Source organism: Mesorhizobium sp. M0001, from assembly GCF_040324255.1.
Taxonomy (GTDB): Bacteria; Pseudomonadota; Alphaproteobacteria; order Rhizobiales; family Rhizobiaceae; genus Mesorhizobium.
Map to the genome: position 1 here is coordinate 1 of NZ_JAMYVS010000011.1, position 57114 is coordinate 57114.

50 protein-coding genes and 1 pseudogene (1 of these 51 only partly in view) are annotated in these 57114 nt (G+C 64.2%); 21 read left to right on the top strand and 30 right to left on the bottom strand.

Going from position 1 to position 57114, the window contains the following annotated elements; translation table 11 throughout:
• Positions 1-148: 148 nt before the first annotated feature.
• Positions 149-2344 (bottom strand): catalase/peroxidase HPI, encoded by a 2196-nt coding sequence (gene katG / locus NKK50_RS24800; protein ID WP_352543979.1) that lies wholly within the window; start codon positions 2342-2344, stop codon positions 149-151.
• Between the two features lie 140 nt (positions 2345-2484).
• On the opposite strand from katG, the gene NKK50_RS24805 reads away from it, so the two are divergent.
• Positions 2485-3393 carry a hydrogen peroxide-inducible genes activator gene (locus NKK50_RS24805; RefSeq protein WP_352543980.1) on the top strand — a complete coding sequence of 303 codons (909 nt, stop codon included), beginning with the start codon at positions 2485-2487 and terminating at the stop codon, positions 3391-3393.
• A 3-nt stretch (positions 3394-3396) separates the two neighbouring features.
• Here the strand turns inward: NKK50_RS24805 and NKK50_RS24810 are convergent, their stop codons facing one another.
• Entirely contained in the window at positions 3397-4425 is a 1029-nt protein-coding gene (locus NKK50_RS24810; RefSeq protein ID WP_023834023.1) for a glycosyltransferase family 2 protein, read from the bottom strand.
• Positions 4426-4504: 79 nt separating this feature from the next.
• On the opposite strand from NKK50_RS24810, the gene NKK50_RS24815 reads away from it, so the two are divergent.
• From NKK50_RS24815 to NKK50_RS24825, 3 genes and pseudogenes are all read left to right on the top strand, one after another.
• Positions 4505-5869, top strand: coding sequence for an NDP-hexose 2,3-dehydratase family protein (locus NKK50_RS24815; RefSeq protein WP_352543981.1), 1365 nt, complete (start codon positions 4505-4507; stop codon positions 5867-5869).
• A gap of 228 nt (positions 5870-6097) precedes the next feature.
• Entirely contained in the window at positions 6098-6829 is a 732-nt protein-coding gene (locus NKK50_RS24820) for a class I SAM-dependent DNA methyltransferase (RefSeq protein ID WP_352499500.1), read from the top strand.
• Positions 6768-7006 (top strand): annotated as a pseudogene (locus NKK50_RS24825) (LysR substrate-binding domain-containing protein); the annotation flags it as partial. The gene NKK50_RS24820 and the pseudogene NKK50_RS24825, both read left to right, overlap by 62 nt.
• 129 nt (positions 7007-7135) lie before the next feature.
• Here the strand turns inward: NKK50_RS24825 and NKK50_RS24830 are convergent.
• The 5 genes from NKK50_RS24830 to hisS form a co-directional block, all read right to left on the bottom strand.
• Positions 7136-8239 carry a calcium:cation antiporter gene (locus tag NKK50_RS24830; RefSeq protein ID WP_023834027.1) on the bottom strand — a complete coding sequence of 368 codons (1104 nt, stop codon included), beginning with the start codon at positions 8237-8239 and terminating at the stop codon, positions 7136-7138.
• 101 nt (positions 8240-8340) lie between these two features.
• Positions 8341-10101: an AMP-binding protein gene (locus NKK50_RS24835; RefSeq protein ID WP_352499499.1), complete on the bottom strand. Its 1761-nt coding sequence runs from the start codon at positions 10099-10101 to the stop codon at positions 8341-8343.
• Positions 10102-10335: 234 nt separating this feature from the next.
• On the bottom strand, positions 10336-11037 hold the full coding sequence (hisG, locus tag NKK50_RS24840) for an ATP phosphoribosyltransferase (protein WP_023834029.1): 702 nt from the start codon (positions 11035-11037) through the stop codon (positions 10336-10338).
• Positions 11034-12155 carry an ATP phosphoribosyltransferase regulatory subunit gene (locus NKK50_RS24845; RefSeq protein WP_023834030.1) on the bottom strand — a complete coding sequence of 374 codons (1122 nt, stop codon included), beginning with the start codon at positions 12153-12155 and terminating at the stop codon, positions 11034-11036. Before NKK50_RS24845 ends, hisG begins: the two co-directional genes overlap by 4 nt.
• Positions 12156-12327: 172 nt before the next feature.
• Positions 12328-13833 (bottom strand): histidine--tRNA ligase, encoded by a 1506-nt coding sequence (gene hisS / locus NKK50_RS24850; protein WP_023825885.1) that lies wholly within the window; start codon positions 13831-13833, stop codon positions 12328-12330.
• Between the two features lie 203 nt (positions 13834-14036).
• Between hisS and NKK50_RS24855 the strand changes: the two genes are divergently transcribed.
• Positions 14037-14279: a hypothetical protein gene (locus NKK50_RS24855; RefSeq protein WP_023825884.1), complete on the top strand. Its 243-nt coding sequence runs from the start codon at positions 14037-14039 to the stop codon at positions 14277-14279.
• 127 nt (positions 14280-14406) lie between these two features.
• Here the strand turns inward: NKK50_RS24855 and NKK50_RS24860 are convergent, their stop codons facing one another.
• The gene (locus NKK50_RS24860; RefSeq protein ID WP_023750651.1) at positions 14407-15045 is read right to left on the bottom strand and encodes a DNA-3-methyladenine glycosylase I; all 639 of its coding nucleotides are present in this window, start codon (positions 15043-15045) and stop codon (positions 14407-14409) included.
• A 209-nt stretch (positions 15046-15254) separates the two neighbouring features.
• Between NKK50_RS24860 and NKK50_RS24865 the strand changes: the two genes are divergently transcribed.
• Together NKK50_RS24865 and NKK50_RS24870 are read left to right on the top strand one after the other, a co-directional pair.
• Complete coding sequence (locus NKK50_RS24865) at positions 15255-15998, top strand: L,D-transpeptidase (RefSeq protein ID WP_023686831.1); 744 nt, start codon at positions 15255-15257, stop codon at positions 15996-15998.
• A 271-nt stretch (positions 15999-16269) separates the two neighbouring features.
• Positions 16270-17190, top strand: a complete 921-nt coding sequence (locus tag NKK50_RS24870) for a bifunctional 5,10-methylenetetrahydrofolate dehydrogenase/5,10-methenyltetrahydrofolate cyclohydrolase (RefSeq protein WP_023670547.1) — start codon at positions 16270-16272, stop codon at positions 17188-17190.
• A gap of 4 nt (positions 17191-17194) precedes the next feature.
• Here the strand turns inward: NKK50_RS24870 and glcF are convergent, their stop codons facing one another.
• The 4 genes from glcF to NKK50_RS24890 all read right to left on the bottom strand — a co-directional run bounded on the left by glcF (position 17195) and on the right by NKK50_RS24890 (position 23049).
• Positions 17195-18520 carry a glycolate oxidase subunit GlcF gene (glcF, locus tag NKK50_RS24875; RefSeq protein WP_023745707.1) on the bottom strand — a complete coding sequence of 442 codons (1326 nt, stop codon included), beginning with the start codon at positions 18518-18520 and terminating at the stop codon, positions 17195-17197.
• A gap of 4 nt (positions 18521-18524) precedes the next feature.
• A complete protein-coding gene (locus tag NKK50_RS24880; protein WP_352543982.1) occupies positions 18525-19736 on the bottom strand; it encodes an FAD-binding protein in 1212 nt (403 codons plus the stop codon).
• A gap of 235 nt (positions 19737-19971) precedes the next feature.
• Positions 19972-21468 (bottom strand): FAD-linked oxidase C-terminal domain-containing protein, encoded by a 1497-nt coding sequence (locus NKK50_RS24885; RefSeq protein ID WP_023686828.1) that lies wholly within the window; start codon positions 21466-21468, stop codon positions 19972-19974.
• 258 nt (positions 21469-21726) lie between these two features.
• Entirely contained in the window at positions 21727-23049 is a 1323-nt protein-coding gene (locus NKK50_RS24890) for a DUF3422 family protein (RefSeq protein WP_023727715.1), read from the bottom strand.
• A 205-nt stretch (positions 23050-23254) separates the two neighbouring features.
• On the opposite strand from NKK50_RS24890, the gene NKK50_RS24895 reads away from it, so the two are divergent.
• Genes NKK50_RS24895 through NKK50_RS24905 form a run of 3 tightly spaced genes read left to right on the top strand, consistent with a single transcriptional unit; the run spans position 23255 to position 26024 of the window.
• A complete protein-coding gene (locus tag NKK50_RS24895; RefSeq protein WP_023692349.1) occupies positions 23255-24052 on the top strand; it encodes an FCD domain-containing protein in 798 nt (265 codons plus the stop codon).
• Between the two features lie 12 nt (positions 24053-24064).
• Complete coding sequence (locus tag NKK50_RS24900; RefSeq protein WP_023681836.1) at positions 24065-25201, top strand: alpha-hydroxy acid oxidase; 1137 nt, start codon at positions 24065-24067, stop codon at positions 25199-25201.
• 55 nt (positions 25202-25256) lie between these two features.
• Positions 25257-26024 carry a metallophosphoesterase family protein gene (locus NKK50_RS24905; protein ID WP_023681837.1) on the top strand — a complete coding sequence of 256 codons (768 nt, stop codon included), beginning with the start codon at positions 25257-25259 and terminating at the stop codon, positions 26022-26024.
• On the opposite strand, the gene NKK50_RS24910 is transcribed toward NKK50_RS24905, so the two are convergent.
• Both NKK50_RS24910 and NKK50_RS24915 read right to left on the bottom strand, forming a co-directional pair.
• Entirely contained in the window at positions 26021-26161 is a 141-nt protein-coding gene (locus NKK50_RS24910) for a hypothetical protein (RefSeq protein ID WP_006206855.1), read from the bottom strand. The two genes, NKK50_RS24905 and NKK50_RS24910, sit on opposite strands and share 4 nt — an antisense overlap.
• Positions 26162-26532: 371 nt before the next feature.
• Positions 26533-27231, bottom strand: a complete 699-nt coding sequence (locus NKK50_RS24915; protein ID WP_023681838.1) for a type 1 glutamine amidotransferase — start codon at positions 27229-27231, stop codon at positions 26533-26535.
• A gap of 86 nt (positions 27232-27317) precedes the next feature.
• On the opposite strand from NKK50_RS24915, the gene NKK50_RS24920 reads away from it, so the two are divergent.
• From NKK50_RS24920 to NKK50_RS24935, 4 genes are all read left to right on the top strand, one after another.
• On the top strand, positions 27318-27965 hold the full coding sequence (locus tag NKK50_RS24920; RefSeq protein WP_023681839.1) for a hypothetical protein: 648 nt from the start codon (positions 27318-27320) through the stop codon (positions 27963-27965).
• Between the two features lie 31 nt (positions 27966-27996).
• On the top strand, positions 27997-28731 hold the full coding sequence (locus NKK50_RS24925) for a 16S rRNA (uracil(1498)-N(3))-methyltransferase (protein ID WP_023704473.1): 735 nt from the start codon (positions 27997-27999) through the stop codon (positions 28729-28731).
• A 114-nt stretch (positions 28732-28845) separates the two neighbouring features.
• Positions 28846-30219, top strand: a complete 1374-nt coding sequence (locus tag NKK50_RS24930; RefSeq protein WP_352543983.1) for a glutamate--cysteine ligase — start codon at positions 28846-28848, stop codon at positions 30217-30219.
• A 90-nt stretch (positions 30220-30309) separates the two neighbouring features.
• Positions 30310-31371, top strand: a complete 1062-nt coding sequence (locus NKK50_RS24935) for a DUF937 domain-containing protein (RefSeq protein ID WP_352543984.1) — start codon at positions 30310-30312, stop codon at positions 31369-31371.
• Between the two features lie 233 nt (positions 31372-31604).
• Here the strand turns inward: NKK50_RS24935 and NKK50_RS24940 are convergent, their stop codons facing one another.
• Entirely contained in the window at positions 31605-31895 is a 291-nt protein-coding gene (locus tag NKK50_RS24940; RefSeq protein WP_023670560.1) for a DUF1127 domain-containing protein, read from the bottom strand.
• Positions 31896-32073: 178 nt separating this feature from the next.
• Here NKK50_RS24940 and NKK50_RS24945 point away from each other — a divergent pair, with 178 nt between their 5' ends.
• Positions 32074-33030 carry a LysR substrate-binding domain-containing protein gene (locus NKK50_RS24945; protein ID WP_023692356.1) on the top strand — a complete coding sequence of 319 codons (957 nt, stop codon included), beginning with the start codon at positions 32074-32076 and terminating at the stop codon, positions 33028-33030.
• A 6-nt stretch (positions 33031-33036) separates the two neighbouring features.
• On the opposite strand, the gene NKK50_RS24950 is transcribed toward NKK50_RS24945, so the two are convergent.
• Positions 33037-35235, bottom strand: a complete 2199-nt coding sequence (locus NKK50_RS24950; protein WP_023750647.1) for a bifunctional diguanylate cyclase/phosphodiesterase — start codon at positions 35233-35235, stop codon at positions 33037-33039.
• A gap of 91 nt (positions 35236-35326) precedes the next feature.
• Here NKK50_RS24950 and xseA point away from each other — a divergent pair, with 91 nt between their 5' ends.
• Both xseA and NKK50_RS24960 read left to right on the top strand, forming a co-directional pair.
• Positions 35327-37000, top strand: a complete 1674-nt coding sequence (gene xseA / locus NKK50_RS24955) for an exodeoxyribonuclease VII large subunit (RefSeq protein WP_023735728.1) — start codon at positions 35327-35329, stop codon at positions 36998-37000.
• An 8-nt stretch (positions 37001-37008) separates the two neighbouring features.
• Positions 37009-38127, top strand: a complete 1119-nt coding sequence (locus tag NKK50_RS24960) for a DmpA family aminopeptidase (protein ID WP_352543985.1) — start codon at positions 37009-37011, stop codon at positions 38125-38127.
• Positions 38128-38160: 33 nt separating this feature from the next.
• Here the strand turns inward: NKK50_RS24960 and NKK50_RS24965 are convergent, their stop codons facing one another.
• The 7 genes from NKK50_RS24965 to NKK50_RS24995 form a co-directional block, all read right to left on the bottom strand.
• Entirely contained in the window at positions 38161-38403 is a 243-nt protein-coding gene (locus NKK50_RS24965) for a DUF768 domain-containing protein (protein WP_023670565.1), read from the bottom strand.
• A gap of 621 nt (positions 38404-39024) precedes the next feature.
• Positions 39025-39918: a sugar phosphate isomerase/epimerase family protein gene (locus NKK50_RS24970; protein WP_023681847.1), complete on the bottom strand. Its 894-nt coding sequence runs from the start codon at positions 39916-39918 to the stop codon at positions 39025-39027.
• 66 nt (positions 39919-39984) lie between these two features.
• Positions 39985-40923 carry an ABC transporter substrate-binding protein gene (locus NKK50_RS24975; RefSeq protein WP_023670567.1) on the bottom strand — a complete coding sequence of 313 codons (939 nt, stop codon included), beginning with the start codon at positions 40921-40923 and terminating at the stop codon, positions 39985-39987.
• A gap of 76 nt (positions 40924-40999) precedes the next feature.
• On the bottom strand, positions 41000-41992 hold the full coding sequence (locus tag NKK50_RS24980) for an ABC transporter permease subunit (RefSeq protein ID WP_023745714.1): 993 nt from the start codon (positions 41990-41992) through the stop codon (positions 41000-41002).
• Positions 41989-43485, bottom strand: a complete 1497-nt coding sequence (locus NKK50_RS24985; protein WP_050592391.1) for a sugar ABC transporter ATP-binding protein — start codon at positions 43483-43485, stop codon at positions 41989-41991. Before NKK50_RS24985 ends, NKK50_RS24980 begins: the two co-directional genes overlap by 4 nt.
• Before the next feature lie 44 nt (positions 43486-43529).
• The gene (locus NKK50_RS24990) at positions 43530-44909 is read right to left on the bottom strand and encodes an FGGY-family carbohydrate kinase (protein WP_352499497.1); all 1380 of its coding nucleotides are present in this window, start codon (positions 44907-44909) and stop codon (positions 43530-43532) included.
• The gene (locus NKK50_RS24995) at positions 44906-45688 is read right to left on the bottom strand and encodes a DeoR/GlpR family DNA-binding transcription regulator (RefSeq protein ID WP_023701285.1); all 783 of its coding nucleotides are present in this window, start codon (positions 45686-45688) and stop codon (positions 44906-44908) included. Before NKK50_RS24995 ends, NKK50_RS24990 begins: the two co-directional genes overlap by 4 nt.
• 193 nt (positions 45689-45881) lie before the next feature.
• Here NKK50_RS24995 and NKK50_RS25000 point away from each other — a divergent pair, with 193 nt between their 5' ends.
• The 3 genes from NKK50_RS25000 to NKK50_RS25010 are packed head-to-tail and all read left to right on the top strand — an operon-like array spanning position 45882 to position 49046.
• Positions 45882-46925 carry a class II aldolase/adducin family protein gene (locus NKK50_RS25000; protein WP_352499496.1) on the top strand — a complete coding sequence of 348 codons (1044 nt, stop codon included), beginning with the start codon at positions 45882-45884 and terminating at the stop codon, positions 46923-46925.
• Entirely contained in the window at positions 46909-48198 is a 1290-nt protein-coding gene (locus NKK50_RS25005; RefSeq protein WP_352543986.1) for an FGGY-family carbohydrate kinase, read from the top strand. Before NKK50_RS25000 ends, NKK50_RS25005 begins: the two co-directional genes overlap by 17 nt.
• Positions 48195-49046, top strand: coding sequence for a TIGR01459 family HAD-type hydrolase (locus NKK50_RS25010; protein ID WP_352543987.1), 852 nt, complete (start codon positions 48195-48197; stop codon positions 49044-49046). Before NKK50_RS25005 ends, NKK50_RS25010 begins: the two co-directional genes overlap by 4 nt.
• 75 nt (positions 49047-49121) lie before the next feature.
• On the opposite strand, the gene NKK50_RS25015 is transcribed toward NKK50_RS25010, so the two are convergent.
• Genes NKK50_RS25015 through NKK50_RS25030 form a run of 4 tightly spaced genes read right to left on the bottom strand, consistent with a single transcriptional unit; the run spans position 49122 to position 53046 of the window.
• Positions 49122-50303, bottom strand: coding sequence for a hypothetical protein (locus NKK50_RS25015; protein WP_023745720.1), 1182 nt, complete (start codon positions 50301-50303; stop codon positions 49122-49124).
• A gap of 21 nt (positions 50304-50324) precedes the next feature.
• Positions 50325-51335, bottom strand: coding sequence for a succinylglutamate desuccinylase/aspartoacylase family protein (locus NKK50_RS25020; RefSeq protein ID WP_023686805.1), 1011 nt, complete (start codon positions 51333-51335; stop codon positions 50325-50327).
• A 2-nt stretch (positions 51336-51337) separates the two neighbouring features.
• A complete protein-coding gene (locus NKK50_RS25025; RefSeq protein WP_023686804.1) occupies positions 51338-51682 on the bottom strand; it encodes a RidA family protein in 345 nt (114 codons plus the stop codon).
• 38 nt (positions 51683-51720) lie between these two features.
• A complete protein-coding gene (locus NKK50_RS25030) occupies positions 51721-53046 on the bottom strand; it encodes an alanine racemase (protein WP_031247212.1) in 1326 nt (441 codons plus the stop codon).
• A 71-nt stretch (positions 53047-53117) separates the two neighbouring features.
• On the opposite strand from NKK50_RS25030, the gene NKK50_RS25035 reads away from it, so the two are divergent.
• The gene (locus NKK50_RS25035) at positions 53118-54059 is read left to right on the top strand and encodes an amidohydrolase family protein (RefSeq protein WP_023692366.1); all 942 of its coding nucleotides are present in this window, start codon (positions 53118-53120) and stop codon (positions 54057-54059) included.
• On the opposite strand, the gene NKK50_RS25040 is transcribed toward NKK50_RS25035, so the two are convergent.
• The 3 genes in view from NKK50_RS25040 to NKK50_RS25050 are tightly spaced (each overlapping or abutting the next) and all read right to left on the bottom strand, a layout consistent with a single transcriptional unit that may run on beyond the window.
• Positions 54033-55004, bottom strand: coding sequence for an ABC transporter permease (locus NKK50_RS25040; RefSeq protein WP_023695084.1), 972 nt, complete (start codon positions 55002-55004; stop codon positions 54033-54035). The two genes, NKK50_RS25035 and NKK50_RS25040, sit on opposite strands and share 27 nt — an antisense overlap.
• Positions 55001-55966 carry an ABC transporter permease gene (locus tag NKK50_RS25045; protein ID WP_023686801.1) on the bottom strand — a complete coding sequence of 322 codons (966 nt, stop codon included), beginning with the start codon at positions 55964-55966 and terminating at the stop codon, positions 55001-55003. The genes NKK50_RS25040 and NKK50_RS25045 overlap by 4 nt, the downstream gene beginning before the upstream one ends.
• On the bottom strand, positions 55963-57114 hold the 3' portion of the coding sequence (locus NKK50_RS25050; protein ID WP_023745722.1) for a sugar ABC transporter ATP-binding protein. It continues 348 nt past the right edge of the window; the window shows 1152 of its 1500 coding nt (coding positions 349-1500); its start codon lies beyond the right edge, outside the window; its stop codon occupies positions 55963-55965. Before NKK50_RS25050 ends, NKK50_RS25045 begins: the two co-directional genes overlap by 4 nt.

Below are 57114 nucleotides of genomic sequence, written 5' to 3' on the forward strand. Positions count from 1 at the left end.
GGGGTCGGACAGAGGCGCCCGCTCGCGTGCGTCCATGCCGGGGGGGACCTGTCCCACCTCCACCTAAATCCAAACCATCTGTCTCCCCCCCACCCCCAAACCCACGCGGGGCCCCCCCCCCCCCCCCCCCTTCGTTTGGGAGGTTGTATCAGGGAGCGATGTCGAAACGGTCGGCGTTCATCACCTTGGTCCACGCCTTGACGAAATCGCCAACGAATTTCCGCCCGGCATCCGCCGACCCGTAGACCTCGGCCAGCGCGCGCAGCTGCGCATGCGAGCCGAAGATCAGGTCGGCGCGTGTGGCGGTCCACCTGACTGCCCTGGTCTTGCGGTCGCGTGCTTCGTAGACCTCATGCGAGCCGGGCTCGGAGGCCGGATCCCAGATGGTGCTCATCGAGAGCAGGTTGACGAAGAAGTCGTTCGTCAGCGTGCCCGGCCTGTCGGTCAACACACCATGCTTCGAGCCGCCGGTGTTGGCGCCGAGCACGCGCAGGCCACCAACCAGCACCGTCATCTCCGGCGCCGTCAGGTTGAGCAGTTGCGCCCGGTCGACCAGCATGGCTTCGACCGACATCGGCGGTTTGCCCCTGACATAGTTGCGGAAGCCGTCAATTTTCGGCTCGAGCGCCGCAAAGGAATGGACGTCGGTCTGCGCCTGCGAGGCGTCGGTGCGGCCGGGCGTGAAGGGGACCTTCACCGCATTGCCGCCATCCGTTGCGGCTTTCTCGACCGCGGCGACGCCGCCGAGCACGATGAGGTCGGCCAGCGAGACCTTCTTGCCGCTTGCGTTGAACTCGTTCTGGATGGCTTTGAGCTCCGCCAGCACGGTGGCCAGTTCGACAGGCTGGTTGACCTCCCAGTCCTTCTGCGGCGCCAGGCGAATGCGCGCGCCATTGGCGCCGCCGCGCTTGTCGGAGTTGCGGAAGGTCGAGGCCGAGGCCCAGGCGGTCGAGACCAATTGCGAAACGCTGAGGCCCGAAGCCAGGATCTTGGCCTTCAGCAATGCAATGTCCTGGTCGCTGACCAGCTCATGGTCGACGGCCGGAACCGGATCCTGCCAGATCAGCTCTTCCTTCGGCACCAACGGGCCGAGATACCGCACGACCGGCCCCATGTCGCGATGGGTGAGCTTGTACCAGGCACGGGCGAAGGCATCGGCGAACTGCTCCGGATGCTCATGGAAGCGGCGCGAGATCTTCTCATAGGCCGGGTCGGCCCGCAGCGCGAGGTCGGTGGTCAGCATTGCCGGCGCATGACGCTTCGAGGGATTGTGCGCGTCCGGCACCGTAACCGCGCCAGAGCCGCCCTTCGGCGTCCACTGATGGGCCCCGGCCGGGCTCTTGGTCAGCTCCCATTCGAAGTTGAAGAGATTGTCGAAGAAGTTACTGCTCCACTGGGTCGGCCTCGTCGTCCAGGTAACTTCGAGGCCGGACGTGATCGCATCGCCGGCAATGCCGGTGGCATGCTTGCTCGACCAGCCGAGGCCCTGCGCCTCGATGCCCGCGCCTTCCGGCTCGGCGCCGACAAGTGCTGCATCACCGGCCCCATGGGTCTTGCCGAATGTGTGGCCGCCGGCGATCAGCGCCACGGTTTCCTCATCGTTCATTGCCATGCGCGCGAAGGTCTCGCGGATGTCGCGGGCCGAGGCCAGCGGATCCGGCTTGCCGTTCGGCCCTTCCGGGTTGACGTAGATCAGGCCCATCTGCACCGCGCCGAGATGGCCGTGCAGCTCACGGTCGCCGGAATAGCGCTTGTCGTCGAGCCACTTGGTTTCCGAACCCCAGTCGACATCCTGCTCGGGCTCCCAGACATCGGCGCGGCCACCGGCAAAGCCAAAGGTCTTGAAGCCCATCGATTCCAGCGCGACGTTGCCGGTGAGAATCAACAGGTCGGCCCAGGAGATCTTGCGGCCGTATTTCTGCTTGACCGGCCACAAAAGCCGGCGCGCCTTGTCGAGATTGGCGTTGTCCGGCCAGCTGTTCAGCGGCGCGAAACGCTGCTGGCCCGCACCGGCGCCACCCCGGCCGTCGCCGATGCGATAGGTGCCGGCGCTGTGCCAGGCCATGCGGATGAACAGCGGCCCGTAATGGCCGAAATCGGCCGGCCACCAATCCTGCGAATCCGTCATCACCTTGTGCAAATCCTCGATCACCGCATCGAGGTCGAGCGTCTTGAACTCCGCGGCGTAGTCGAAAGCTTCGCCCATCGGGTCCGAAAGGCTCGACTGCTGGTGGAGAACGCCGATGTCGAGCTGGTTCGGCCACCAGTCGCGGTTGGTCCTGGCGGAGGTTCCATGCGCGACCGGGCATTTGCCGGCGCTGTTGTCGTCGGTCATCGCGTCCATCTTGGCCTCCGAATTGCTGATTTATGTGTTGTTTTTTCCGGGCCGGCCGGGAGCCGCGCCACTCTGGAATGGTTCCAGACTAAGCCGTCTCTTCGATAAAAACAAATTGCCTTTCCTGTTTGTTGCGATAGGCTTTCCTTATGATTGGCTTGACCGTGCGTCAGATGCAATATTTCGAGGCTTTGGCGCAAACGCTGCATTTCGGCCGCGCCGCAAAACTCGCCGGCGTCAGCCAGCCGGCGCTGTCCGCGCAGATCGCCGAGATGGAGCAAAGACTGAACTGCCGGCTGTTCGAGCGCGGCGGCAAGACGGTGCGGATTACGGAAGAGGCGCAAGCGCTGCTGCCACGCATCGAGCGCATCCTGCGCGACATCAGTGATGTCGAGACGATGGCCCGGCGCGGCCGCCCGGCCATGGAAGGCCGCTTCCGGCTGGGCATCATCCCGACCGTGGCGCCGTATCTTTTGCCGCATGTGCTCCCGGGGCTGAAGCGGCATTTTCCCGCTTTGCAGCTCGAACTGCGCGAAGCGGTGACCGCGTCGCTGGTCGAAGACACGGCAACGGGACGGCTCGACGCCTTCATCGCCGCGCTGCCGCTCGACCAACCCGGCCTGGTTACCGAGGCGCTGTTCGCCGACCGCTTCTTCCTCGCCGTGCCGTCAGGCGACCCGGCCTTCGCCTCGCCGCCGGTGCCGCCGGAAAGCCCGGCGCTGGAGCGGCTGATGCTTTTGGAGGAAGGCCACTGCCTGCGCGAACAGGCATTGGCACTGTGCGGCAGCGTGCGCCCGGTGGCGATGGCAAGCTACGGCGCTACCAGCCTGACGACGCTCTTACAGATGGTGGCACATGGGCTCGGCGTCACGCTTATCCCGGAAATGGCGGCAAGGCCGGCCAGCGCCATGCCGGACCTCAAGATCGTGCCGTTCCAGGAGCCGATGCCGCAACGCACGATCTGCCTGGCATGGCGCCGCAACAAGGTGCGGCATGATGAGTGCGTGGAGCTGGCCAAGATCATTCGTGGGTTGGATGCGGCGGTGCTGGGGGCGTGAGAGTTAAACTCTTGATCCATCCCGACAGTTGGTGCGCTCCTGGTTGATGCGCCTGGCTCTTTTGACTTCGTCGGCGATATGCAGCGCATAGCCGTCCGCTGATGGCAGCGGCAGCGATGTTCTGCCAATCGAAGCCTTCAGAAAACCTTTGCCGGCTGTTCTCCCTGTAAGGCGACGGCGCAGCGCCGTTGCATCGATACCGCTCGAGCGGTAAAGCGCGGCAGAAATACGGTCCGGTTTGCGCCGATCGGGTTGGGGGTCATTGGCCGCGGCCATCGCGATTTGGCGCTGCTCATCCGCATCCTTGCCGGATAAAAGGATCTCCAACGCCTGATGCTGGCGGCTTGCGACCGCGTAAGTACCGCCTGGAGAGCCTCCTCCACGATAGGTCACGATCTTCAACACTGTCGGTGTATCTCCGAATGCGAAATGTGCGCCGGCACGCCAGGCTCGCATCACGAAGTCCTGCAACGGTGGACGATAGAGCGTCAACGGGTGCGCCCACAAACCTATTCGGTCGACAATGCCGCGGTCGAAAATCCAGGCGCTGGCGGGCTCAAACAAATAGTAGTTGCGATCGCAGACGTCGTGGTCCACCCGGTCAGCGCGGGATATTCGTGCAAAGAGCGGCACTGGCGAATCCATCGCCTCGCTGGAGGTACCTTCGGCGTAAAGGGCTGCGCCAACGAAGAAGTCAGAGCGCGCGTGAAGTTTCGCCCTTGCCCGCGCTATGTGATCTGGCAGCAATATGTCGTCATGGTTGAGGTAGGCAAGGAGCGGTGTCGAGGCGACGAGACTGCCTACCGAGTTCGGCCCGGATTGATGCCCGAAACGCCTTTGGAGGTTGAGATAAGAGAAACGCGAATCGGCCATCGAGCGCACCACAGCTTCGGTCTCCGGCGCGCAATTGTCGCCGACGACGAGCACCCGCCAACCCTGATCTGTCTGGCGTTGGACTGAGCGCAAGGCGATTGCCAATGTGTCGGGGCGATTATACGTCGCCACGACGAAGGTTATCTCATCGTCACGCATCGCTCCTTCCAGACCAGACATCATTCTTGTTCCCGTATCTCTCAGTGTGGTAACCAGCGGCTCGGGGGATTGGGAAAATATGCAGGACAGGCTGGATTCGGTTGAGCAGATTCTCGACTGGCGATCAAAGCAGCTATCCCTGAGTGCTTTTCACTATGGACGCATCCCGCTTTCCCAGTGCCGCGCTTGGCGCTTGGCGGACGGACGCATCGAGCATTCCACCAGGCGATTTTTCAGCGTCGCCGGCATAGCAGCCGCATCTGCCTCCCCTGCCGTCAACACCCAAAGCCAACCTATCATCGACCAGCCCGAGGTGGGAACGCTTGCTTTCCTGTTGCGACACCTGGATGGGCAATGCGACGTCCTCGTTCAGGCCAAGACAGAGCCTGGAAATGTCGGCGCGGCGCAACTGGCGCCAACCGTCCAGGCGACGCTCAGCAATTACAACAGGCTCCATGGTGGGGCGCCGACACGCTATCTCGAGTATTTTGACATCACGACCGACACGACCAGCGATCAGCTGCAGTCCGAGCAAGGAACGCGTTTTCTGGCAAAATACAACCGCAATGCGACGCGCGAAATCGTCGGCTCCGGTCCTGAGCCGGCCGGCGAGGCATGGCGATGGTGTGGCATGGAGCCTTTGCTCGCGTTGCTCCACCATGACTACGTCATCAATACAGACGCACGCTCGGTGCTGGTCGCCAGTCCGTGGGAATCGCTTGGCCCGGACGGATCGCCGTTTTCATTCGCGCGAGGTGCCTGCAATTTCGGCGCGGATCTCTTCACCTCGCATGGGACGCAAGACGACAAAGCCGTGCATAATTTCGTCGACCTGCTGGACAGGCTGTCTGCCGCCCGCTTGTCCGCATCGATTGTTCTGTGCCCTGTCCCCATCGACAGCATATCCGGCTGGATTTTCGAAGACAGCGAGATCGCCGACGAAGGTCGTAGCCGGTTCCGTGTCGGATATCATCGCATCCAGGCACTCGACCGCGAGGTGCCGCGATGGGATCAGCCGCTGCTATCGGACTTCCATGCCGTGAATGTCGTGCTGGTCTGCCAGCGGCGCGGCGGTGTGCTGCACTTCCTGTTGCGGCATGCCGTGGAGATCGGTTTTCGTGAAGGCGTTCAATTCGGCCCGAGCCTGCAATTGACCGCAACGGAGCATTTGCGCGACCCTTTTCAGCGGCCGCTCGTCGATCTCATTGAAGAGGGCATCGTTCACGCTGACGTCTGGGCATCAGACGAAGGCGGCCGTTTCGACCACAACCGTGTGCGCTACCGCATCGTCCAGCTACCTGACGGGTTGGAATGCTCCGATGGCCCGGCGGCCTCGTGGGCGACGCTGTCGCAGATACGCAAGCTTCTGAAGATTTCCGGCGCATTGACCAATGAAGCGCGCAGCGTCCTGTCCCTGCTGCTGCCGTATTTGTGGAAGGCTTGAGTCACGTTGTCTTCTGCGCCACCAATCCGAACTCCTCCACCATCGTCTCGCGCATCGAGAACTTCTGCGGCTTGCCGGTCACCGTCGTTGACCAAAAGAACCCCGTTATCGCTTCGAGGTGATCCGCCCTTCCATTCGGTATTTCGCTCTTCCAGATAGTCTATCTCTGGAACGCGCGGTTGCCGGCAGCGTTGCATCCCAACCAATTCCGTAACCGGAGGATGCGATATGGAAGGATTCAGGCCTGAAGACAGCTTTCGCGGTGACGTTGCAAGGCGTTACGACGATGAGCTGCGCGGCGATGAGGACGAGACGGTTCTGTTCCTGCAGGAGATCGCTGCCGGACGGGATTGCCTGGAATTCGCGGTCGGCACGGGGCGAATTGCCTTGCCGCTGGCGGCCACCGGTCTGCGCGTCGACGGCATCGAGCTTTCGCCCGACATGATCGACATGCTGAAGGCCAAGCCCGGCGGATCGAAGATCGAAGTCGTCAATGGCGACATGACGGCGGTGGAAACGGGCCGGCGATACGGGCTGGTCTATCTGGTATTCAATTCGATCGGCAACGTGATCACCCAGGATGGCCAGGTCAAGTGCTTCGAGAATGTGGCCCGGCACCTCGATAAGGATGGCGTTTTCCTGCTCGAATGTCGCGTCCCCACGGCGCCAATGCAGGCCGACAACGGCTTTGTCGAAATTTCCCATCCTGGAACCGGGTCGGTGCACATCGCGGCGTGCAGATATGATCCGGTCAGTCAGGTGCTCGATCTGTCACATATCGATATCGGCAACGACAGTGTCCGCATGGTCCCGCTGAGGCTGCGGCTGGCAAATCCTCCCGAGTTCGACCTGATGGCGCGTTGCGCCGGCCTGCAGCTCGACCAGCGATACGGCGGCTGGAAGCGCGAACCCTTCGATGCCCGCAGTTGGCGCCACATCAGCATCTATCGGAAGAGGTAGGCTCGGCGTCACGCTTATCCCTGATATGGCGGCCAGGCCGGCCAGCGCCATGCCGGACCTCAAGATCGTGCCGTTCCAGGAGCCGATGCCGCAGCGCACGATCTGCCTGGCCTGGCGCCCAACAAGGTGCGGCATGATGAGTGTGGGGAACTGGCGAAGATTATACGCGGCCTGGATGGCGGTGCTGGGGGTGTGAGGCGCTTGGGTCTCAGATGTCGCCTTGGGAACACCGGGAAAAGAAACTCAACCCAAGCGCGTTCGAGAGTATCCGCCTTGATGGGCTGATCGCCAGATCGCACCAAAGCCTCAAGGTATAAATATCAGAAATACATACGTAAAAAAAACAACAGCATGGACCATTCCGGTCAGGAACGTCGTCCTTTCGTTACTAAAGCTTACGCCGCATATGAAAAGCGCTAAAACCAAAAGTACTGCGTCGGCCTCCGGTAGCCCCAAGGTCAACCCTCGTCCCGTCAGCAGGCTGGCTGCTGCGACCGCCGGTATTGTCAAACCAATCGTGGCGCAAGCCGAACCCATTGCGACATTCAGGCCGCGCTGCAGCTCATTGTTGAGTGAAGCACGAACCGCCGAAATGGCCTCCGGCATCAAAACCAGACCCGCGATCATTGCCCCCACAATGCTGTCAGCCTGGCTCACCTGGTAGGCAACGAGCGCATCTTCAACACTTGCGGCGACCTGCTCGGCGAGCATGACAATTCCGATCAGCCCGATAACCAGGAGCAGAGCGCTGGAAGAGACGCTTGCGTGAGGGGTGGTTCGCGCCGAAACGTCATGTGCCAGTCCTTCGATGAAATCGTCCCGGTGCCGGACTGTCTGCGCGAACACAAAACTTGCATAGAGCAGCACAGAAAGAACGCTTACAAGGCCAAGCTGAGCTGCTGAAAATGTGCCGGGATCAGTGGTCCGCGTGTAGGTCGGCAGGATAAGCGTCATGACGGTCAGTGCGACCAGAACCGCCAGATATGCGCTGGTCCCCTGCCGGACAATTGCCTGCTTGCGGTGACGCCAGCCGCCCAACGTGAGACACATTCCGACAACGCCGGTGGAGGCAATCATCACCGTCGAGAAGACGGACTCACGCGCAAGCGTGGGGTTGTTCTCTCCATGCAGCATCATGGAAACGATGATCGACACTTCGATTGCCGTTACGGCAAAAGTCAGCACCAATGTGCCATAGGGCTCGCCCACACGGTGGGCCACCGCCTCGGCGTGATCGAGCACCACAAAAATGGTGATAAACATGATCGCACTCGAAAGCGCTCCGACGAGGATCCTGACGCTCGGCGAACCTTCGTCCACCGATAGCCCGCTGGCTCTGACCGCAACGGCCATTGCCAGGGCGGCCAAAGGCATCGCATAGGAAATCGCCGATCGTGCGAAACCAGTCATTCAAGCCCCCATGCGTCTCTGCAACCCGTGCGGAAAGCCTGTGCGAAGTACCCCAATGTCATTGCGAAGCCGGCAATCCCCATCAACCGGCACCAGCCCCCTCAAGCCGTCTTCTGCACCACCAGCCCCAGTTCCTCCACCATCGCCTCGCGCATCAGAAACTTCTGCGGTTTTCCCGTCACCGTCATGGGCAGTTCGGTGCGGAAGCGGATGTAGCGGGGGATTTTGTAGTGGGCGATCTGGCCGGCGCAGAAATTCTTGATCTCCTGCTCGGTGGCGATCTGGTTGGGCTTCAGCACGATCCAGGCGCACAGCTCCTCGCCATATTTGGCGTCGGGAATACCGAACACCTGCACCTCCTTGACCTTGGGATGGCGATAGAGAAATTCCTCGACCTCTCTGGGATAGACGTTTTCGCCGCCGCGGATGACCATGTCCTTGACCCGGCCGACGATGTTGCAATAGCCCTCGGCGTCGATCGTGGCGAGGTCGCCGGTGTGCATCCAGCCATCGCTGTCGATCGCCTCGCGGGTTTTTTCCGCGTCGTCCCAGTAGCCTTTCATGACGGAATAGCCGCGGGTGCACAGCTCGCCCGGCGCGCCGACGGCGACGGTGGCGCCCTCGGCGTCGATGGCCTTGACCTCGACATGCGGATGGATGCGGCCGACAGTGGAGACGCGTTTTTCCAGCGGATCGTCGACGCTGCTCTGGAACGAGACCGGGCTGGTCTCGGTCATGCCGTAGGCGATGGTCACCTCTTCCATATGCATCAGCGTCACCACCTTCTTCATCACCTCGATCGGGCATGGTGAGCCCGCCATGATGCCGGTGCGCAGGCTGGAGAGATCGAAGCTGGTAAAGTCGGCGTGGTCAAGCATGGCGACGAACATGGTCGGCACGCCGTAGAGGCCGGTGCAGCGTTCCTGCGCCACCGCCTTCAGCGTCGCGCCGGCGTCAAAACCCTCGCCAGGAAACACCATGGTCGCGCCCTTGGTGACGCAGCCCATCGTGCCCATCGACATGCCGAAGCAGTGGTAGAGCGGCACCGGGATGCAGAGCCGGTCGTCGACGGTGAGCTTGATCGCAGCGGTGACGAAATTGCCATTGTTGACGATGTTGGTGTGGGTCAGCGTCGCGCCCTTGGGCGCGCCCGTCGTGCCTGATGTGAACTGGATGTTGATGGCCTCGCCCGGCTTCAGCCCTTCGGAGATGCGGTCGAGGCTGTCATGCTCGTCGCGGCCGGCCATCGACAGCACATCGGCGAAATTGAACATGCCGGGCGAGTTGTCGTCGCCCATGCGAATGACGATCTTCAGCGTCGGCAATTTCTGCGCCTTGAGCTTGCCGGGGGTGGCGTTGGCGAGCTCCGGCGCCAGCGTCTCGATCATGCCGAGATAGTCGGAGGTCTTGAAACTGGCGGCGGTGACCAGCGCCTTGCAGCCGACCTTGTTGAGGGCATATTCCAGCTCCGTCAGCCGGTAGGCCGGGTTGATGTTGACCAGGATCAGGCCGATGCGAGCGGTGGCGAATTGGGTGACCAGCCATTCCCAGCGGTTGGGCGACCAGATGCCGACACGGTCGCCTTTTTCGAGGCCGAGCGCCAGGAAGCCGGCGGCGAGCGTATCGACCGTGTCCGACAATTCGCTCCAGGTGAAGCGCTTGTCCTGTCCGACGAAGACGGCAGCATCCTGCGTGGCGTATTTGCTGACCGTGCCGGAGAAAAGCTGAGGGATCGTCTTGTCGAGCAGCGGCACCGAACGGTCGCCCGACACATGTGCCAGGCCGTCGAGCGGAGCGATGAACGCCCTGCCGCGCCCGCGCAGATTGGTGGCGTTCTTGAGCTCGTCGAGATTGATCGCCATCGCCGTTTCCTCCCGGGATATGGCGAGCCTATCAGCCTGATGGGATGGTGGAAAGTAGAGGCGGTTCCCCTCCCCCTCGCGGGGAGGGTGCCTCGCGAAGCGAGGCGGGTGGGCTCCTCGGCGAAGTGCTCGACTTCCTTGGTCACGGTCGACCCGGCTTGGGTCGTCTCGCGTCGAGCACTGCCGGAGCGACCCCACCCGTCCATCCGCCTTTGGCGGCTGTCCACCCTCCCCTCAAGGGGGAGGGAGCGCGCTCATCTTCGCGGCTATTTCCCGCACTAGCGCCTCATCCGCAGCAGCACGATCTTTCCTGGCAGCCACGAGGCAGGCCTGCGACTTCAGCACAACCCCATCGGCCAGCACCTTGAGATGGTTGGCGCGCAGGGTCGAGCCGGTGGTGGTGATGTCGACGATGACATCGGCAAGGCCTGCCGCCGGCGCGCCTTCGGTGGCCCCGAGGCTTTCGACGATGCGGTAGACCTGGATGCCGTGCTTTTGCGAGAAGAACTGCTGCGTGAGCCGCCAGTATTTGGTTGCGATCCTCAGTCGCCTGCCGTGGCGCTGGCGGAAATCGGCGGCGACATCGTCGAGATCGGCCATAGTATCGACGTCGAGCCAGATGCCGGGCACCGCGACCACGACATCGGCATGGCCGAAGCCGAGGCGAGCGACGATTTCGGCGCGCGCCTCCCAGTCGGCGAGGTTTTCGCGCAGCAGATCCTCGCCGGTAATGCCGAGGTCGACCGAACCTTGCCCAATCTCGCCGGCGATTTCGGACGCCGACAGGAACGCCACCTCGATGCCCTCAGTGCCGTCGATGCGGGCGCGGTACTGGCGCTCATCGCCGGGCAGGCTGACGGCAAGCCCGGCCTTGGCCAGTACCTCCAAGGCCTGCTCCTTGAGCCGGCCTTTCGATGGGATCGCCAGCGTGATCATTGCGGCTCTCCCCGCAGCGCTTCGATGCGGTCGAGCCAGACGGAGAAGCCGACGCCGGGGATCGGCGTCTTGGCGCCGAGCAGGGTCAGCAGCCGGTCGTAGCGACCGCCGCCGGCCAGCGGCCGCTCGCCACCAAGTGCTGCGATCTCGAAGACGATGCCGGTGTAGTAATCCAGCGGACGGCCGAAGGCGGCGTCATAGCGGATCGTCTTTGCGGGCAGGCCATGCGCCTCGATGGCTTTGGCGCGGGCGGCGAATTTTTCCAGCGCCGCGCCCAGCGAAAGCCCGGCACCAGCGGCGAAGCTTTCGAGCGCAGCGCTGGCGCCGTCGAGCGGCACGTCGATGGCGAGAAAATCCCTGAGTGCTGCAAACGCTTCGTTCGACAACCGCACGCTGCGCAGTTCGGCCTTTTCGATCAGCCGCCGGGCAATGTCGGCGGGCGCGCGTCCGCCGGATGCCAGCAGGCCGGCCTCTTCCATGCCGCCGGCAATGTGGGCGGAAAGCGCTTCGAGATCGCCATCGAGGACAAGGGCCGCGACTTCGCCGTCAAGCTGACCGTTGCGTGGCGGATTGGCGAGATCGGACAACGCTGCCTGCAGCATCGGCCCCGAACCGAAGGCGCGCGCAAGTCGCATGCGCCAGCCGCGCGGCAGGCCGAGGGCCGCCAGCACCGCCTCGAAGATGGTCTGGTCGCCGAGCGTGATCGCAAGAGGTTGCGCCGGCAGCACCAGCTGCAGCAGCGCATGCGCATCGGCCAGCGAACGCGCATCGGCCTTGGCCGTATCGCGGTCGCCGAGATCCTCGATGCCGGCTTGGAAAAACTCGTTGCCGCCCTCGCGGCGCTGGCGGAACACTTCGCCGAGATAGGAATAGCGGCGCGGCGTGCCGGCCTGCGAGGCGATGTGGTCGAGGCAGACGGGGATGGTGAATTCGGGACGAAGGCACAGCGTCTTGCCGGTCTCGCTTTCGGTGAGGAAGATGCGGCGGCGCAGATCCTCGCCGGCCATGTCGAGGAATGGGTCGGCCGGCTGCAGCACCGCGACCTCGACCGCATGGGTGTTGCGGGTGGCGAAGAGTTTGGTGATTTCGGATGCGATGGCGGGATAGCGGGAGGTCATGCGTGGCGCGAGGCACCCCCCTCTGGCCTGCCGGCCATCTCCCCCTCAAGGGGGGAGATTGGCAGCTCGGAGCGCAGCGCCTCTTCTTCAACGCCGGAGATTGGCGAAACCATGCGCGACATCCAATCTCCCCCCTTGAGGGGGAGATGGCCGGCAGGCCAGAGGGGGGCGTTCAAGCGCCACCCTTCGCACGGTCAGCGGCCTGCGCAGCCAAAATCTTCTTCACCTCGGCGACCAGCTCAGCCTCCGGCACCGTGACCTGTGCCGGTCTTGCGGCGCGCCATTCGGCGTTGTCGGTGATCTCAGCCGACATCCGCGCGCCTTCGATCAGATCCTTGATCTGCAGCTCGCCCTTGGCGCGCTCGTCGCCGCCCTGGATAACGGCGACCGGGCTGCCGCGGCGGTCGGCATATTTCAGCTGCGCCTTCATGCCGGCGCCGCCGAGATACATTTCGGAGCGGATGCCGGCCGCGCGCAGATCGGCCACCATCTTCTGGTAGCGACCGAGGCTTTCCGTATCCTTGTCCATCACCAGCACGACGACCGGCGCGATGACATCGGTGGTGTCCAGCTTGCCGAGGTTCTTCAGCGCCGTCATCAGGCGGGAGACGCCGATCGAAAAGCCGGTCGCCGGCACCGGCTCGCCACGGAAGCGCGAGACCAGCCCGTCATAGCGGCCGCCACCACCGACCGAACCGAAGCGCACGATCTGGCCGTCTTCGTTGGGGATTTCGGCGAGCAATTCGGCTTCGAAGACCGGGCCGGTGTAGTATTCGAGGCCGCGCACGACGGAGCGGTCCATGGCGATGCGATCTTCGCCATATCCGGCCGCCCTGACCAGGGCTTCAATCGTCGCGAGCTCGCCGACGCCTTCTTGGTAAGTCGGGTTCGAGCTCACTATGGAAACCTGGTCGACCTGTGCGTTCCTTGCCGTGGCGAGGAGGACTGCTTCAGCTTGCCCGTCGTCCAAACCAGCGCCCTTGGCGAAGTCGCCCTCGCCTTCCTTGCCGCCATCCCATCGGCCCGGCCCAAGCAGAAGCTTCACGCCTTCCGGCCCGAGCTTGTCCAGCTTGTCGATGGCGCGCAGCACGGTCAGCCGGCGGCCGGCATTGTTGTCACCGCCAAGGCCGATCGCCTCCAGCACGCCATCCAGCACCTTGCGGTTGTTGACCCGGATGACGTAGTCGCCACGCTTGATGCCAAGCGCTTCCATCACGTCGGCCATCATCATGGCCATCTCGGCGTCGGCTGCGACGCCCGGCGTACCGATCGTGTCGGCGTCGAACTGCATGAACTGGCGGAAGCGGCCCGGGCCGGGCTTTTCGTTGCGGAACACCCAGCCGGAGCGGTAGCTGCGATAGGGTTTCGGCAGCTTCTCAAAATTCTCGGCGACGAAACGCGCCGTCGGCGCAGTCAAATCATAGCGCAGCGACAGCCACTGCTCATCATCGTCCTGGAACGAGAAAACGCCTTCGTTCGGCCGGTCCTGGTCGGGCAGGAATTTGCCGAGCGCATCGGTGTACTCGATCAGCGGCTGGTCGGCCGGCTCGAAACCGTAGAGCTCATAGACCGAACGGATCGTGGCCATCATCTTCTCGACGGCACGGATGTCGTCCGCACTGCGGTCGGCAAAGCCGCGCGGCAGCCGTGCTTTCGTCTTTTCCGATTTGTCGGCCATGGGATGGGTCTTTTCGCTAAGTAATCGATGACTTATTTGGAGTCGGCGTGTCCTAACCGAAGCGGCTTGGTGCGGCAAGGGTTTGCGCTCTTTCCTTCTCCTTCGAAACAAAACGCACCAAAAGGAAACAATTCCGCCATCGGCGCGGCATCGTGCCGACACAATCAGAGCCAATAAGCGCGCCGAAACAAAGGGTTGGGGCCATGACTGCGGCACGCAAATTCGATATCAGAGACGACGGCTTGCATGAAGTCCGGCTGCGGCCGGCCGAGAGCCGTGCGCAGGTGACGGCGAGCCCCGGTCCGTTTGAGGTCACTGCCGACGAGCGCAAGCGTTCCACCATGCGCGAGGCGCTGATGACTGGATTGCTGGTGATTTATCCGGCCTTTGCGGCACTGGCGGCGATTGTCGCCGGGCTTTTTCTGACGGGCGCCAGCGGGACGTGAGTTCCTTACCCTCCCCCTTGTGGGGAGGGTCGACGCGTAGCGTCGGGGTGGGGGTGCGGCGCCAAGATACCCCCACCCGCGCCTTCGGCGCGACCTCCCCACAAGGGGGAGGTAGGGGGACAGCGCCCTACTTCGGCCTCTTAAAGGCCTTGCGTTCCTTCTCCACCTGCTCCCGGCAAACACACCCCTCGATATGGTCGTTGACCAGACCCATCGCTTGCATGAAGGCATAGACCGTCGTCGGTCCGACAAAGCTCCAGCCGCGCTTTTTCAACTCCTTCGAAATCCTGATCGAGACCGCTGTCGTCGGGTTGGCCCTCAGGTGGGCGAGGTCGACGATCTCCGGCCGCTCCTCCGGCCCCGGCTCGAACTTCCAGAACCAGGCGGCCAGCGAGCCGAATTCATCCACCATTTCGCGCGCGCGTTTGGCGTTGTTGATGGTCGAGACGATCTTGCCGCGGTGGCGGATGATGCCGACATTGGCGACCAGGCGCTCGACATCCTCGTCGGTGAAGGCAGCGACCTTGTCGAAGTCGAAACCGGCGAAGGCCTCGCGGAAATTCTCGCGCTTGCGCAGAATGGTCAGCCAGGACAGGCCGGACTGAAAGCCTTCGAGGCAGATCTTTTCGAACAGCCTGCGGTCGTCGGCGACCGGCCGGCCCCATTCATGGTCGTGGTAGTGCAGATAGTCCGGCAGATTGCCGTGCCAGAAGCAGCGCGTGATCCCGTCGGAGCCGGTAAGCAGTCCGGTGTTGTCTTGCGCCATGGCCAATCCATCCGTTAACGCGCTTTTGCGCTGCATTTACCGCGGCTTTACCAGATTCCTGAACCCGGCGGTAACCACACCAAAAGGTTTACTGACAAAGCGGCATTTTACGCATTCCGATTCATGTTTCGGTTGCCGCTTCGCGCCAAGGATCGCGCAACCGGGGGCAAGTTCCGCCTCCGTCCGTTCGACGATCAAGGTGCGTTCCGATGAAGATCTTTTTGCGTTCCGTGCTCGGCGCCGTGGCCATTCTGGCCGCCGGCGTCACCTCGTCTGCCGCCAACGACCGCTATGCCGACAGGCCGCCGGTGATGGTGAGCCCCGACCTTTCCGCGCCCTGGGTGCTGCAGCTTGGCCGCGCGCCCGGCATCGTGCGGCAGAGCCGACAGGTGGTCCAGCAGCCGCGACTTCGCTATGCGCAGCCGGCGCGACCCGATCGGGTGCGCACTGCTTCCGTGCAGGCGCCGGCCAAGCGCGTGGTGATGCGGCCGCAGATCAATCCGCTCTACCTGCCGCAGGAAGTCGCCTATGACGGCCCGCAGAAGCCGGGCACGATCGTCATCGATACGACGCAGAACTTCCTGTTCCTGGTCGAGAAGAACGGCAAGGCGCGGCGCTATGGCGTCGGCACAGGCAAGCCTGGCTTCGAATGGTCTGGCACGCACAAGATCACCAACAAGCGCGTCTGGCCGGACTGGCGCCCGCCAGCGGAGATGATCAAGCGCGAGGCCGCCAAGGGCCGCTACCTCCCGACCTATCTGGCCGGCGGCGAGGAAAACCCGCTTGGCGCCCGCGCGCTCTATCTCGGCACGACGGAATACCGCATCCACGGCACCAACCAGCCATGGACCATCGGCGGCTCGGTGTCTTCCGGCTGCATCCGCATGCGCAACGAGGACGTGGTTGACCTTTACGAGAGGGTCAATGTTGGAACGACCGTGGTCGTGATATAATCGGCTACCGAATCATCTGATCCAGAAGGTTAGACCTTCAGGATCGGGAAGAGTTTGCGGGGGACGGGCCGTGTGGGGATGCGGCCAGTCAGGAAAGGGCAGCCCGGGAAACCGCGCTGCCCTTTCTCTTTGCGGCTATAGCTGAGCCAGGCTGCGCCAGAACGTCGCGCCAGGGGGATGACGGTTCGCTTTCACGCTGCCTTGCCGCATTTCCCCTGCTATAGGGACGGCCAAACTCCCCTGCGCCAAACTCCGCTGCAAAGGTCCAGCCATGTCTCCGCCAGACGATAGCCGTTATCTCCGGGGCGGCCCGGTCGCCCAGCGCATCATGGCATCCGTGCGCGAGGATGCCGCCATCGCTACCGCCGAAGGTTTTCCGCCCAAGCTGGTGTCGATCACCGTCGGCGATACCGCTGCCGTAGATGTCTATGTGCGCAACCAGCGCGCCAAGGCCGCCCTTGCCGGCATCGGTTTCGAGGAGCGGCGGTTCCCCGCCGACATCAGCGCCGGCGAACTCGAGGCGGCGATCCACGGCCTGAACGCCGACCCGCGCGTCACCGGCATCATCATCCAGCGGCCGGTGCCGGCGCATATCCCGATCAAGACGCTGCAAGCGGCGGTGCATCCACTGAAGGACGTCGAGGGCATGCATCCGGCGTCGATCGGCAATATCGTCTACAATCAGCTCGACCTCGCGCCTTGCACGGCTGCGGCCTCGGTCGAGCTGCTCAAGGAAACCGGCCTCGACCTCAAGGGGCTCGAAGTCGTCGTCGTCGGCCATTCCGAGATCGTCGGCAAGCCGATTGCCTTCCTGCTGATGAGCGAAGGCGCGACGGTGACGGTGTGCCATCACATGACGCGCTCGGTGGCGGCACATGCGCGCCGCGCCGATGCGCTGTTCGTCGCCGTCGGCAAGCCGCGGCTGATCAAGGCCGACATGGTGAAGCCCGGTGCGGCCGTCATCGACATCGGCATCAATTCCGAGATCGGCCCGGACGGCACGAGCCGCATCGTCGGCGACGTCGACACCGAGAGCGTGAAGGAAGTCGCGTCCTGGATCACGCCGGTGCCGGGCGGCGTCGGCCCGATCACTGTGGCGATCCTCTTGCGCAACACAATGGTCGCGCTCAGCCGCCAGCGCGCGCGCTACCAGGCGACGTATGGCGTGGTGGACCGGCTGGCAGCGGAATAGCTGCTTACTCGGCGGCGACCAGGTTTCCTTCGGAGACGCCCTCCGGCTTCGGACCACCATAGGCCCAGTCGAGCAGCTTGATCGTGTGCACCACCGGCAGCTTTGCAGCCGAAGCGATCTGGGTGATGCAGCCGATATTGCCTGTGGCAACGATCTCCGCGCCGGTGGCCTCGATGTTTTTCACCTTTCGGTCGCGCAGCTTCTCCGAAATCTCCGGCTGCAGGATGTTGTAGGTGCCGGCCGAGCCGCAGCACAGATGGCCCTCGCGCGGCTCGCGCACGACGAAGCCGGCCTTGGCCAGCAACTCCTTCGGCTGGCGGGTGATCTTCTGGCCGTGCTGCATCGAACAGGCGGAGTGGTAGGCAACGACCGTGCCGGGCTTGCGCACCGGCTCCGGCAGGTCGAGGCTTGCGAGATATTCGGTGATGTCCCTGGCCAGCGCCGAGACCTTTGCAGCCTTGTCGGCATAGGCCGGATCGAGGCGCAGCATGAAGCCATAGTCCTTGATGGTGGTGCCGCAGCCGGACGCGGTGATGACGATGGCATCGAGCCCACCCTGGTCGATGGCGCGTGTCCAGGCATCGACATTCTGCCGGGCCGAGGCAAGGGCTGCTGCCTCGCGGCCCATATGATGGACCAGCGCGCCGCAGCAGGCCTCGCCCTCAGGCACCACGACCTCGACGCCGAGCCTGGTCAGCAATGCAATCGTCGTCACGTTGATGGCGGGATCGAGCACCGATTGGGCGCAGCCGGTGAGGATGGCGACGCGGCCCTTTTTCGCTCCCTGCCCGGCATGGACGCCAGGAGAGGCCATTGGCGAGGCGGCGGGAATAGAGGCCGGCGCCAGCTTCAGCATAGCACCGAGCGGCTTCAAGGCTGGGACCTTTTCGAACAGGCCGATGAACGGCTTGCCCAATCTCGCCAGCTTCAGCGCGGCGCGAAAGCGCGCGGGGTAAGGCAGCACTAGGGCCAGCAGGGCGCGGGTCAGCCGGTCGAGCAGCGGCCGCCTGTAAGTCTCCTCGATATGGGCGCGGGCATGGTCGACCAGATGCATGTAGTTGACGCCCGACGGGCAGGTCGTCATGCAGGCGAGGCAGGACAGGCAGCGGTCGATATGGGTGACGATCTCCTTGTCGGCGGGACGGCCGTTCTCCAGCATATCCTTGATCAGGTAGATGCGCCCGCGCGGTGAATCCAGCTCGTTGCCGAGTGTGACATAGGTCGGGCAGGTGGCGGTGCAGAAGCCGCAATGCACGCATTTGCGCAGGATCTTCTCCGATTCCGCGACATGCGGATCGGCGAGCTGGGCAAGGGAGAAATTGGTCTGCATCGCGTTAGCCCTGGGCCATGCGGCCGGGATTGAGGATGGCCTTGGGATCGAACTCGGCCTTGAGCCTAGCCGACAGGGCGGCCAGATGCGGCGCCTGTGGCTCGAACACCGGCACGGCGGCGCGATGCGCGGGCGCGGCGCGCACCAGCGTCGCGTGGCCGCCGCCATGTTTTCTGATCAGCCCGCGCAGCAGGGCGGCCTCGGGATCGCCCTCCTCCATGCGCAGCCAGACCAGCCCACCCTGCCAGTCGTAAAAGGCGCTGACGCCGATCTGCATGCGCAGCGTCAGTACCATCTGGTGGGCCTGGGACGGCGCCATCGAAACGCGCCAGACCGGCTTTTCACTGCCGTCGGCGAAGGGAGCGCAATCCCTGATATCACGCCAAGGGGCATGCGAGGCCTCGCCGGCAATGTCCTGCAACGGGCCGGCATTTTTCAGCAGGGTTTTCAGTGCCTCGATGCGATAGGCGATCGAAGGGCCGAACCCTTCGACGCGCAGCAGCGTCGCGGCGTCAGTGCCGAGCGCGCCGTCGGCGACACGCGCGGCGATCCGCTCCGGCAGATGCGCGGCGCTCGACACTTCGGCGCTGGAGCCGAGCGCCAGCGCCATGGCGGCGGCCGCCGCATCGTCGAGCAGGCCACGCACGGCAAGCGTGACCTCGGTCTCGGCCGCCGGCAACACCTTGAAGGTGACGTCGGTGAACACGGCCAGCGTCCCCCAGCTGTTGGCCATCAGCTTCGACAGGTCGTAGCCGGTGACATTCTTGACGACGCGGCCGCCGGACTTGAAAGCCTCGCCGCGGCCGGCAACGGCGTTGATGCCGAGGATGTGGTCGCGCGCGGCGCCCGCCTTCAGCCGGCGCGGGCCGGACAGGTTCGCGGCAAGCACACCGCCGATCGTGCCTCTTCCCTTGATGCCGCCGAACAATGGGCCGTAGTCCATCGGCTCGAAAGCAAGTTGCTGGCCGTTTTCGGCGAGTAGGCTTTCTATATCGGAAAGCGGTGTGCCGGCCTTCGCCGACAGCACCAGTTCGGCCGGCTCGTAGAGCGTGACGCCGGTGAGTTTTGAGAGATCGAGCGTGTGCTCGGTTTGCGATGGCCGACCGATGCCGCGCTTGGAGCCGTGGCCGATGGTCTCCAGCGGCGATTCCTCCGCAGCCGCCCATTGGACGGTGGAGAGGACTTCGGTGGACGAGGTGGGAGTGAAGGTGGTCATGGCGACGCGCCGCTTGCGAGTGCAGAGACGTCGAGTTCCTTCGTGCCCCCCTCTGTCCTGCCGGACATCTCCCCCACTTGGGGGGAGATTAGCAGCTTTGGCGACCGCGCCTCTCTAGCAACGTCGAAGATTGGCGAAGGCAGAGATGACTGGTGATCTCCCCCCTTGTGGGGGAGATGTCCGGCAGGACAGAGGGGGGCGCGAAGGATCGCCGACGTGAGATATTCCGCCCCCATCAAAACCTCGGAATATCCGGAAACGCGACCTGCCCGCGATGCACATGCATGCGTCCAAGCTCCGCGCAGCGGCGCAGTTGCGGGAACACTTTTCCCGGGTTGAGCAGATGGTTGGGATCGAAGGCGCATTTGACGCGCATTTGTTGGTCGAGGTCGATCTGGTTGAACATCTCCGGCATCAAATCGCGCTTCTCGACGCCGACGCCGTGCTCGCCGGTCAAGACGCCGCCGACCTTGACGCAGAGCCGCAAGATGTCGGCGCCAAAACTTTCCGCCTTGTCGAGTTCGCCCGGCACGTTGGCGTCATAGAGGATCAGCGGATGCAGATTGCCGTCGCCGGCGTGGAAGACATTGGCGACGCCGAGGCCGTATTTCTCCGACAGTTCGCGCATGCCGGCGAGCACACCCGGCAATTCCTTGCGCGGGATGGTGCCATCCATGCAGTAATAGTCGGGCGAGATGCGGCCGACCGCCGGGAAGGCCGCCTTGCGACCGGCCCAGAAGCTCAGCCGCTCCTGTTCGGATTGCGAGACGCGGCATGTGGTGGAGCCGTTCCTGTAGGCGATCGCTTCGACGAGACCGATCAGGTGATCGACCTCGACGCCCGGCCCGTCGAGTTCGACGATCAGCAGCGCCTCGACATCAAGGGGATAGCCGGCGTGGACGAAATCTTCCGCGGCATGGATCGCCGGCCGGTCCATCATCTCCATGCCGCCAGGGATAATGCCGGCGCCGATGATGTCGGCGACGCATTGGCCGCCCTGCTCGCTGGTCGGAAAGCCGATCAGCAGAGCACGGGCCGTCTCTGGCTTTTTCAGGATGCGCACGGTGACCTCGGTGACGACGCCGAGCAGGCCTTCGGACCCCGTCATGACGCCGAGGAGATCATAGCCTTCCGAGTCCAGATGATTGCCGCCAAGCCGCACCACCTCGCCGTTCATCAGCACCATCTCAATGCCCAGCACATTGTTGGCGGTCAGGCCGTATTTCAGGCAGTGCACGCCGCCGGAATTTTCAGCGACATTGCCGCCGATCGAGCAGGCGATCTGGGAGGATGGATCGGGCGCATAGTAGAAGCCCTCCTGCTCGACGGCGGTGGTGATGCCGAGATTGGTGACGCCGGGCTGAGCGACGACGACGCGATCGGGATAGTCGATGGCAAGGATGCGGTTGAAGCGGCTCATGACCAGCAGCACGGCATCCTCGAGCGGCAACGCGCCGCCGGAGAGCGAGGTGCCGGAGCCGCGCGGCACGACACGGATGTTGCGGTCGTTGCAGTATTTCAGCACCCGCGACACCTGCGCCACCGTTTCCGGCAGCACCACGACCAGCGGCAATTGCCGGTAGGCGGTGAGACCGTCGCTTTCGAAGGCGCGCATTTCGTTGGTGGCGTCGACGACGCCCTCGCCCGGCACGATGATGCGCATATCGGCGACGATCTCTGCGCGCCTTCGCATCGTGGCGTCGTCTGGCTTGGGCATGACAAGGCCGGACATTGGCGGCGTCCTCCGCTTGGCTGGTAAAAATCTTTTACCAGTTACATCCGGATGTTGCAAACACCGCGTCGGGCAAAGAGCGTACTGCCAGCCTTCCGCAGCGGCAATCTGCCGCTATTCACCCTCCCCCTTGTGGGGAGGGTCGCGAACGCAGTGAGCGGGGTGGGGGTCCGCGCGACGAAGCTCTTTACGAGCACCCTCACCCCGATCCGCTATGCGGATCGACCCTCCCCACAAGGGGGAGGGTAAAGTGCGCTCCTACTCCCCCGGATGTTTCGCCGGCTCGGAGTGCATCCGCCTGACTCGCCGCACGCCCCACCAGACCAGCAGGATGGCGACCGGCACCGCGACGGCCGTGACGACTTCCGGTGCAAAGGCATGGCCGAAGATCGAGGCGCCCTTGGCGAGATAGGAGATCAGGCCGACGACATAGTAGGACACTGCCGCCACCGACAGGCCTTCCACCGTCTGCTGCAGCCGCAGTTGCAGCCGGGCACGGTTGTTCATCGACGCCAGCAGATCGCGGTTCTGCTTCTCGACCTCGACATCGACCCAGGTGCGCAGCAGCGTGGTGGCGCGGGTTAGTTTGCGCGACAGGTTGGCCTGGCGCTCCTCGACCGAACGGCAGGTGCGCATGGCGGGTGCCACCCGCCGCTGCAGGAAGCCGCCCCAAGTGTCGTAGCCGGGCACGGCTTCTTCGTCCAGCGCTTCCAGCCGCTCGACAACGATGCCGTCATAGGCGCGGCTGGCGCCGAAGCGATAGAGGCTGGAGGCGGCATCAGCCTCGAGTTCAGCGGCAAGCTCGGTCAGGTCGGCGAGCAGCGTCTGGCTGTCGCGGGTTTCAGCGACCTTCATTTCCAGCGTGGTCTGCGCCAGCCGGTCCTCGATGCGGCGGGCGCGGCCCGACAGCGTCAGCGCCAGCGGCAGGCCGAGCATGGCAAGCGTGCGATACGTCTCGACGTCGATCAGCCGCTGCGACAGCGCGCCGGTCCGCGCCGGCGTCAGGCCGCGATCAAGCACCAGGATGCGGGTCAGGCCGTCGCCGTCCTGGCGGAAATCGGTGACGATGGCCGCATTGCCGCGCTCGACCAGCGAATAGCAGAGGCTCGTCGGGTCGAAGGCCGCAATCAGCTTCTCGCTTGCCGGCGTCCATTTGCGGATCTCCAGCCTTATGCCTGAGATCACCGTTCCCGGCGGCGAGAACCCGTTGCCGAAAGGAGAATCCTCCTGCGCCCTGCCGCTTTCGGCAAGCGGCCCTTCCCAAAGATAGGTCGAGAATTCCGTATGCCGCTCCCAGCGCAGCGTACCCTTGCCCCACTTCATGGCGTGGTGGCGGGCATGACGGTCGGGCGCCGCGATGCCGAGGCGCCGCGACAGTTCGGAGAGCACGGCCATGTCGACGCTGGAGCCGCCCTCGGTCATGAAGGCGAGTTGCACAAGCACGCGCGGCTTCTCGATCAGCGGATGCGGCCGGGCATGGACCTCGCCGATCGCGCCGGGCCGTCCCTCATGCGCGGGAAAGCCCATCACGCTGCCCTGGGCGCGCGGCTGGAATTCGAGGTTGGACGTCTCGTCCGACACGGTGGTCCCCCTGTTCTCGACCCTTCGTGTGATGGCGTCCTCTAAAGGCAATCCATGAGGCGCGTAAACACCAAAGTCTAGCATCGTAGGTCCTGCCGGCGCGACGCGCAGACCGACCCGATTGGGCAAATTGGATAAATAATTTGACCAGTTGGCGACGCTGGCTTTATCTTGCGCGACGCCGGTTCAATTTCCCAGGCCCCCGTTGAGCGATATTTTCTCCAGGATCGAGCATTCGCGCACCGCCGACGAGGTGGTGCAGCAGATCGAAAGCCTGATCCTTGAAGGCGTGCTGCGCACCGGCGACCGGCTGCCGGGCGAGCGCGAGCTGGCGCGCCAGTTCGACGTGTCGCGGCCGATCCTGCGCGATGCGCTGAAGGCGCTGGAAGGGCGCGGGCTGCTGATCACCAAGGCCGGCGGCGGCACCCATGTCGCCGACGTCATCGGCCAGTTGTTCACCAAGCCGGTGACCGACCTCATCTCGATGCACCGCAAGGCGGTGACCGACTATCTGGAATACCGCCGCGAGATCGAAGGTGTTGCGGCCGAATATGCGGCGCGGCGCGCGACAGCGGACGACATTGCGCTGCTCGACCGCATCGTGGCGCGCATGGACGAGGCGCACCGCACCGGCGATTTCGACGACGAGGCGGAAATCGACGTCGAGTTCCACCATGCTGTGTGCGAATGCGCGCACAACATCATCCTCTTGCACACGCTGCGCTCCTGCTACCGGCTGCTGTCTGAAGGCGTGTTCCAGAACCGGCTTCTGGTGTTCAGCGTGCCCGGAGCGCGCGAGGCGCTGCTGGCCCAGCACGGCGCGATCTACAAAGCCGTGAAGGCCGGCGATCCCTCAGCTGCCCGCCAAGCGGCGATGGACCATATCTCCTATGTCGAGCGCTCGATGCTCGAGGCCGAACGCAGCGGCGACTGGCAGCGCGTGTCGCGGCTCAGGCTTAAGCAGCGCTCCGACGCCGACGACGGCTTCAAGACGACTGGCTAACGAGGAACCACCATGAGCGACATCCTCACCATTGCCGATCTCAAGGACCTGGCGCGCCGGCGGGTGCCGAAGATGTTCTTCGACTATGCCGATTCCGGCGCCTGGACCGAAAGCACCTACCGCGCCAACGAAGAGGACTTCCAGAAGATAAAATTCCGTCAGCGCGTACTGGTCGACATGAGCAACCGCTCGCTGGAATCGACCATGATCGGCGAGAAAGTGGCGATGCCGGTGGCGCTTGCCCCAACTGGAATGACCGGCATGCAGCATGCCGATGGCGAGATGCTGGCCGCGCAGGCGGCAGAGGAATTCGGCGTGCCGTTCACGCTGTCGACGATGAGCATCTGCTCGATCGAGGATGTCGCGTCGGTGACCAAGAAGCCGTTCTGGTTCCAGCTCTACGTGCTTCGCGACAAGGATTTCGTGCTCGACCTGATCGACAGGGCGAAGGCTGCAAAATGCTCGGCGCTGGTGTTGACGCTCGACCTGCAGATCTTGGGGCAGCGCCACAAGGATGTCCGCAACGGGCTGTCGGCGCCGCCCAAGATGACGCTGGCCAACATTGCCAACATCGCCATGCGGCCACGCTGGCTGATGGGCATTGCCGGCACCAAGCGCCGCACCTTCCGCAACATTGTCGGCCATGCCAAGGGCGTCGGCGACGTCGCTTCGCTGGCATCGTGGACGACGGAGCAGTTCGACCCGCATCTGTCGTGGAAGGATGTCGCCTGGATCAAGGAACGTTGGGGCGGCAAGCTGATCCTGAAAGGCATTCTCGACAAGGAGGACGCGCTGATGGCGGTCGAGACCGGCGCCGACGCCATCATCGTTTCCAACCATGGCGGGCGCCAGCTCGACGGCGCATCGTCGTCAATCATGGCGCTGGAAGAGATCGCCGATGCCGTCGGCGACAGGATCGAGGTGCATATGGACGGCGGCATCCGCTCGGGCCAGGACGTGCTGAAGGCGCTTTGCCTCGGCGCCAAGGGCACCTATATCGGCCGCCCGTTCCTGTACGGATTGGGCGCCATGGGCAAGCAAGGCGTGACCCTGGCGCTGGACATCATCCGCAAGGAGATGGACATCACGCTGGCACTGTGCGGCAAGCGGCTGGTGACCGACATGGGCAAGGACCAGTTGCGGCGCTAGGGTCTTGTTCACCGATTAGACCCTAGCCTCGCTGGATCACGGAGACGAAGCCGCCTTGACCGAGACCGGCATCCACTACCTCGACGCGCGCGCACCCGATGGCATGCGCCTCTATGCGATCGGCGACGTGCATGGCCGGCTCGATCTGCTCGCCGCCATGCATCGCCGCATCGAGAGCGAACTCGAATACAAGCCGACCAGCGATTGGCGCGTCATCCACCTCGGCGACTATGTCGACCGCGGACCAGAGTCCAAGGGCGTCATAGACTTCCTGATCGAGGCACAGAAACGCGATCCGCGGCATCTGATGCTCGCCGGCAACCACGATATCGGCTTCCTCGACTTTCTCGACGAGCCTGACCCGGAAGGGCTGTTCATCCGTTATGGCGGCGTGCAGACGGCACAATCCTATGGTGTCGACTTAGCGGGACACGCAAGCTGGTTCGGCAAGGCCGAGGCGTTACGGCGGGGACACCAGGCACTGGTCAATGCTGTACCGCAAGCCCATGTCGACTTCCTGCGGTCGCTGCAATTGTCACTGATATCAGGTGATTTCTTCTTATGCCATGCCGGCGTCAGGCCTGACGTGCCGCTGGCGAGCCAGAGCCCGCAGGATCTGGTCTGGATCCGCGACGTCTTCCACAACCATCCAGGGCTTTACCCGAAGGTGATCGTGCACGGCCACACACCGGTGCCGCAGGCGGAGGTGATGCCGAACCGCGTCAATGTCGACACACTCGCCTGGCAGTCAGGCATGCTCAGCGCGCTCGCCGTGGACGGCGCGGACAAGCGTATCCTGACTGTGCAGGGAAAAGCGTTTTAGCGAAGCGCGGCGGTGACGCCGTAGCCGTCGACGGCCTGATGGTTGTTGGCTGCATCGGCGGAATAAATGCCGAGACCGCACAAAACGATGGCAGACAGCATGACAAAGGACAGAAGCGCTGCTTTCACGGACGTCATCTCTAGTTGAGCTTCCTGCATCTGGGCACGAGGCGGTTACCAATGGGTTGAAACCGAGAATTCGTCTCAAAGTTTCGACGATTTCGCGTTTGTAGGTCGATTCTGTATCGGCGGTGTGTCGCGCGGATCACACAGAAGGTTCATCGCGGTTGCATTGCCGATGCATAGCGCGCGCCTTGTAGGATAGCGTTCGGCCACAAACCAAGGACGAAAGAAGTTGTCCCCGGCAGATTCCCCGCCGCGTGCCAATTATGCAACGGATAGAGCGGTTCGCCGCTACGGCGAACCGCTCTATCTTTTTATCTGACGCAATTCCGGACGGAAAACCGCTTCACACTTTTCCTGGAATTGCTGACTGCGCGCGGCCAGTCTCAGATCGTCGCCACCCAGGCGCGGGCAATGGCCAAGCCCGCGGCGTCGGCCTCGGGGCCGTTGCGTGCCATTTCGCTGTCGAGGCGATCCTGCCAGTCGGGATGGCGATCGGCAATCAGCGGCGCGAAGGATGTGCTCCAGTCCCTCACCATCGGCTGGTCGGCCTCGAAATGGAACTGGAAGCCGTAGACGGCGCGGCCGATACGGAACGCCTGGTTCTCGGCAATTTCGCTGCCGGCAAGCCGCACCGCATTTGACGGCAGCGCGAAAGTGTCGTCGTGCCATTCGAAGATGGGGAAATCCTGGGGAAGTGCGCCAAGCACCGGATCGGTTCTGGCGTCCGGCGTCAGCGATACCTTGTGCCAGCCGAATTCCGAGGCGCCGCCGATCTGGTTCTCACCGCCGAAAGAGCGGGCAACCAACTGGCTGCCCAGGCAGATACCGAGAACCGAGCGATCCTTGGCGGCGAAATCGCGGGTCAGTTCGAGCAGCACCGGGAAATACGGGTAGTCATCGTCGGCCAGCGCATTCTGGCCGCCGCCCAGCATCACCATGGCATCGTGTCCGGTCGCGTCGTCCGGCAGCGCATCGCCCTTGTAGGGCCGGCGCAGGTCGAGATCGGCGCCGGCTTCGGCGAGCGCGGCACCAACCTGGCCAAGGCCGGTGTTGTCGTAGTTCTGGACCACCAGCACCCGCATCGCAAAACCCTGCTGACATGAAATGACGCGACGAGCGATATCATGTCGCCAGCATTGCAGCCAAGATGCGTATTCGGGAGAGAGCTATGCCACTGCAGAACCGGGTCGATCCGTTCGGCGCCATCCATGCCATATCCGAGCGCGGCCTGTTCACCGGCAATCGCGGCATCATCCACGATCCTGAGACCAAGACGCTGCTGAAAAAGCGTTGGGCCTTGCCGGCCTGGATCATCTGCGTCCGCCAATTCCGCAATGTGCGGCGCGAGCCGATGGGCAGGAATCGGCCGGGCGGCAGGGCCGGCTGGACCGAGTTGTTCTTCCTCGACGAGGTGACGGCGCTGGCCGCCGGGCACCGTCCCTGTTTCTATTGCCGGCGTGAGCGAGCCACGGATTTTGTCGGGCGTTTCGGCAAAGTCTTCGGTGTAAACGAACCGCGCGCGCCAATGGTGGACAAGCGGCTGCACAAGGAGCGGCTGGCTTCCGGCGGCAAGCCACCTGATGTCACCATGGGAGAGCTTGCCGAATTGCCGGACGGAGCGATGATCGCGGATGGCGGCTCGGCCTATGCGCTGCGCGGCGGCAACGCGCTGCCCTGGTCGTTCGCAGGCTATGGCGATGCGGCGGCCTTCGACAGCCTTGCCGGCCGGTCGCTGCGCCTGCTCACACCGGCCACGACCGTTTCGGTGCTGCGGCACGGTTTTGAACCGGTGTGGCATCGTTCCGCCGAGACTTGACGCCAGGCACCGCCTCGCCCATTCCTCGGCGATGCGCGCCAATTACAAGATGCAGCGGCTGTTCGTGCCGGACGACCTCGCGGCGGGCATCGAATTCGATGCCGGCCAGCAGCAGAGCCATTATCTCATGCATGTGCTGCGGCTCGGCGAAGGCGCCGAGATCCTGGTCTTCAACGGCCGCGACGGCGAGTGGTCGGCGGCGATTGCCACCAGGTCGAAAAGGGCGGTGCGGCTGAAGGTGCTGGCCTCGCAGAGACCGCAACCGCCCCTGCCTGACCTGATCTATTGCTTCGCGCCGCTGAAACAGGGCCGGCTCGACTATCTCGTGCAGAAGGCGGTCGAGATGGGGGCCGGCATCCTGCAGCCGGTGATCACCCAGCACACGCAAGTGGCAAAACCCTCCATCGACCGGCTGCGCGCCAATGTCGTCGAGGCGGCCGAGCAATGCGGCATACTGGCGGTGCCGGAAGTGCGCGAGGCCGAGAAATTCGAGCGCCTGCTCTCCGGCTGGGACAAGGAACGCCGGCTTATCTTCTGCGACGAGGATGCCTCGACCAACAACCCGCTGCCGGCATTACAGGCAATACCTGAGAGGAAGCTGGCGCTGCTGGTCGGGCCGGAAGGCGGCTTTTCCGATGACGAACGCAAGATGCTGCGGGCGCTCCCCTTCGTCACTGCCATCCCGCTCGGACCGCGCATCCTGCGCGCTGACACAGCAGCTGTAGCGGCGCTTGCGGTGATGCAGGCGACGGTCGGAGACTGGTAAGAAGCGTAAAGATCAATTCCTGTTGACCTGTGGCTCAGGATTTTTCGCTTGATCGGCTGCTGACATTTCGTCCATTTAGCGCCGGCGGGCTCCGAGAGCCGCAGAGGGGGCCCCATGGCGCGCGACACAACCGATTTCCGGCCAATCGAAGGCATCGACGAACTGGTCGAGCATCTGGCCGAAGGCAACAAGCCGCGCGACGAGTGGCGCATCGGGACCGAGCACGAGAAGTTCCCCTTCTATGTCGACGGCAACGCGCCGGTGCCCTATGGCGGCGAGCGCGGCATCCGCGCCATCCTCGAAGGCATGCAGCAAAAGCTCGGCTGGGACCCGATCATCGATGACGGCCGCATCATCGGCCTGGTCGAGCCGACCGGCCAGGGCGCGATCTCGCTCGAGCCGGGCGGCCAGTTCGAGCTGTCGGGCGCGCCGCTGGAAACGATCCACCAGACCTGTCGCGAGGGCAATGCGCATCTGGCGCAGGTCCGCGAGATCGCCGAGCCGATGGGCATCCGCTTTCTCGGCCTCGGCGGCAGCCCGAAATGGTCGCTGGCCCAGACGCCGAAAATGCCGAAATCGCGCTACGAAATCATGACCCGCTACATGCCCAAGGTCGGCACCAAGGGTCTCGACATGATGTATCGCACCTGCACCATCCAGGTGAACCTCGACTTCGAAAGCGAAGCCGACATGCGCCGCAAGATGCAGGTGTCGCTGAAGCTGCAGCCACTGTCGACGGCGCTGTTTGCCAACTCGCCCTTCACCGACAGCCGGCCGAACGGGCTGCAGAGCTGGCGCGGCGACATCTGGCGCGACACCGACAACCAACGCTCGGGCCTGCTCGAATTCTGCTTCTCGCCCGAGTTCGGCTTTGCCGACTATGTCGAATGGGCGCTCGACGTGCCGATGTATTTCGTCATCCGCGACGGCCACTATCACGACATGACGCACATCACCTTCCGCCAGTTCATGGCCGGCGTTGCCCGCAATGAAGTACCGGACGGACTGCCCACCATGGGCGACTGGGCGAACCATCTGTCGACCCTGTTCCCTGACGTCAGGCTGAAGCGCTTCCTCGAAATGCGCGGCGCCGATGGCGGGCCGTGGCGCCGCATCTGCGCGCTGCCGGCCTTCTGGGTCGGGCTGCTCTATGACGAGGCCGCGCTCGACGCCGCCGAGGCGCTGACTTCGAGCTGGACCTATGAAGAAACGCTGGCGATGCGCAATGCGGTGCCGGAACAAGGCATTTCCGCGCCGTTCCGCAACACGACGCTGCGTGAGATCGGCCGCGATGTAATGACCATTTCGCGCCTTGGGCTGAAAAATCGCGGCAGGAAGAACCGCGACGGCTATGACGAGACCTCGTTCCTCAACACGCTGGACGAAGTCGTGGCGCGCGGTACCACCAGTGCCGAGGAAATGCTGTCGGCCTACCACACGCGCTGGGGCGGCTCGATCGAGCCGGTGTTCATGGAATATGCGTATTAGCGTGGCGCCTTGAGCAGCGGCAAAAGCCGCTTCAATCGAACATCGAAACGAACTAGGTTCTCCCTCGAGGATTTCCGGGAGGAGAAACCGATGCCTACCTTGTTCGACATATTGGCGCAGGCGCAGAACGGCAACGGCATGCAGGCGCTTGCCCAGCAGTACGGGCTTTCCATGCAGCAGACGCAGGCGGCTGTCGCCGCTCTGCTGCCGGCCTTCTCGCAAGGGCTGCAACGCAACACCGCCGATCCCTATGGGCTCGGCGCCTTCATGACGGCGATGGCGAGCGGCCAGCACGCCAAATACTTCGAGGACGCGACCAGGGCTTTCTCACCGCAAGGCGTCAATGAGGGCAATGGCATTCTGGGTCATCTGTTCGGCTCGAAGGAGCTGTCGCGCGCGGTGGCCAGCCAGGCCGCGCAGGCGACCGGCGTCAGCCAGCAGATCCTGCAGCAGATGCTGCCGGCCATCGCTTCGATGGTGATGGGCGGATTGTTCAAGCAGACGACAAACCAGTTGACCGGGGGTCAGATGCAGGCCGCCGGTGGCTTCGGCGGCGGCAGCAATCCGCTCGGCGAGATCATCGAACAGATGATGCGGCAGGCGGGCGGCGGGGCACAGCCTGCGCCGCAGCCAGCACCCAATCCTTACGGTGAGAACCCGCTGGGCAAAGTGCTGCAGGACATGTTCGGCGGCGGCGCCCAACAGCCGCAAAGCCAACCGCAACAGGCGCCCAACCCCTATGGCGACAATCCGCTGGGCAAGGTGCTGCAGGATATGTTCGGCGGTGGCGCGGCACAGCAACCGCAGGGCCGGCCGCAGCAGCCAACACAGCCGCAACAGACGCAGAGCCCTTACGGCGACAACCCGCTGGGCAAGATTTTTGAAGAGATGATGCGGCAAGGCGGTGATGGCGGCTTCGGCCTGCCCGGTGGGCAGCCGGCGCCGCAGCAGCCGCAAGCACCCCAGCCGCGACAGGCACCGCAGGAGCGCCAGGCGCCGCAACCGCAGGCCAATCCGAGCGGCAGGCCACGCAATCCGTTCGACGATATTTTCGGCAAGATGTTCGAGACCGGCGCCCAGCAGCGCGACGACTATCAGAAGGGCGTGGAAACGATCTTCGACCAGTTCAAGCGGGACATGGACCGGCGGTAGTTGGCGGTAGTTGGGCGCTGACCTTCGCGGCTTCGGAGCAAGGAACGAAGCGACGCGGCGCAGACCGCACGATGACGACGGAGCTTTAAAAGAAAAGCCCGGTCCTGGAGGAGGACCGGGCCAGTGTGCAGGCTGGCCGGCGGGGAACCGGCAGGGAGTGGGGAGCCTGCTATACTCGTTGGTCGCAGCGAGCCTGAGAAAGGTTCACGGCAACCGAAACAATGCGCCCGATATCACGCTATCTGGCGGGCGAGATCTTCGATCGTATCGGCACGATCGCTCGCAATCGCACGCAGCTTCACGGTCGGATCGGCGCCGAACGGCACATCGATGGCGACATGGAGATCCGCGCGCGTCAGGCCGATATCGGCGAGTTCGGCGTCCGACATCTCGCCGAGGCGATAGAAGGCCCGGCGATTTTTCCAGGCCTGGTAGGCATTGAGAAGGGTGTTGGCCACGCGCGTCGCAACGGCCGGACGCGAGGTTATGCGCGAGGTCTCGGTGGCGAAATCAAACGTGGTCATGTCGGTCTCCTTCAGACTCGAACTGGACAAGACCAGGCGATCGGCGCTGGGGACAGCGGCCGTTCCGGTCTCGATTCACATGCCTTCATGTGGACAATGTGAATTTGCCACGCACCGATTGATTAATCCAACGAATGTTTCTAATCTTTAGCATCAACGCTAGTGATGGATTGGACCGATGAAAGCGCCACTCGATCTCGACCAGTTGCAGACCTTCATCTCGATTGCCGACACCGGCAGCTTTACCCGCGCGGCCGAGGAAGTGCTGCGCACACAATCGGCGGTGTCGATGCAGATGCGCCGGCTGGAAGAGCGGATCGGCAAGCCGCTGTTCGAAAAGGACGGCCGCACCAACAGGCTGACCGAGGAAGGCGACAAGCTGCTCTCCTACGCGCGCCGCCTGCTCTATCTCAACCGCGAAACGCTGGCCGCCTTCGATGACCAGCGGCTCGAAGGCACCATCCGCATCGGCACCCCCGACGACTATGCCGACCGGTTCCTGCCCGAAATCATGGCACGCTTCACACGGTCAAACCCGCGCGTCGAACTGACCGTCATCTGCGAGCCTACGCCAGGCTTGGTCGAGCATATCAAGCGCGGCAATCTCGATCTTGCGCTGGTGACGCACAACGATACGCGCGGCCAGTCGGAAGTGGTGCGGCGCGAGCCGCTGCTATGGGTGACCTCGGCCAACCATGCCACGCACGAACAGGAAGTGCTGCCGATGGCCTTCGGCCGGCCGAACTGCATCTGGCGGCGCGCCGCCGTCGATGTGCTCGACCGGCAAAACCGCGACTATCGAATCCTGTTCACCAGCTTCTCGGCCACCGTCATCACCGCCGCGGTGCTGTCGGGGCTGGCGATCTCGGTGCTGCCGGAATGCGCGCTGCGGCCCGGCATGCGAGTGCTGGGCGAAGCCGACGGTTTTGGCGCCCTGCCCGACTGCCGCATCGGCATCATGCGCGGCCAGACCTCGCGTCCCGAAATCGTCGACGCTCTGGCCCGGCACATCTCGGAAAGCCTCGACAATATTTCCGTGCCGCTCGGCGAAGAAACGGGAAGCTTCGATTTCGCCTCGCTCGCCTTCGCCAAGATGAAGCGGGGCAAGCCGAACCAGATCCTGCCTGGCTGGTAGGAACGATCAGGCCGACGCTGCCGCCTCCGTCGTTGCGTTGGCCGACGACAGGCCGGGCAGCGCCACCAATTGCGCCGGCTCCAGCGGCGGCGACAAGAGGTAGCCCTGCAGCTGCTGGCAGCCCATGGCGACCAGCAGCGCCTTTTGCACCTCGGTCTCTACGCCCTCGGCGGTGACCTCGACCTTGAGCGCGCCGGCGAGATCGATCAGCGCCTTGACGATGGCGCCCGAATTGCCGTCGCCGTCGAGAAGCCGCACGAAGGAGCGGTCGATCTTCAGCTTGTCGATGGCATGGCGGCGCAGATAGCTCAGCGACGAATAGCCGGTGCCGAAATCGTCGAGCACAATGCCGACGCCCGACTGGCGCAAGGCTGCCAGAGCCGCTCTGGTGGTGTCGTTGTTTTCCAGGAGAACGTTTTCGGTGATTTCGAGCTGCAGGCGCTTCGGCGCCAGTCCGGTTTCGGCGAGGATCGAGGCAACCTCTTCGGCAAAGCCGGCGTCGCGCAATTGCAGCGGCGAGACATTGACGGCGAGCCACGGCAGTTTGGTCTTCACGGCGAAGCGGCAGGCTTCTAGCAGGGCCCATGCGCCGAGCTGCCCGATCATGCCGCGTTCCTCGGCGATGGCGATGAACTGCGCCGCCGGCAGTGCGCCATGGACCTCATGCGCCCAGCGGATCAGCGCCTCGGCGCCGACAATGGTCTTGCCGTCGCTGGCAAAGACCGGCTGGTAGGCGAGCTTGATACCGGTGCCGCCATTCAGCGCGCTGCGCAGCTCGCTCTCGACCTTGCGCTTGCGCAGCAAAAGGTCGTCCATGTCGCCGGCGAAGACCTGGTAGCGGCCACGGCCGTTCTTCTTGGCTTCGTAGAGCGCGATGTCGGCCTTGCGCAGCAGATCGTCTGCGTCGGCATCAGGGCCTGTCGACAAGGCTATGCCGATGCTGGCGCTGATAAAGACCTGATCGTCCATCAGCTTGAACGGCTCCTGCAGTTTCTGCAGCACCCTCTCGGAAATATCCTCGGCGTTCCTTACGTCGCGGACATCGATCAGGATCACCGCGAATTCGTCGCCACCCAGTCTTGCCACCGTGTCGACGTCGCGAACCGTATGCTGAAGCCTGGCCGCCGTCTGGCGCACGAGTTCGTCGCCTGCCGGGTGACCAAGCGTGTCGTTGACATGCTTGAAGCGATCTAGATCGAGATAAAGCAGCGCGACCTTGCTTTCATTGCCGGAGGTAAGCAAGGCACGCCGCAGCCTGTCCTCGAACAGTGCCCGGTTGGGCAGGCCGGTGAGCGTGTCGTGAAAGGCGAGATATTGCGCCTGGGCCTGGCTGGTCTGCAGCGCCGATGACGCACGGCGCAGACGCCGGAGCAGAAAGGCGAGCACGCTCGCCGCAACCAGCGCGGCCAGAGCTAGGGCCGGGCTGGCCTTGCCCACCAGCGTCAGGCCGGGCCGTTCCTGGTCCCAGGCAATATAGCCGAGGATGACACCCTGTTTGTCGATAAGCGGAATGGCAGCCGAGCCAAGCGGCTGAGCCATCGGCAGGAGATGCGCCCCCGCCAGAAGATATTTCTGCGCGATCTTGCCGATCACCGCGTCGTTGATGAACTCTATGGAGACATGCAGATATTCGCTGCCGGATGCCTGGGTGACGCGATCCGAACTCGGCACCAGAGGCATGACGCTGAGTATGGCAGGCTGACCGCCAAGCGAGACCAGATCGTCGGCAACGAATTTTGCGCCGGCCTGGCTTGCGTCCTTGCTCATCATCTGGCGCAACCTGGCGATGGTCGGCCGCAAAGCGGGTTCGTCCTCGCCAAAGACGGCAGGCGACACGACCTTGCCTTCGCGCATGGCGTGGACCGGCCGGTTGGCGTCGTCCAGCACATAGACCCGGTTGTGGCCGTAATACGAGGACATCCAGACGCTGAGATTCTCTGCCATCCAGGTCTGGTTGCCGGCCTTGGCGTTGATAACGGAATCATCCCAGACGGCGACGCTTTCCTGCTCGCGCTTTACCGCGGCGACCTGGTCCTGCAGGCCGTTGGCCAGGAAAACCTTCTGCCGCTCGAGCGAGACCCGGTCGGCCTGCATGGTGGCGTAAAGGCCGAAGCCGACAACGATGGCCAGTGCAAAAACGGCAAGCGTCAGCACCGTCAGGGTGACCTGGAACGTCAACGGGCTGCGTTGTCTGCGGGCGCTCATGCGTCCTCCTTGGCCCAGAGTCAATCAGGACAGGCTTAAGATCAAGTTATGGAATCTTGACGCGGAGCGACAACAGCCGCTCAATCGGCCGATGAGCGACGCAGAATCCGAATCACGAACCAATGCCACCGAATACACGGTGAGCGAGATTTCCGGCGCGCTGAAGCGCACGGTCGAGGATGTCTTCGGCCATGTGCGGGTGCGCGGCGAAATTTCCGGCTATCGTGGGCCGCACTCTTCCGGCCATGCCTATTTCACCCTGAAGGACGACCGCGCGCGGCTCGATGCCGTGGTCTGGAAAGGCACGATGAGCCGGCTGAAATTCCGCCCCGAAGAGGGGATGGAGGTGATCGCCACCGGCAAACTCACCACCTATCCCGGCAAATCCAACTACCAGATCGTCATCGACAATCTAGAACCCGCCGGCGCCGGGGCGCTGATGGCGCTTTTGGAAGAGCGCAAGCGGCGACTGCAGGCCGAAGGGCTGTTCGATGCCGGCCGCAAGCGGCGGCTGCCCTTCATGCCGCGCACCATCGGCGTCGTCACCTCGCCGACCGGATCGGTGATCCGTGACATCATCCATCGCATCAAGGACCGCTTTCCGCTGCATGTGCTGGTCTGGCCGGTGAGAGTGCAGGGCGAGACGGCGGGGGCGGAAGTGACGGCGGCCGTCAACGGCTTCAACGCGCTGGCCTGGGATGGAGCGATCGTGCCGCCCGACCTTCTGATCGTGGCGCGCGGCGGCGGCAGCCTCGAGGACCTCTGGGGGTTCAACGATGAAGGGCTGGCGCGCGCCGTCGCTGCCTCGCGCATCCCGGTGATTTCGGCCGTCGGCCACGAGACCGACTGGACCTTGATCGATCTCGTCGCCGACATGCGGGCACCGACGCCGACAGGTGCGGCGGAGATCGCGGTGCCGGTGAAAGCGGACCTCGAAGCGACACTAGCCAGTCTTGGCGCACGGCTCAAAGCAGCTACCTTGCGCAATTTCGAACGCAAGCGGCAGGCCTCGCGTGCGGCCGCCCGCGCGCTGCCCTCGCCCGACCAGTTGCTGGCGCTGCCGCGACGGCGGCTGGACGAGGCGGCCAGCCGGCTTAGCCGGGGGCTGATGGTCTCCACCGAAAGAAAGCAAGCTCGGTTCTTCGCCGTGAAGCTCACTCCGGCAACGCTGTCGCGGCGGATTGCCGAGGCGCGACGCACCAACGACCGCAACCTTTTGCGCGCCCAAGGGGCGCTGCGCGCATTGGCGAGAGCCCGGCGCGCGGAGTTGAATCGTGCGGCGGATCAGTTGCCAAAATGTGCGAAAGCATCCCTGCAACGGCACAGGCAGCAACTGGCTTTGCTGCAAGGCCGCATTACGATCGAGCCAACGGCACGGCGGCAAACCGTGCAGAGGGATCTGCTGACAGCTTTGACGAGACGCGGCACGCAAGCGGTACTGCTCAGGCTGGAGCGACTGCGCGGCCGCATCGTCCAATCCGAGAGGCTGATGGCAACGCTGTCGCACAAGGCTGTGCTGGCCCGCGGCTTCGCACTGGTCAAGGATGCCGACGGCGCGGTGATCAAACTGGCAGTTGATGTGGCGCCGGGCGCTGGCCTGCAGCTGGAGTTCGCCGACGGCATCGTAAATGCAGTCGCGACCGGCGACGCCGAGCGGGTGCAGGCCGTTGCCAAACCAGCGGCCACGCCGCCCGCCAGCAAACCCGCCGCAAAGCCGACGGCCAGCAAACCGAAAGAACCGGGCAATCAGGGCTCGCTTTTTTAGAGGACCGCATGACCGGACATGACCCGCATCTTCAAACGCCGGCGGGCAAGCCGCGCGCCCGTGCTTTCGGCATTGCCTTCGAGGGCACGCCGGGCGGCTTCAACGCCATCACCGATGTGCCCGGCGTATCGGTCGGCTATGCGACGCTGATTTCCGGCGAGGGTCTGCTCGAGGTTGGCACGGGGCCGGTGCGCACCGGCGTCACCGCCATCCTGCCGCGGCCGTTGGCTGAGCTCGCCACGCCGGTGTTTGCCGGTGTCTTCAGCCAGAACGGCAATGGCGAGTTGACGGGGTCGCACATTATCGAGGAAGTCGGCGCCTTCAACCTGCCGGTCACGATCACCAACACGCATTCCTGCGGCGTTACCCGCGACGGCACGCTGCGTTGGATGCAACGCGTGCTGCCGCCGGCGCTCGACAGCGGCTGGGGCCTGCCGGTTGCGGCGGAGACCTATGATGGTTTCCTCAACGACATCAACGGTCATCACGTCGGCTTCGAAGATGTCGAAGCCGCGCTCGACGGTGCCGCCGGTGGAGCGATCGAGGAAGGCAGTGTCGGCGGCGGCACCGGCATGATTGCCTTTGGCTTCAAGGCCGGCTCGGGCACGGCATCGCGCATCGTCGAGTGGCAGGGCATCAGGCATACGGTCGGCGTATTCGTGCAGGCGAATTTCGGCAAGCGGCGCAATTTCACACTGCGCGGCGCCCGCGTCGGGCCTGATCTGGTAGAGCCGGCGATGCGCGAAGGCACGCCGCGTGCCGAAAAGGGCTCGATCATCGCCATCGTCGCCACCGATGCGCCATTTCTGCCGCACCAGATGAAGCGGCTGGCAAAGCGCGTGCCGCTCGGCATCGCCATGACAGGCGGCTTCGGCTACCACAGTTCGGGCGACATTTTTCTGGCCTTCACCACCGCCAATCCGCAAGCAGCACTTGCACCATCGGGACGAACCGTAAACGTCGCTTACATCCCGGACGTCGATATCGATCCGTTCTTCGATGCGGTGGCGCAAGGCGTAGAGGAGGCGATCCTCAATGCAATGGTCGCCAATGAGGATATGAGCGGACGCGACGGCAATTTCGTGCCGGCGCTGCCGAAGGCCTGGCTGAAAGATCGATTTGGATAGAGGACAAGGCCTGGCGGCGCCAGGCCTGTTGCGTCACGGCTTGGCCGCGTTGCTCTGGTCGGCCTCGGCCGCCTCTTCGAGCCGCGATGCGATCAGTTCCTGGATGTCGCCGACTTCTTCCTGGATATCTTCCAGCGGAATGCCGACCTCAGCGGCCTTGGCCGCGCACTCCTTGGCGAGGGTCTCGGCCTGCTTCTCGATCTTTACCGGCGAGTGCTGGCAGTGGACCTTTTCACCGATCCATCCGCGCAAGAACTCGATCGCATGTTCACTCATACTGCTTTTCCCTGGCGGCTATGCCGGTTGGTAACCGTAAACGTCCGCACCCGGTAAAGGATGCATGCTGCCATTCGAACCGAGTCGGCTTCGCCCGGCAAGTTGATCTTGTCGGAGGTCCGAAGAGCCGAATGAAGGGAAGGGTTCAATGAGCACGTTCTGATTGTTTGATAGAGTGGTACGTTGGCCGGGATCGGCTTCGGCTCTATGCTGTTGTTCTTACGATCTTTTCCTGCTGTCGACGGCCGATTTGTATCACAATAGGGATCACAACGCGTAACACATTTTCTGCTGCTTCGTGGTACACAGCCACAGCTACACGGTCGAAGCCGCCGCTATATAGTGACATCATTATGCGATGTCGACTCTATCAGCCATCCTGCTTCCTTCCGCCGCGCTGTGTCAAACGTCATCCCCGTCCAGTATGGAGATCGGATGGCCCCGGAGGGCGTATGAAGATGTTGATTTTATTGCGTTTCGTGAGCCAAAATCAGAAAGCTCTCGTCAGCGTCACCCCGCTCGACTGCCTCCGCCACACTCAGCGCCTCCGACGTCGATTCCTTGCACGTAACGCGCGGGCCGGATGAACGACAACATTGGCGCTTTGGCAGCGCGCTCCTGCTAAGGACGATGTCTCGATGCGACAAGCTCTGCCTTGCGCTGCGCCGTCTCCAGCCCGATTGAGATGAAGGCGCGCGCATGCCGGGCCAATTCCATATTGTCGGCCCACAGATTGCGCCAGATCGCGGTCTTCCGTGAGAGGTTCTCGTCGACGATCTTCGACGAGAAGGATTCAAAGCTGAGGTCGTCCCTATAGCCGATTGCGGTCAGCGCATCGAAGATGGCGGCAAAGTCGATATTGCCGGTGCCGAGGAAACCGCGATGGCTCTCGCCGATATGGACATAGCCGATCTTGTCAGCGGCATGGCGGATAGCCAGTCCGACATCGGCCTCCTCGATGTTCATGTGGAAGGTATCGAGATGCAGGAAGATGTTGTCGGAGCCGGTGTCCGCGATGAAGGCCAGGCCTTGTGAAGCGGTGTTGAGCAGATTGCTTTCGAAGCGGTTGACGATCTCCAGGTTGAGCGTGACGCCGGCGGCCTTGGCCGTCTCCGCAACCTTCGCAAGTGTCCCCGCGCTGCGGTTCCACTGATCGCGCGTCGGCGCCTGCGTCTGCAAGCCGTGGCTGGTGCTGAGGATGCCGCCAATCTTCTGGCCGCCGAGATCGCGGGTGAGCGCGATCGTCTCGTTGAGGATCTCGACGCCGCGCGCGGCAACCGCCTTGTCGGCACTCGAAATGTCGCCGTCGGCCGGCAGGCCGATGCTGATCGCGACGCCGAGCTTGAGGTCGGCGATGCGCCTGGCCAACCCGCCAACGTCGACATTGGCCGGGTCAAGATAGGAGAACTCGATCAGGTCGAAGCCGGCCTCTCTGGTGTTGGCCAGCGTGCGTTCGAGGTCGCCTTGCGCCGAACTCGCCGACCAGACGAAGGAATGAATACCGATGCGCGACATGATCGTCTCCCGTTTCTGGAATTGAGATGCGGCCGGGTTGCCCCGGCCGCATCGGCCTTGGGAGGCTTAGCGGGCTGCGGTCCAGCCCTTGTAGTCTTTCAGGTTCTCGGCCGTGATCAGCTTCGGGTCGAGCAGCACGGTCGGCTCCGCCGGCTTCTTGCCGGCAAGCAGCTCAGCCGCCATCGTCAGCGACTGGCCAGCCATCACGTAGGGATCCTGCGAAGCCGAGGCCTTGATCATCGAGGTGCCGGAAGCGAGTTCCTTCTCGATATCGGGAGCGCCATCCACTGCGGTGAAGATGAACTCCGAGCGATTGAGCTGCTTGGCCGCAAGCTGGGCGCCGATCGCCGTCGGATCGTTGATGGCAAACACCGCATCGATCTTGTCGAAGCGGGTGAGCAGCGACTGGAAGACCTTCAGGCCGCCGTCGCGCGAGCCTTCGGCATTCTGGTCGTCGGAGAGGATCTTGATGTCGGGGTGTTTTGCAAGGACGTCCTTGCAGCCCTTCACCCGCTCCAGGATCGACGACGACGCCGGGCCGTTGAGGATAACGTAGTCGCCCTTGCCGCCGGTGTGGTCGACCAGATACTGGCAGGCCTCTTCGCCGGCCTTGACGTTGTTGGTCATCACGGTGACGTCGGCGCCTGGCGCCGAGACGTCGAAGGCGGCAACGACGATGCCCGCTGCTTGCGCCTTCTTCACCGCCGGGCCGATCGCCTTGGCATCGACCGCATTGAGCATGATCACGTCGACCCCGGCGGCGATGAAGGAATCGACCTGAGAGACCTGCTTGTTGAGGTCGTAGTCGGCCGACACTGAGGTTACCTCGACCTTCGGGTTGATCTTCTTGGCTGCGTCCTCGATGCCCTTGATGGTGGCGACGAAGAAGGGGTTGCCGAGCAGGCCGACCGAGATGCCGACCTTGTTGAGGTCCTTGGCCGATGCGGGCGCGATGGCGGCGGCCGCGAGTGCGACGCCGCAGAGCAGTTTAGCGATGGTCTTCATTGCTTTCCTCCAATTGCCCCGCGCCTCTCACGGTGCGTTACACAAACCGGTCGTTTACGCCGGCGACCAAGGTCAATCACGTTCTCGCTCCTGCCTGGAGCCTGTAGCGGTCGAGGGCGACTGCCACGATGATGACCAATCCCTTGATGATGTACTGCCAGATGTCCGAGACACCGGCCAAGATGAGCCCGTTGGATAGCACCGCTATGATCAGGCCACCGATCAGCGTACCCCAGATCGAGCCGACGCCGCCGACGAAGCTGGTGCCGCCGAGAATGACCGCGGCAATGGCGTCGAGTTCGTAAGACTGCCCAAGCTGCAGCCCGTTGGCCGCATAGAGCCGGGCCGCTGACATGGCGCCGCCAAGGCCGGCCAGCAGGCCGGAAACGCCATAGACAAAGAGCAGCACCAGCGGCACCTTGATGCCGGTCAGCCGCGCCGCTTCGGCATTGCCGCCGACGGCATAGATCCAGGTGCCGAGCACGGTGCGCTTGAGCACCAGCCAGGACAGCACCACGACCGACAAGGCGATGATGACCAGCCAGGGAACGCCGAACAGCGCACCGTTGCCGATGAAGTCGAACGGCAGGTCCGAGTTGAACACCGTGGTGTCCTGGCCGAGCAGGCGGGCGACGCCGCGCACAGCGGTCAGCGACCCCAGCGTGACGATGAAGGGCGGCAGTCTGATATAGGCGATCAGCAGCCCGTTGATGACGCCGAAGCCGAGGCCGACGAGAATGGCCGCCGGCACGCCCAGCAGTCCCCAATCAGGCACCAGCGACACCATCACCGCCACCATCGCCGAGGCGGCAAGTATCGAGCCGACGGACAGGTCGATCCCGCCGGTCAGGATGACGAAGGTCATGCCCGCTGCCAGCACAATGTTGATCGACGATTGCTGCATGACGATCAGCAAATTGGTCTGGGTGAAGAAGCGCGCGTTCATCAACTGAAAGCCGACCGCCAGCAGGATCAGGATCGGCAGCATGCCAAGGGCGGCGAAGGCGGTGCGCAACCGCCGGCTCCTGCCGACAGCCTGGCCACTGATCTCGGTCGCCTTGTCGGTCATCCCTTGGCCGCTCCCGTTGCAAGTTCCATAATTGCTTCCTGGCGCAGCGGCTGGTCTTTGGACGCCGTAACCTCGCCGGCAATCGTGCCGTCGCGCATTACCAGCACGCGGTCGGCAACGCCGATCACCTCCGGCAGTTCGCTGGAGATCATCAGGATGGCGATGCCCTTTTTGGCGAGATTGTCGATCAGCCGGTAGATTTCCGACTTCGCTCCGACATCGACGCCGCGCGTCGGTTCATCCAGGATGACCACTTGCGGCTCGGTCTCGAGCAGGCGGGCAAGCAACACTTTCTGCTGGTTGCCGCCCGACAGCGAACCCGCATTGGCCTGTACCGACCTGGTGCGGATGGAGAGATCCGAAACGGCCGTGGCAGCACGTCTCTCGGCGGCTTTGAAATCCCGCAAGCCGCCGGGCCGCGCATCCCTGGCCAGCACGCCCATGCTGATGTTGTCGGATATCGACATGTCGAGGAACAGGCCGAGCTCCTTGCGGTCCTCGGTGAGATAGGCGATGCCGGCATTCAGTGCCTCGCTTGGCGAGCCGATGGTTACGGGCTTGCCGTCGAGTTCCAGCGTGCCGGCGATGCGTCTGTCGGCGCCGAAGATCAGTCGCGCGAGTTCGGTGCGGCCCGAGCCGACAAGGCCAGCCAGAGCCAGTACCTCGCCCTTGTGCAATTCGAAGGAGCAGTTCTTCAGGAGATTGCCGTCCGCCATGCCGCGCACCGACAAGGCGACCGCGCGCTTGCTGTCCGGCGGGCGATGATCCTTCCTGTAAAAAGCGGACAGGTCGCGGCCAACCATCATCGAGACGAGGCGCGAGGCGTTCAGCTCGGCGCGCTCGAGTGTGCCGACATAGCCGCTGTCGCGCAGCACGCTGACACGGTCGGCCAACTGGTAGACCTCTTCCATGCGGTGGCTGATGTAGATGATGGCGATGCCTTGCGACTTCAGCGTCGCGATGACCTCGAACAGACGGTCGGTCTCGCGCGAGGTCAGAGAGGTGGTTGGCTCGTCCATGACGATGATGCGCGCGCTGGTCGAAAGCGCGCGGGCGATTTCGACCAGCTGACGCTCGCCGAGCGACAGGCTGGAAACCTGGGCCCGTGCGGAGAAGGACACGCCGAGACGCTTGATGATCTCATTGCTGCGCCGGTAGCATTGGTCGCGGTCGACGATGCCGAAACGCCTCGGCTCATTGCCGAGGAAGATGTTCTGCGCGACCGTCAGGTTGGGCGCCAGCGACAGTTCCTGATAGATAACCGCAATGCCGTGAGCCCGCGCCTTGATCGGGTCGCCGGTGGCGACCGGCACGCCGTCGATCAGTATCTCGCCGCCGGCATCAGGCCGATAGGCGCCGGACAGCACCTTCATCAAAGTCGACTTGCCAGCACCGTTTTCACCCATCAGCGCATGGACTTCGCCGGCATGGACGGTCAGCGACACGTCCTGCAGGGCGCGGACTGGCCCGAACGTCTTCGAGATGTGCCGCATTTCCAGCACTGGCTGGCGCGTGACTTCGGCCTGAGCAGCGACGATCACCGTGCGCCTCCCGCTGCCGCGCGGGGGATGCCCTGCTCGCCGATGAGGCCACGCCATGTGTCGCGATATCGGGCAAGTCCGGTGAAGCTTGCGGCACGCACGGGCTCCGGCACTTCCGCGGCAAATTCGCGGCCGACGGTCTCGAAGGCCAGCGCCGCCGCCCCGGTGGCGCTGCCCTCCAGTGTGGCCCCTTGCAGGAAGGCCTGGCTGGGACGCAGTTGCGCCACTAGCCCGGCGAGCAGGCCGCCAGCGTTCAGTCCGCCATCGACGATCACGGTGTTATCCGAATGGATCTGGTCGAGGCAGAGGTCGACCATCAGCGCGACGTAGAGCAGCGCCACGGCTGCGCGTTCCTCGGCGCTTGGCATGCGGCCGACCAATTTGCCGGCGCGGCCGGGCATTGGGCCGCCCGGCGCGAAGCTCGGCAGCGCCATGCTGCCGGCGTTGATCACCCGCTGCACTGTCGCCGGCGCGATCGCGCCTTGCCAGCCGTCGCTGATCGTGGCGAATTCGCGCCCGCCCATAAAGCGGATGGTCGGCACAGGGCCGCCGTCGACATCGACATTGACCAGCATGTCGCGCTGGCCATCGAGCGCGTCGAGCAGGCAATCCGGATTAAGCACGACGACCCAGGTGCCGGTCGAGACGACGGTGACCGGGCCAAGCTCCTGCCGGCGATAGGCATGGAGCGCGGCATTGCTGTCATGGACACCATTGTGGATGGCGATCCGCCGCTTCGTATCGCCGAGGCGTTGCTCGCCGACAACCGAGCCCGCCCGCTCGAAAGCGGGCATCCGGTCGCGCCAGCCCTCAATATCGACCAGCGAACTGAAGTCGCGCTTGCGCGGCGCCCATAAATGCGAGTGGCAGCCGAGATAGGACACTTCCGAGACCGCCCGGCCGCCAAACCGCCAGCTCCAGTATTGTGGATAGCCGAGGATCGATTTCGCGGCCGTGAATGCACCGGGTTGCACCGCCTGTAGCCACAGCATGTGGCGACCGTAGTTGAAGCCGAGCGGCAATCGCGGCGAGAAGGTCTCGGTGAAATCCGGAACGAGGCGATCTATTTGCGCGGCAATATCAGCCGGCGGCTCTTGCTCGTAGTCGAGTATCGGATGCGTCAGCGCCGCCTCGTCGACCAGGGCAAAGGTGCAGCCATGGCCCGACACCATCACGCCCTCTACGCCATGGATGTCGGTGGCCTCGCTTACGGCGCGAACCGCCCAATTGCGAAGTGCTGCCTCATCAAGCACGCTGAAGCCATCTTTGCGCATCCAGTTCGGCCGGGTCCGGCGCTCGTCGACGATGCGCCCGTCCTGAGCGAAGACGAACAGCTTCGAATTGGTCTTGCCGAAATCGAGGACGGCCATCTTCACTGGATGGCTCCCGAAGCCGAAGCGATGCGCACCATGACGCCCGCGTCTTCCAGCATGCGCGCGTCGACGTCGGACAGGCCGTCATCGGTCACCAGCGTGCCGATGCGCGACAAGGGCAGCGCGATGTTACGGGCGTGGATCGACAGTTTGCGGCTGTCGGCCAGCACCACGATCTGGTCGGCACACAGGCTGAGATCGGCGATGGAGCGGACCAGCAGCGGGTGCGATTCCAGCACGCCCTCCTGGCCAAGGCCTTGCGCGCCGAGAAAGAACTTCGATGCGTAGAACGGCTCCGCCTGGGTCGGTGAATGGATGATGCCCGGCTCACGATGCAGATCGCCGCCGGCAACGGTCAGGCTGCAATGGCCGTGGTCGCTCAGATAGGCCGCGAGCGGCATCGAATTGGTATAGAGACGGATGCTGCGCTCAGCCAGCTTGACCCCAAGGTGGAAGCAGGTCGAACCGCCATGCACGATGACCGCATCGCCGTCGCGCACCATCGTGGCCGCGAGAGCGGCGATCTGCCGCTTGGCCTCGACCGCGAGGTCGCGGTTCTCGTCATAGGGCCTGGCATAGGCAACACCCGCCTGTGAAGCGCCGTCGAGCGCCGAGATGCCGCCATAGACCTTCCGTGCTTCACCGGCCTCGTCGATCTTGTCGATGTCGCGCCGCACCGTCGCCGCCGACACGCCGAGCTGCTCCTGCAGTTCGCGCACCGACGCGAAGGGGCGATCCCGCAGCAACTCGACGATCTGACGCTGGCGGCCGGAGTCGCTCAATCGTTTTTCCTCCCAGGAGCCGTTTTTGCCGCAGCATTTGACGTAACTTACTCAACATCTTTCCGATTGCAAGAACCTTTGATGAAATTAGATCACCATTGACGTAAGTCGCTCGCATCTGCGATACACATCAACATCCCACGACGGGTATCCGAAGCTGCGAGGCTGGCGGAGCTGATAGAGGAAATGCGCCATGGCGACCTATGCGGATGCGCAGGAAATGACTGCCTTGCGGGCGCTTTCGGCCAGCATCGGGCGCAATCCAAACCTGACCCAGGCCGCCGGCGGCAACACCTCGCTGAAAGCCGGCGACACGCTGTGGATCAAGGCTTCCGGCACATGGCTGAAGGATGCGCTCTCCGAAGATATCATGGTGCCGGTGGCCATGGCGCCGCTGCTCAGGGCTGTCGAACAGCGCGACAGCGCCGCCGACCAGCCGCAGATCTTCGCCATCGAGACGCTCAACGCCCGGCGCCTGCGCCCTTCGATTGAAACCACCGTTCACGCGCTGATGCCGCAGCGCGTCGTCCTGCATGTCCATTGCGTCGAAACCATTTCGCTGGCGGTACAGGCCAATTGCGAGGTGAAAGCCGCCAGACGCCTTGATGGTCTCAAATGGGCGTATGTTCCTTATTTCCGGCCAGGCCTGCCGCTTGCCCAGGGTATTGCCGAGCGGCTTCAGGCTGGGGTCGACGTGCTGATCCTTGCCAATCACGGGCTGGTCGTCGCGGCCGATACCGTCGCCGAGGCCGAAGTGCTGCTGCGCCGCGTCACGCTGCTTCTGGCGCGGCCGGCGCGCCAAGTGGCGGAACCGGATGTTGCGGGATTGGCGGCGCTGGCCGGGAAAACCGGTTACAGGCTGCCGGCGGAAATCGAGGCGCACGCGGTCGCCATCGATCCCGAAAGCCGCCGCATGGCGTCCGGGGGCAGCCTCTACCCCGATCACGTCATCTTTCTGGGTCGGGGGTCGGTGGTGGCAAACCCCGGTGAGGATGTGCCGCGCGTCATCGAGCGGTGCGGTGCAAACCCCGTGGCGATCCTGTTTCCCGGGCTGGGCGTGCTGATGCGCGGCGATGCCAGTGCGGGCGCCGACGCCATGCAACGCTGCCTTGCCGACGTGACGGCACGCATCGACATTGCAGCGCGGCTGAACTACCTCACCGCCGCCGAGAACGATGAACTGGTCAACTGGGACGCCGAGAAGTATCGCCAGAAACTCAATGCCGCCAGCCGCTGACACGCCGCTTGCCATAGGCATCGACATCGGCACGTCCGGCGCGCGCGCGGTCGCCATGCGTCCGGATTTTTCCATTGCCGCGCGTTCCGCCATTTCGCTCGAGTTGTTTGGCTGGAATGCCCGCGACCCTGCAGTGTGGTGGTCAGCGGTCAGCGCAGCGCTGGCGGAACTGCTTTCGGGCATCGACCGAACAGCGGTCCGATCGATCGCTGTTGACGGCACTTCAGGTACGTTGCTGCCGGTCGACGGCGCCGGGCGGCCGCTGGCCGAGCCGTTGATGTACAACGATACGGTCGCCGACAACGCCATTCTGGTCGCGATCGCTCGCGAAGCCCCAGCGACCAGTGCCGCACTTGGGGCAACGTCCGGTCTTGCCAAGGCGCTCTGGTTCCAGCGCACGCCCGGTGTTGCCGCGGTGCTGCATCAGGCGGACTGGATCGCGGGACAATTCTCCGGTCGTTTCGATGTCAGCGACGAGAACAATGCCTTGAAAACCGGTTACGACGCCACGGCCCGCTGCTGGCCGGACTGGATTGCGGCCACCGAAATGCGCATGGAGTTGCTGCCCGGTGTCGCCAGGCCGGGCGATGTCGTCGGCAAGCTCACCGCGGATGCCGCGGATGTGTTCGGCTTACCGCGCGAAATCGCCGTCGTCGCCGGAACGACCGATGGCTGCGCCTCGTTCCTGGCGACAGGTGCCGCGGCAATAGGCGACGGCGTCACCGCGCTGGGGTCGTCGTTGACCGTCAAGATCCTGTCCGACCGGCCTATCTCGGCGCCACGCTTCGGCATCTACAGCCATCGGCTTGGAGATGTCTGGCTGGCGGGCGGCGCATCGAACTCCGGCGGCAAGGTGCTGACACAGCATTTCCCTCTGGCGCGCATCGTCGAGCTGAGCATGGCGATCGACCCGATGACCGAGACCGGCCTCGACTACTATCCTCTTGCCACTGCAGGCGAACGCTTTCCGATCGCCGATCCGGCACTGCCGCCGCGTCTTGTGCCCCGACCGGTGGAGGACGCCGACTATCTGAAAGCCATGTTGGAGGGTATCGCCGCGATCGAGGCGCTCGGTTATGACAAGCTCGCCGAGCTCGGCGCGCCGCGGCTGACGTCGGTCAGAAGCGTCGGCGGCGGTGCGGCGAATGCCGCCTGGACGGCGATCCGGCGGCGCAGACTTGGTGTTGATTTCCTGCCGGCACTTTCGGACGAAGCCGCCGCCGGCACGGCGCGACTGGCGCTGACGGGCGCAAGCGCGGCGGGGCTTCTATGAGCGCGAAAACAGTCGAACACCTCACCGGCGTCAACCAGCTGGCCGAGCGCTATTATGTTTTCCTGCTCGATCAGTTCGGCGTGCTGCATGACGGCGCCAGCCCCTATCCAGGGGCGGTGGAAGCACTGTCGACGCTGAAGCGCGCCGGCAAGACCATTGTGCTGATCTCGAACTCCGGCAAGCGGGCGGGGCCCAACGAGAGCCGGCTGCTAAAGCTCGGCTTCGAACCGGGAAGCTGGGACCATTTTGTTTCTTCCGGCGAGGTCGCGTGGGAGTTCTTCCACGACATGGCGGTATCCGGAAAGCTACTGCCAAACACGAAATGCCTGTTGATAAGCCGCGACGATGACCGCTCGGCGATCGAAGGTCTGCCCTTCGCATTGACCAAGGACGGTGACGATGCCGGGCTGGTGCTGATTTCGGCCAGCGAGGGCGACCGCTACGATCTCGAGCACTATCGCCGGCTTCTTGCGCCGGCTGCGGTGCGGCAGGTGCCATGCTTCTGCACCAACCCTGACAAGATCATGCTGACGGCAGTGGGGCCGCGCTTCGGCGCCGGCCGGCTGGCGGATCTCTACGAGGACCTCGGTGGTAGCGTCACGCGTATCGGCAAGCCTTACCCCGCCATATTCGGCGCCGCGCTAGCGCTGGCAGGCAATCCAGACCGCAGCACTGTGGTCTGCGTCGGCGACAGTGTCGAACACGACATCGCTGGCGGACTTGCTGCCGGCGTGGCCACGGTGCTGGTTCTGTCAGGAATATTGGCGGAGACCCCTGACCTGTTCGATCTGTTCGACACGATGGACGCCTACCCGGATTACACCATGGATCGCTTCAGGTTTCGCTGATTTGATTCACCTGGCAGCGCTCGCGCGCGAATCCGGCCTCAACGCCTCGTGGCCGACGAGCATTGGCCGGCTGGCTCAAGACCGCCGAACAGCGCCGATCCAGTCGAGCCGCGCGGCTGGAATGAGGCCGTAATTGTAGAAATTGATGCTGTCAACACCGGGCGCCAGCGCCGGCTTCATCTTGGCCGCCAGGATGTCGGGGCGGGCCATTTCCGGATAGAACAGCCGGTAGCCGGCGCCGAGGAATTTGTCCGCGCCCAGTGCCGCACGGCCGGCCGCCATCAGGCTGGCGACATCGCCGGCCTGCATGTCGTAGGCGCACAGGATCGCCCCGTCGCAGACCTTGCCCAGCGCTGCCAGATCGCAACCGCCAAGCCAGCCGTCTTTCAGATCGATAATAACGACCCCCGTCGTGGGATCGGCTACCTCGCGCAGTTCGGCGACCAGGCTGGTCACTGGCTCGAATCGCCACAAGAGATAGGCATGGAGTTCCGGCCATGGGGCAAAGGCGTCGAGCCCGCAGGCGGGAAAATTGGGAAAGCGCCGCTCAGGCACCGCACGCTCGCAGGTCTCGACGATCCATTGCCTGGTGAGCTTGCTCGCCGCCTCGGCATCGATGCCGGCTTTTGCCGCACGGGAGACGCAGGACGGACAGAAGCACAGAGACAAAAGAAAATCGTCTTCCGGCGTCAGCCCGACACCGTCCTTCTCGTGATGGTATTCATGGGCAAAGCCCATGAAGGACGGGCTTTCAAGTTCTATCCGGTCCGGCCGGTAGCTGTGCGAGATGTCGGCGATCAGCGCGCGGACATAGGCGCGCGCATCGGGATGGGAGGGGCAGAGATTGTAGTAATTGGCATCGCCGAAGGCGTTGCGGGTGACGGCCTGCGGATGCAGCATGCCCAGGCGGGTGTTGTGCAGGCAGACCGTCCAGCACGAAACTCCTAGTCCGCCCGCGTCGCGACGGCGGATGAGCTGACCGAGCACGTCGCCGCCCTCAGTGATCACGTCAGCCACCTTGGGCTGGATGGCTAGACTTCCCCAGCGCGCAGCGGTCGGCTTGAAATAGATGGTGCCGTCCTCAGGGAAATAGGCCTTGCGGCGCGGGCTGCGCGGCTGCAGGAAGCGCCCGGCATGATAGGATGTCGCCAGGCTGATCATGTTGAGCCCGGCGCGCTCGACAAGATCACGTTCGACCGTCTCCAGGCCGAGATCCTGGATGTCCCAGGGATAGGTCCACATGGACAGTTGCTGCATGGAATATCCTCTGCCTTTGGCTCAGCCGTCGACCGGCTCTGCGACCTGCATTAGGCAGTCGCCCGCCTCACACATCGTGTGCAGCCGGCGCGACAGCACCAAGCCGCTTTCGGCGAAATGCAGGGCCTCCTCGGCAACATCGAGCCGCTCGAGATCGTGGTACCAGCCGGCCAATTGTCCTGAAGTGACACTGTCGCCGAGCCTGGCGGCGGGCTCGAACCAGCCGCGGCGGGTGGCATAGAGGCCCTGGCTGTGCCTGGACAGGGACAGCAGCCTTGTCGGCGCCGAAGGCTTTTCGCCCGCGCCAAGAACCGGCGCGTCGACCACACCCATTGCTATCATCAGACGGTCGAGCGCGCGGGCCGTGATCGCCATCGAATCGACCGTTGCGGTGCCACCGCCGCCGAACTCACCGCTGACGCCGACGGCGCCGGCGCGGCGCGCTGCGCCCATCGAGGTTGGCGAGGCCTGGCCGTTGTCAGCGATAAAGCCGTAGGGCATGCCGAGCGTGCGCATCAGCTCGACGCCACGCCGGTGGCGCTCGGGATCGGCGTTGCGTTCGACCAGCGCGGTCGGCAGATGCTCCATCGACGTGCCGCCCGAATGGATATCGAAGACGACGTCGTGACGAGGAAACAGCTCCGTCTCAAGGAAATTGGCGAGCCGGCTTGTCGGCGTTCCCGAGGGATCGCCGGGAAACGCCCGGTTGAGATTGCCGCCGTCGAGCGGCGAGCAGCGCTTGGCGGCCATCACCGCAGGGGCGTTGGCCATCGGCATGATGGTGATGCGGCCCTTGATCCGCTTCGGATCGAGCCGGCGCGCCAGTTTTGCCAGCGACAGCTCGCCCTCATATTCGTCGCCGTGATTGCCGGCCATCAAAAGCAGTGACGGGCCGTCGCCATTGCGGATGAGGCAGATCGGCACCTTGACCTGAAAGTAGGGCGAGCGATCGATCGAGAACGGAATGCTTAGATGGCTGAGCGTCTTGCCGTCGCGGTCGAAATCGAGCGTGTGGGCGAGGCCGGTGTGCATGGTCAGACCGCCGCGACCGCGGTGATTTCGATGCGGAGATCAGGGTCGGCAAGCCGCGCCTCGACGCAGGCCCGCGCCGGCAGGCGGGCAGGATCGATCCAGGCATCGTAGATGCTGTTCATGGCCTCGAAATCACCGATCTGCGGCAGGAAGATGTTGACCGCCACCAGCTTCGACTTGCTGCTGCCGACCTCGACCAGCAGCGCCTCGACTTTGGCAAGCACGTCGCTGGTCTGGCCTTCGATGCCGGCCTTGCGATCGTTGGCCACTTGGCCGGCTATGTGAACGAGGCCGCCATAGACGACTGCCTGCGACATGCGCGAGCCGGACTGAAAATACTTGATCATATCGGATCCTTTCGAGGTTCTCTTTTTGGGGGATCTGGTCAGCCGAACCAGGTGGGGAAAGCGTGGCGGACGTGGCCGGTCGCGTCGACGCCGAAGATCACGCGATAACGGTCGAGGCAGGTGCAGGGATGCGAGATGCCGAATTCGACGACGTCGCCGACGGCCACGTCGTCGCTCGGTGCAATCGACAGGAAGGAATGCTGGTCGTTGAGCTTGACCACCTCGGCGCGCGCCGCCGGCATCGGCAGCGGCTTGCAGGCACGAAAGACGGTGAGCGGCGTTGGAAAGCCCTGGTCGAACGACACGTCGCGCATGCCCATGCCGCAGATGACAAGGCCCGGCTCCGGACGCGACAGCACTTCGGCCCAAAGGCGTAGCGCAGGGCGAAAGGAATGCCGCGCCGAAGCGCTGATGCCGCCTATGGCAAAACCTTTGCGGGCATCGAGGGCGCCGAGCGAACGGTCATAGGTGCCGTGGTCGTGGAAGAAGATGGCGCCGTTGCGCAGCACCAGCGTTGCGTTGCCGTCGCTGGAAACGAGGGGTGCAAGCGCCGCGACCACCTGGTCGAAGAAGGCGGAGCCGCCGGCTGTGACGATCAGCGGTGCGTCGCCGCCGACGCGGGCACGCAGCCGCAGGAACATGTCGGCGGTCATTGCCAGCAGGCCGGATATCACCTCATCGGTGCGACCGGGCTCGGGTTGCGCCGCCGCCCCTTCATAGGTCGCAACGCCGGCGATCAGCAGCCGCCCGCCGGCAGCCGTGATCGCATCGGCGATGGCCTCGGCTTGCGCGGTGGTGCGGGCGCCCGCCCTGCCCGCACCAAGTTCGACCAGCACGCGCAGCGGCGGCAGCGCCGCATTGGCGCGCCAAGCCTCGGCAAGCGCGTTCACGGCGTCGATCGAGTCGGCAAAGACATAGAGCTCGGCATCCGGCCAGGCACCAGCAAGCACGGCCAGCCGGTTGGCGCCGCCGGCTCCTCCAACCTCATTGGCGATGATCAGCCGTGTCAAGCCGGCCTTCAGCATCACTGTCGCTTGCCTGATGTCGGCGACCGTCGTGCCCCATGCGCCGGCCTCGACCAGCGACCGGGTAAGATCGGGCGCCATCGGCGTCTTGGCATGCGGAGCGATCGCAACATTGTGTTCGCGCGCATAGCGCAGGAACAGGTCGCGATTGGCGGAGAAGGCCGCCTCGTCGAGGGTCAGCACCGGAAGCGCCATGCGTCCATCGGCCGGATGCCAGTGCTCGGCCGCGACAAGGCTGCTGTCCAGCCCGGTTGTGCCGGGAGGCACGCCGCGGATGCGGTCGTCGAGCCGAAAATTTTCGCGCACCGAAAGGGCTGGAACCGGTGAGTTTTCAGTCATGCGATGCTAACCCTTTTACCGTCGCAGAACGAAGCCAGGATCGATCGCCGGTCACAGCCTGAGAGAGATACGTGCCAGAACCTTACGCCGGACCGATCATCGACGCCCATCATCATCTTTGGGATCTCAGACTGGGACGGCATCCCTGGCTCGCCGCCACGGCCAGCGAGCGCGGCGGCCTCGGCGAGCTTGGCCCCTTGCGGCGGAACTATCTGCCCGGGGATTATGCGCGCGATGCCATAGGGCATAATGTCGTCGCCACCGTCCATGTCGAAGCCGGCTGGGCGAGTGGCGACTGCATCGGAGAAACGCGCTGGCTTGAAACACTCGACAAATCGCGCGGCGTCGCCGCCCGCTATGTCGTTCACGTGCCGCTCGCCGATCGCCAGGCGCCGGCGCTGATCGAAGCGCAAGCCGCGTTCGAGCGTGTCGCCGGCGTGCGCGACATATTGAGCTGGGATCCCGACCCTGCCCGCCGTTTTGCGGCCCGTGACGGCATCATGGACGATCCGGCCTGGCGCGCCGGGCTTGCCTTGCTTGGCCAGCATCGGCTGGCCTTCGACATGATGGTGTTTCCGCGCCAGCTCGCCGACGCGGGGCTGCTTGCCAGGGCCTTCCCCGATCAGCAATTCGTGCTCAACCATTGCGGTAGCCCGATCGACCGCGACGCCGATGGCATGCAGGTGTGGCGCGACGGGCTGCGGCTTCTGTCGCAATGCGACAACGTCGCCATCAAAATATCGGATCTGGTCGCCTACGATCATGACTGGACGCTCGACAGCCTGAAGCCCGTCGTCCTGCATTGCATCGATTGTTTCGGCACCGGTCGCGCCATGTTCGGCAGCGACTTTCCGGTCGCCGGCCTGCATGCCTCGTTCGATGACATATATGACGGCTTCAAAACCATCACAGCGGACTTTTCCGCCGACGAGCAGACGGCGCTGTTCTTCGGCAACGCAAGGCGCATCTATCGGCTCGACGATGTGTCATCGGCGCGCCTGCTCCCGGCCTGAGAGCAGCAGCAGGCCGAGGATCAGCGAGCCGAACAGGATGCTGCGCCAGCCGGGCGATGCGTTGACGACGGTGATCAGCGCGGTGATGGTGACCAGCAGGATGGCGCCGGGGATGGTGCCGGCATAGGTGCCAAGCCCGCCGAGGATCGAGGTGCCACCGAGGACCACGGCGGCAATCGAGGCGAGCAGATAGGGATCGCCGATGCCGACATAGCCCTGTCCGTTCATGCCCAACACGAGCACGCCGGCAAGTCCCGAGCAGAAGCCGCTGATGCCGTAGACCGCAAGCGTCGTGGACGTGACCGGAACACCGGACAGCGCCGCGGCAAGCGGGTTGGCGCCCATGGCAAAAATCCGGGCGCCGAGCGATGTCGCATGCATCGTGGTCAGCACGATCGCCGAGACGACCACCCACAACAATACGCCAGCGGGAATGCCGGCCGGCCGGCCATTGCCGAGCCAGTGGACCAGCGGGTTCTCGGCGGTCACGGCGCTGCCGCCGGCGATGATGATCAACAGACCCTGCAAGAATGTCGCCATGGCCAATGTCATGATCATCGGGTGGACGCGCAGCAAAGCGACGCCGAGCCCGTTGACCAGGCCGATTGCCGTGGTCAGCACCAGAACGGCAAGAATGGCGGTGATGCCGGTCGGATCCACCTGCCACGACAGCAGCGGCAGGCTGACGGCGCTGACCGTGACGATGGCCGCGACGGAAAGGTCGATGCCGCCGGCGATCACCACAAAAGTCTGGCCCGCGGCAACCAGGCCGATGACGGCGCCGAGCTCCACCAGATAGCGCAGATGGCCATAAGCGCCGAAGCCGCGCGAAACGAAGCTCGCCACGATCCAGACCGCGGCAACGATGGCAACGGTGAGAAACGGCCGGCTGCGCAGGACCGTCAGGGCGCGTTTGCCGCCCGCGCTGTCATTCCATGCTGTCATTGCTGTGCCTTGCGGAATTGCGGGATGGCGACCGCGCCGATGATGATCAGGCCCTGGGCCACATATTGTGCGACCGGCGTGAAGCCGAGGAAGAACATGACGCTGATCATCAGGCTGAGCAGCAGGCTGCCGGCAAGCGCGCCGCGCATCGTGCCCTGGCCGCCGAGGAAGCCGATGCCGCCGAGCACCGCAGCGGCAATCGAGTTCAGGGTAAAGGCGGCGCCGATGACCGGGTCGCCCGAACCGGTCTGTGCGGCGACGAACAAGCCGGCGCCGGTGGAGAGCAGACCGCTGATCGCATAGGCCGCAATGCGCGCGCCGTCGACCGGCACGCCGGAGCGATAGGCGCCGACCGGATTCTCGCCGGCGGCATAGAGGCTCAAGCCAAGCGGCGTGGCGAGATAGAGCTTCCACAGGAGAACGATGAGCACCAGCAGCACGAATGCCGCCGGTGTGTTGCCGGCAAGCAGGTCGGACAGCCACGCCGGGATTGCGCCGCCGGGCCGCGGCAGGATCAGCAGTGCGGCGCCGCCGATGATGAACGACCCGGCAAGCGTCACCACGATGGCCGGCAGCCGAAGCCGTACCACGATGAAGCCGGTCGCCGCCCCGATGCCGAGGCCCGTCAGCGCCACCGCGGCAGTGCCCCCGGCGACGCCCAGCGGCCCGGCCATCGTCGTCGCGGCGATGACCGCGCCCAAGCTGACCGTCGCGCCGATGGCCAGGCTGATGCCGCCGGTGAGCATCAGGATCGCCTGCGCCATCGCGACCAGAGCCAATGGAAACCAGCTCTGCGTGAATTTGGCGAAGCCGGACGCCGTGAACAGACCCGGAAAGAGGACGCCATAGGCGATGAGAAACACCAGGACGACGGCAAACAGGCTGCGCACGCCGACATTGCGACGCAGTTGCACCGGCCAGTAGAGCGCGCCGGTCTGCCGGGCGGAGGAAGATGTGTTCATGCCGCAACCTTCCGCTGTTCGGCGCCCATCGCCGCGGAGACGATGGCTTCCTCGCTCAGCGCTCCACGCGCCAGCATGGCGACGATGCGGCCTTCGCGGACGATGGCTACACGGTCGCAAAGGTGCACGAGTTCGGGCGTGTCGGAACTGAGCAGCACGACCGCCTTGCCGGCGGCGGCGAAATTGCGAAGCATCATGTAGATCTCACGCTTGGTTTCGACGTCGACGCCGCGCGTCGGATCGTTGAGCAGAAGCACCAACGGGTCGTGCGGCATCCATTTCGCCAGCGCCACCTTCTGCTGGTTGCCGCCCGATAGAGCCTGCGCCGCCCGGCCGAGGTGACCCTTGATGCCGAGTTGGGCGGCAAGGCTTTTGGCCGTCTCGCGCTCTGCGCGGCGGCTGCGCAGCTTCAGCGCCGGCAGCCTGGCAAAGGCGGGCAGCATCATGTTGGTGATGATGGGATGGATCAGGTGCAGGCCCTCGCGCTTGCGATCCGCGGGCACATAGGCCAGCCCCAGCGCGTTGGCTTTCGGCACGCCGCCGGGCAGGCCGGAGGCGCCGTTGACGGTCGCCGACGCCGTCCGTGCCGGAATGGCGCCGTAGAGACCGAGCAGCAGATCTTCCTGCCCTTGCCCGACCAGGCCGCCAATGCCAAGCACTTCGCCCGTTTTGATATCCAGATCGACGTCGCGCATCAGGCCGGCCGAAAGATTTCGGACAGAGATAGCGTTGGCAGGCAAACTGGAAGGCTGCCATTGCGGAAAAAGATCACCGGGATCGCGGCCGACCATCAGCCGAACCAACCCGGCGGCGTCGGTGCCTTCCAGGGTGCGGTCGGCCGTGCAGGTGCCGTCCTTCAGAACGGTGACGTGCTGGCACAGCGCCATGACTTCGTTCAGTCGGTGCGAGATGTAGAGAATGGCGATGCCTTCGCCGCGCAACCGCTGCAGCAGATCGGTGAGGATTTTGGTTTCGGTTGCCGATAGCGACGATGTCGGTTCGTCGAGAATGAGCACGCGCGGCCGGCGGTAGAGCGCCTTGGCGATCTCCACCATTTGGCGGCGGCCGAGCGACAGATGCCCGACCGGCGTCGACAGCGGCTCGTGCAGCCCGACAAGTTCGCATGCGGCCCTCGCCCGCGCAGCGAG

Bases quoted from the DNA above. Each gene is read 5' to 3' on its own strand.
- katG (WP_352543979.1), bottom strand. From the start codon at position 2,344: ATGGACGCGATGACCGACGACAACAGCGCCGGCAAATGCCCGGTCGCG.
- NKK50_RS24805 (WP_352543980.1), top strand. From the start codon at position 2,485: ATGATTGGCTTGACCGTGCGTCAGATGCAATATTTCGAGGCTTTGGCG.
- NKK50_RS24810 (WP_023834023.1), bottom strand. From the start codon at position 4,425: ATGCGTGACGATGAGATAACCTTCGTCGTGGCGACGTATAATCGCCCC.
- NKK50_RS24815 (WP_352543981.1), top strand. From the start codon at position 4,505: ATGCAGGACAGGCTGGATTCGGTTGAGCAGATTCTCGACTGGCGATCA.
- NKK50_RS24820 (WP_352499500.1), top strand. From the start codon at position 6,098: ATGGAAGGATTCAGGCCTGAAGACAGCTTTCGCGGTGACGTTGCAAGG.
- NKK50_RS24830 (WP_023834027.1), bottom strand. From the start codon at position 8,239: ATGACTGGTTTCGCACGATCGGCGATTTCCTATGCGATGCCTTTGGCC.
- NKK50_RS24835 (WP_352499499.1), bottom strand. From the start codon at position 10,101: ATGGCGATCAATCTCGACGAGCTCAAGAACGCCACCAATCTGCGCGGG.
- hisG (WP_023834029.1), bottom strand. From the start codon at position 11,037: ATGATCACGCTGGCGATCCCATCGAAAGGCCGGCTCAAGGAGCAGGCC.
- NKK50_RS24845 (WP_023834030.1), bottom strand. From the start codon at position 12,155: ATGACCTCCCGCTATCCCGCCATCGCATCCGAAATCACCAAACTCTTC.
- hisS (WP_023825885.1), bottom strand. From the start codon at position 13,833: ATGGCCGACAAATCGGAAAAGACGAAAGCACGGCTGCCGCGCGGCTTT.
- NKK50_RS24855 (WP_023825884.1), top strand. From the start codon at position 14,037: ATGACTGCGGCACGCAAATTCGATATCAGAGACGACGGCTTGCATGAA.
- NKK50_RS24860 (WP_023750651.1), bottom strand. From the start codon at position 15,045: ATGGCGCAAGACAACACCGGACTGCTTACCGGCTCCGACGGGATCACG.
- NKK50_RS24865 (WP_023686831.1), top strand. From the start codon at position 15,255: ATGAAGATCTTTTTGCGTTCCGTGCTCGGCGCCGTGGCCATTCTGGCC.
- NKK50_RS24870 (WP_023670547.1), top strand. From the start codon at position 16,270: ATGTCTCCGCCAGACGATAGCCGTTATCTCCGGGGCGGCCCGGTCGCC.
- glcF (WP_023745707.1), bottom strand. From the start codon at position 18,520: ATGCAGACCAATTTCTCCCTTGCCCAGCTCGCCGATCCGCATGTCGCG.
- NKK50_RS24880 (WP_352543982.1), bottom strand. From the start codon at position 19,736: ATGACCACCTTCACTCCCACCTCGTCCACCGAAGTCCTCTCCACCGTC.
- NKK50_RS24885 (WP_023686828.1), bottom strand. From the start codon at position 21,468: ATGTCCGGCCTTGTCATGCCCAAGCCAGACGACGCCACGATGCGAAGG.
- NKK50_RS24900 (WP_023681836.1), top strand. From the start codon at position 24,065: ATGAGCGACATCCTCACCATTGCCGATCTCAAGGACCTGGCGCGCCGG.
- NKK50_RS24910 (WP_006206855.1), bottom strand. From the start codon at position 26,161: ATGACGTCCGTGAAAGCAGCGCTTCTGTCCTTTGTCATGCTGTCTGCC.
- NKK50_RS24915 (WP_023681838.1), bottom strand. From the start codon at position 27,231: ATGCGGGTGCTGGTGGTCCAGAACTACGACAACACCGGCCTTGGCCAG.
- NKK50_RS24920 (WP_023681839.1), top strand. From the start codon at position 27,318: ATGCCACTGCAGAACCGGGTCGATCCGTTCGGCGCCATCCATGCCATA.
- NKK50_RS24925 (WP_023704473.1), top strand. From the start codon at position 27,997: ATGCGCGCCAATTACAAGATGCAGCGGCTGTTCGTGCCGGACGACCTC.
- NKK50_RS24930 (WP_352543983.1), top strand. From the start codon at position 28,846: ATGGCGCGCGACACAACCGATTTCCGGCCAATCGAAGGCATCGACGAA.
- NKK50_RS24935 (WP_352543984.1), top strand. From the start codon at position 30,310: ATGCCTACCTTGTTCGACATATTGGCGCAGGCGCAGAACGGCAACGGC.
- NKK50_RS24940 (WP_023670560.1), bottom strand. From the start codon at position 31,895: ATGACCACGTTTGATTTCGCCACCGAGACCTCGCGCATAACCTCGCGT.
- NKK50_RS24945 (WP_023692356.1), top strand. From the start codon at position 32,074: ATGAAAGCGCCACTCGATCTCGACCAGTTGCAGACCTTCATCTCGATT.
- NKK50_RS24950 (WP_023750647.1), bottom strand. From the start codon at position 35,235: ATGAGCGCCCGCAGACAACGCAGCCCGTTGACGTTCCAGGTCACCCTG.
- xseA (WP_023735728.1), top strand. From the start codon at position 35,327: ATGAGCGACGCAGAATCCGAATCACGAACCAATGCCACCGAATACACG.
- NKK50_RS24960 (WP_352543985.1), top strand. From the start codon at position 37,009: ATGACCGGACATGACCCGCATCTTCAAACGCCGGCGGGCAAGCCGCGC.
- NKK50_RS24965 (WP_023670565.1), bottom strand. From the start codon at position 38,403: ATGAGTGAACATGCGATCGAGTTCTTGCGCGGATGGATCGGTGAAAAG.
- NKK50_RS24970 (WP_023681847.1), bottom strand. From the start codon at position 39,918: ATGTCGCGCATCGGTATTCATTCCTTCGTCTGGTCGGCGAGTTCGGCG.
- NKK50_RS24975 (WP_023670567.1), bottom strand. From the start codon at position 40,923: ATGAAGACCATCGCTAAACTGCTCTGCGGCGTCGCACTCGCGGCCGCC.
- NKK50_RS24980 (WP_023745714.1), bottom strand. From the start codon at position 41,992: ATGACCGACAAGGCGACCGAGATCAGTGGCCAGGCTGTCGGCAGGAGC.
- NKK50_RS24985 (WP_050592391.1), bottom strand. From the start codon at position 43,485: ATGCGGCACATCTCGAAGACGTTCGGGCCAGTCCGCGCCCTGCAGGAC.
- NKK50_RS25000 (WP_352499496.1), top strand. From the start codon at position 45,882: ATGGCGACCTATGCGGATGCGCAGGAAATGACTGCCTTGCGGGCGCTT.
- NKK50_RS25005 (WP_352543986.1), top strand. From the start codon at position 46,909: ATGCCGCCAGCCGCTGACACGCCGCTTGCCATAGGCATCGACATCGGC.
- NKK50_RS25010 (WP_352543987.1), top strand. From the start codon at position 48,195: ATGAGCGCGAAAACAGTCGAACACCTCACCGGCGTCAACCAGCTGGCC.
- NKK50_RS25015 (WP_023745720.1), bottom strand. From the start codon at position 50,303: ATGCAGCAACTGTCCATGTGGACCTATCCCTGGGACATCCAGGATCTC.
- NKK50_RS25020 (WP_023686805.1), bottom strand. From the start codon at position 51,335: ATGCACACCGGCCTCGCCCACACGCTCGATTTCGACCGCGACGGCAAG.
- NKK50_RS25025 (WP_023686804.1), bottom strand. From the start codon at position 51,682: ATGATCAAGTATTTTCAGTCCGGCTCGCGCATGTCGCAGGCAGTCGTC.
- NKK50_RS25030 (WP_031247212.1), bottom strand. From the start codon at position 53,046: ATGACTGAAAACTCACCGGTTCCAGCCCTTTCGGTGCGCGAAAATTTT.
- NKK50_RS25040 (WP_023695084.1), bottom strand. From the start codon at position 55,004: ATGACAGCATGGAATGACAGCGCGGGCGGCAAACGCGCCCTGACGGTC.
- NKK50_RS25045 (WP_023686801.1), bottom strand. From the start codon at position 55,966: ATGAACACATCTTCCTCCGCCCGGCAGACCGGCGCGCTCTACTGGCCG.